Below are 49,269 nucleotides of genomic sequence, written 5' to 3' on the forward strand. Positions count from 1 at the left end.
GGAAGCCATCCTGCTCCCCTCCCCACCCAAAGAAGAAGCGAAGTCTCCCCCCCCCCCCCCCCCCCCCCCCCTAGGGGGTGTCTGACGGGTGTCCGTGGCGTCGCGACGCCCGGCACGCGCTCTCGCCGCACCGACCGAAAGCCCGAGTACGTCCAGTACGCGGGCTTCCGGTCGGCACGCCGAGAGCACGCACCGGACGCCGCTCCTTCCCCACGGACACCCGCCAGACACCCCCTAGGCGCGTGTGTACCCGTGTGGCCGGGTGCCCGCGTACGACCGCTACGGCAGGGCGAGCATCCGCTCCAGCGCGAGCTTCGCGAAGCTCTCGGTCTCCTTGTCGACCTGGATCTGGTTGACGAGGTTGCCCTCGGCCAGCGATTCCAGGGTCCACACGAGGTGCGGGAGGTCGATGCGGTTCATCGTCGAGCAGAAGCAGACAGTCTTGTCGAGGAAGACGACTTCCTTGTCCTCGGCGGCGAATCGATTCGCCAGGCGGCGGACGAGGTTCAGCTCGGTGCCGATGGCCCACTTGGAACCGGCCGGGGCCGCCTCCAGCGCCTTGATGATGTACTCCGTCGAGCCGACGTAGTCCGCGGCCGCCACGACCTCGTGCTTGCACTCGGGGTGGACGAGGACGTTCACACCGGGGATCCGGGCGCGCACGTCGTTGACCGAGTCGACCGAGAAGCGCCCGTGCACCGAGCAGTGCCCGCGCCACAGGATCATCTTGGCGTTCCGCAACTGCTCGACGGTCAGGCCGCCGTTCGGCTTGTGCGGGTTGTAGAGCACGCAGTCGTCCAGGGACATGCCCATGTCGCGGACGGCGGTGTTGCGGCCCAGGTGCTGGTCCGGGAGGAACAGGATCTTCTCGCCCTGCTCGAAGGCCCACTCCAGGGCCTTCTTCGCGTTGGACGAGGTGCAGATCGTGCCGCCGTGCTTGCCCGTGAAGGCCTTGATGTCGGCGGAGGAGTTCATGTACGAGACGGGGACCGTCGTACCGGCGATGCCGGCGTCCGTCAGCACGTCCCAGCACTCGGCGACCTGCTCGGCGGTGGCCATGTCGGCCATCGAGCAGCCGGCCGCGAGGTCGGGCAGGACGACCTTCTGGTCGTCGGAGGTCAGGATGTCCGCGGACTCGGCCATGAAGTGCACGCCGCAGAAGACGATGTACTCGGCCTCCGGCTTGGCGGCCGCGTCCTTGGCCAGCTTGAACGAGTCACCGGTGACGTCGGCGAACTCGATGACCTCGTCGCGCTGGTAGTGGTGGCCGAGGATGAAGACCTTGTCCCCGAGCTTCTCCTTGGCCGCGCGGGCGCGCGCCACGAGGTTCGGGTCCGACGGCGAGGGCAGGTCGCCGGGGCACTCCACCCCGCGCTCGCTCTTGGGGTCGGCCTCACGGCCGAGCAGCAGCAGGGCAAGGGGCGTCGGCTGGACGTCCAAAGGCTGGGCGGTGGTCACGACACGCACCCTTTCTGTTCTGCGACAAGGGACTTCTGGGAGAGACATCGCGTCGACTTCTCGTCTATTTGACGCTATCTATCATAGCTGCTTCACGTCACTTTGACGATGCCGATAGTGTCCATGTGACGAATTCGCCCGCGCGCCCTAGCGCCGCACGAGCCGCTCGTCCGCGGGACCACCGGTCCGCGAGGGTGTGCGAGCATGAATATCTGAAACAAGCGTCGGGTCCCGGAATGAATCCGCGGTCCCGCTCGTTGCCACCGACGGCAAGAGTCCGACGTTTCCCTGCCCCCGCGCGGGGAGCCGCCCACTTCGGGAGTGAATGCAGATGTCCGTACAGGACGAAAAGACCACTGTGAGCGACGGCATCCTCCTGTCCGACGCCGCCGCCGAGAAGGTCAGGACCCTGCTGGAGCAGGAAGGCCGCGAGGACCTGGCGCTGCGCGTCGCCGTCCAGCCCGGCGGTTGCTCCGGCCTGCGCTACCAGCTCTTCTTCGACGAGCGTTCCCTCGACGGCGATGTCGTGAAGGACTTCGACGGCGTCAAGGTCGTCACGGACCGCATGAGCTCCCCGTACCTCCACGGTGCCTCGATCGACTTCGTCGACACCATCGAGAAGCAGGGCTTCACCATCGACAACCCCAACGCCACGGGCTCCTGCGCCTGCGGCGACTCCTTCAGCTAAGCCTGTAGGACCACGCGAGGGGGCCACCGGTCGGATTCGACCGGTGGCCCCCTCGCGCATGTGCGGATGCCGGCGGGCGTGGCGCCGGGCGGCTGCTACTGCCGGGGCAGCGCCTTGCCCGTCGTCGCGTCGATCACCTTCCGGTCGCCGAGCGGCTCCCGGAGCGTGGCGGTCAGCGACATCTCCTGCGCGAGCATGATGCAGGCCTGGTCCGGCTTGTTCGGCGTGTCCGTGATCTTGACCATGACGGATCCGGCCTCCTCGCGGGCCTCCAGCGCGTACGTGCTGCACACGCCGCCCCAGAACGTCACCGTCAGCTTCCGGTCGGCCTCGGCATAGGAGAATCCGGGCACGGTACGTCCCTTCGAGGGCGTCGGGCCGCTCTCCCCGGCCGCCGCGGGCTGGGTCACCGTGCGGCCGGGCCCGCCGTTCTTGCCCGCCACCTCGAACAGCCACGCCGGGACCAGGCCCCGCGTCCCGTCGACCGTCCCGGGGACCAGCCCGAGCACGGCCGCCCGTACCGTCTCGGTCCGCGGGGGCTTCATCGGACGCGGCTCCGGGTTGCACGGCAGCGTGTCCGTTGCTCCGACCGGGCTGTCCGGGGACACCGGGACGGTGGTCGCGCAGCCGCTCGGGCCGGGGCCCGTCCCGTCGGACCCCGACGAAGCCGCGTTCAGCCGGGCCAGTGCCTCGACGGCGCCCACCACCGGCTGCTCGGCGGCCCGTACCGGGGCCTTCAGCTCGCCGCTGCCCGCCACCACCTGGGAGTCCGCGCCGACGCTGACCCTGGTGGACCAGCCCTGCGTGGGCAGCCCGCCGATCACCGGGTCGGCGCTGACCACGCGGAGCGAGCCCTGGGTGAGGTGTGCGTCCAGCTTGGCGCCGCTCTGGCCGGCCGCCGCGAGCACGGGCGCCGCGGCGGTCTTGGCGGCCTCCTCGGTCACCGGCTCGCCGCTCTTGCCCGCGCCGCTCGCGCTGCCCGGGTTGCCCTGAGCTCCCTGGTCGCTCTGGGGGAGGGTGGCCGGGCCGCAGGTGTCCTTGCCGCGCACGCAGTTGTCCCCGGCGCCGTTGTCGTTGCCGCCGTTCCCCTGGAAGCGGGAGAAGCTCCAGGTGCCGGGCGCGGTACGGGTCACCGTCAGCCGGGGGCCCGAGCCGTCCGCGGTCTCCCCGGCCTGCCAGAGGTCGCCGGTGAGCCGCGGGGCGCCGGAGATGCCGAGGGCCGTCGCGAGCCGGGCCACCTCGGCGGCGCCCACCTCGCCGCCCGCCGTGAAGGAGGGCGCGGTGGCCGGGCCCTCCGGAAGCGTGATCTCCGCCTTGTACGTGACCGGGCCGCCGGAGGGGTCCGGCTCGCCGGGGGCGATGCCCGGGCCCGACGGGCCGGTGGCGACGCGGGGCGCGGAGGCCGCGCTGTCACCCGTACGACTACCGCCCGACGAGCCGTCGCCGTAGGCGGTCGACGCCCAGTACGCGGTGCCGCCGCCTGCGAGCAGGACGGCGGCGGCGATCGAGCCGACGGCCCAGGCGGGCCGCCGCCGCGTGGCGCGTGATGTGTCGGGTGTGTCGGTGTCGGGCTGTTCGCTGGTCACCGCATCGCTCCTTTTCCCGTCCCGGCCCACGTCTTCGTGGTGCCGGTGTGACGGAACAGACGCCGATCCGGTTCCGCGGTGCCCGTTCGCCCTGTCTAGTCGCCGTACTCGGCGGTGGAGGCGATCAGGCGGGCCGAGGCCGGCGGGACGCTGATCCCGTGGATCTGCGAGGGCGCCACCCGGTCCGGACGGGGGTCCGCCGGGACTGCCCAGTGCGGGGCCATCCTGGCGCAGTCGCCCAGGAGCCGTGCGAAGCCGGGCCGCGCGTCGGCGGCGTTGTCGGCGTACCCGAAGCCATCGGTGTAGGTCATGGGGGCACGTTAGGCACGCCACGCTGCGGTAAGAAAGAGCTACTACGGGGTAGTTTCGGCAGGTCGGCCACGGGCCGACGACCGGGTAGTTTTGAATGTCCCCCCCAGCCCCCTCCGCAGGAGCATCCACCCCGTGCGCATCGCAGTCACCGGCTCCATCGCCACCGACCACCTCATGACCTTCCCGGGCCGCTTCGCCGACCAGCTGGTCGCGGACCAGCTGCACACGGTCTCGCTCTCCTTCCTCGTCGACAACCTCGACGTACGGCGGGGCGGGGTCGGCCCGAACATCTGCTTCGGCATGGGGCAGCTCGGCACCCGCCCGATCCTGGTCGGCGCGGCCGGCTCCGACTTCGACGAGTACCGCGCCTGGCTGGACCGGCACGGGGTCGACACCGAGTCCGTCCGGATCTCCGAGGTGCTGCACACCGCGCGGTTCGTCTGCACCACGGACGCCGACCACAACCAGATCGGCTCCTTCTACACCGGCGCGATGAGCGAGGCCCGGCAGATCGAGCTGAAGGCCGTCGCCGACCGGGTGGGCGGGCTGGACCTCGTCCTCATCGGTGCCGACGACCCCGAGGCGATGCTCCGCCACACGGAGGAGTGCCGCACGCGCGGGATCCCCTTCGCCGCGGACTTCTCGCAGCAGATCGCCCGGATGGACGGCGAGAACATCCGCACCCTGATGGAGGGTGCGACGTACCTCTTCTCCAACGAGTACGAGAAGGGCCTCATCGAGTCGAAGTCCGGCTGGACCGACGAGGAGATCCTCGCCAAGGTCGGCACCCGGGTCACCACGCTGGGCTCGCAGGGCGTGCGCATCGAGCGGGTCGGCGAGGAGCCGCTGCTGGTCGGCTGCCCCGACGAGATGGCGAAGGTCGACCCGACGGGCGTCGGCGACGCGTTCCGCGCGGGCTTCCTGACCGGGCTGGGCTGGGGCGTCGGCCTGGAGCGCTCCGCGCAGCTGGGCTGCATGCTGGCGACGCTGGTCATCGAGACCCTGGGCACGCAGGAGTACACCCTGGCCCGTGCGCACTTCATGGAGCGCTTCACGAAGGCCTACGGCGAAGCCGCCGCGGCCGAGGTCCGCTCCCACCTCGCGGCCTGACCGCCGCAGCCCGAACGCCGGCGGGGCCGCCGGCGTTCGGGGCGGATCCCCAGGGGGGCCGCCCGCGCGGTCAGCGCAGGCGGCGGACCGTGTACGCCGAGCCCGTCGAGCGGGGGACCTCACCGAGGTAGGCGTGGCCCCGCATCGCGCACCAGGCGGGGATGTCCAGCCGGGCCACCTCGTCGTCCGACAGGACGGTGACGGTACCGCCGACCGGCACCTGCCCGATCGCGCGGGCCAGCTCGATCACCGGCTGCGGACAGCGCAGCCCGAGCGCGTCCAGCTCCAGGTCGTCGGCCACCGGCGCCACCTCAGACGGCTCCGTGACGCCCAACTGCTCCCGCACCCCGGCCACCGCACCCGGCAGCACCTCCAGGAACCCGTTGACCTCCGCCGCGGTCGTCCCGGCCGGCAGGGACACCCGTACGTTCCCCTCAGACAGCACGCCCATCGCCCGCAGCACGTGCGACGGCGTCAGGGTCGAGCTGGTGCAGGAGGATCCGGAGGAGACCGAGTAGCCCGCCCGGTCCAGCTCGTGCAGCAGGGTCTCCCCGTCCACGTAGAGACAGGAGAAGGTGACCAGGTGCGGCAGCCGCCGGTCCGGGTCGCCCACCACCTCGACGTCCGGGACCAGCCGCGCCACCCGCCGCCGGAGCCGGTCGACCAGGACCCGCAGCCGCGCCGCCTCCGCGTCCGCCTCGGCCCGCACCGCACGCAGCGAGGCCGCCGCCGCGACGACCGCCGGGAGGTTGACGAAACCGGGGGAGCGGCCCGACTCCCTTTCATCGGCGGGGCCTTGGGGGGAGAAGCGGACGCCCTTGCGCACCGCCAGCAGGCCGACCCCCGCCGGTCCGCCCCACTTGTGCGCACTGGCGGCCAGCGCCGACCACGCCCCCTCCACCGGGCCCCAGCCCAGCGATTGCGCCGCGTCCACGAGCAACGGCACGCCGGCCGCCGCGCAGGCCTCGGCCACCTCCGCCACCGGCTGGACGGTGCCCACCTCGTGATTGGCCGACTGGAGGCAGGCCAGCGCCGTGGCGGGGCCCACCGCCTGCGCGTACCCGGAGGCCGAGACCGCGCCGAGGCGGTCCACGCCGACCTCGGTGACGGTCCCGCCACCCGCTTGGTGGAGCTCCGCCGCATGCAGAACGGAACTGTGCTCGACGGCCGATACGACCAGATGCCCGCCGACACGCCGTCGTCCGGCGAGGACCCCCGCGATGCCGGTGTGAACCGCGTGCGTCCCCGAAGGGGTGAACACGAGCTCGTCGGGGCGGCACCCGACCGCCTCCGCCGCGGCCTCCCGCGCCGCGTCCAACAGCAGCCGGGCCCGGCGCCCCTCCCGGTACAGCCGGGCCGGGTCGGCCCAGCCCTCGTCGAGCGAGGCCTGCAACGCCTGCCGGGCCACGGGGTGCAGGGGGGCGGCGGACGCGGTGTCGAAGTACGGCATCCGGTCACCGTAGGGCAGGAGCCGCGCGCAGTACGCCCTTGAGGGGCGGCGGTCGGCGGGCGGGCGGCTCCGCATCCCGGTCCGCCCGAGGTCAGGCGCCGTCAGATGTGTTCCGGAGCCCGCCATTCGGGGGTGCCGGGGCCGTCCCCCGTACGGCGGATCCATCCCTTCGGGGGCAGTAGCGGCGCGTTGGGCACCCTCCCCGCGCGACCCCAAATAGCGTCCAGTAGGGTTTGGTCCGCATAAACATCCAAACCCCTGCCTGCGTCAGGGCCGGCGACCGACCCGAATGCGGCCGCGGCCGGCCGCGCGGGCCGAGACTCTCGGGAAGGCGCTACGTGAGTCCCTACGGCTCCGACCGCTCGCCGCGGCGCCCGATGCGGCGGAAGCTGCTGCAGGCGCTGACTGCGGGCGTGGTCCTGGCGACCGCCACTGGTTGCTCGTACAACTGGGAAAGTTTCCCCCGCCTCGGATTGCCCCGCCCGGTCACGGAGGAGGCGCCTCGCATCCTCTCCCTGTGGCAGGGGTCGTGGGCCGCCGCTCTGATCACCGGCATCCTCGTGTGGGGCCTGATCATGTGGAGCGTCATCTTCCACCGGCGCAGCCGGACCAAGGTCGAGGTTCCCCCGCAGACCCGGTACAACATGCCCATCGAGGCGCTGTACACCGTGGTCCCGCTCATCATCGTCTCGGTGCTCTTCTACTTCACCGCGCGTGACGAGTCGAAGCTGCTCGCCCTCTCCGACAAGCCGGCACACACGATCAACGTGGTCGGCTACCAGTGGAGCTGGGGCTTCAACTACATCGAGAACGTCGACGGGGACATGGCCAGCCCCAAGGGCAGCGAGGTTCCCAAGGAGCTCGCCGCCATCCCGGACCGTTACACCAAGGACTTCCCCAAGGGCGCCGAAGGCGTCTACACCAAGGGCGTCCCCAGTGACCGGAACGAGGAGAAGGGCTGGCCCGGACCGACCCTCTACCTGCCCAAGGGCGAGAAGGTCCGCTTCATCCTGTCGTCCAACGACGTCATCCACTCCTTCTGGGTGGTCCCCTTCCTGTTCAAGCAGGACGTCATCCCGGGCCACACCAACGTCTTCGAGGTCACACCGTCCGAAGAAGGCGTCTTCATGGGCAAGTGCGCCGAGCTGTGCGGCGTGGACCACTCCCGGATGCTCTTCAACGTGAAGGTCGTCTCGCCGGAGGAGTACCGCGCGCACCTCAAGGAGCTGGCCGCGAAGGGGCAGACCGGCTACCTCCCGGCCGGCATCAAGCAGACCGAACCGGCCCGGAATGCGGAAGTGAACAAACTGTGAGCATCCTCAACGAATCCCAGGGTGCCGCCGCCGACTCGTATGAGAACGAGCTGCCGGTGCGGCGCAAGCAGCCGGGCAACGTGGTCGTGAAGTGGCTTACCACGACCGACCACAAGACCATCGGCACGATGTACCTGGTCACATCGTTCGTGTTCTTCATCATCGGCGGGATCATGGCGCTGTTCATGCGCGCCGAGCTGGCCCGTCCGGGCACGCAGATCATGTCGAACGAACAGTTCAACCAGGCCTTCACCATGCATGGCACGATCATGCTGCTGATGTTCGCCACCCCGCTGTTCGCCGGCTTCGCGAACTGGATCATGCCGCTGCAGATCGGCGCGCCCGACGTGGCGTTCCCGCGGCTGAACATGTTCGCGTACTGGCTGTACCTCTTCGGCTCGACCATCGCGGTGGCCGGCTTCGTCACCCCCTCGGGTGCCGCCGACTTCGGCTGGTTCGCCTACTCCCCGCTGTCGGACGCCGTCCGCTCGCCGGGCATCGGCGCCGACATGTGGATCATGGGTCTGGCCTTCTCCGGCTTCGGCACGATCCTCGGTTCGGTCAACTTCATCACCACGATCATCTGCATGCGCGCCCCCGGCATGACGATGTTCCGCATGCCGATCTTCACCTGGAACGTGCTGCTGACCGGTGTCCTGGTCCTGCTCGCCTTCCCGGTGCTGGCCGCCGCGCTGTTCGCGCTGGAGGCCGACCGCAAGTTCGGTGCGCATGTGTTCGACTCGGCCAACGGCGGCGCCTTGCTGTGGCAACACCTCTTCTGGTTCTTCGGACACCCAGAGGTGTACATCATCGCGCTGCCGTTCTTCGGAATCATTTCCGAGGTCATCCCGGTCTTCTCCCGCAAGCCGATGTTCGGTTACATCGGTCTGATCGCGGCGACGATCTCGATCGCCGGTCTCTCGGTGACCGTGTGGGCCCACCACATGTACGTCACCGGCGGTGTGCTGCTGCCGTTCTTCTCCTTCATGACCTTCCTGATCGCGGTACCGACCGGTGTGAAGTTCTTCAACTGGATCGGCACCATGTGGAAGGGCTCGCTGTCCTTCGAGACCCCGATGCTCTGGGCCGTCGGCTTCCTGGTCACCTTCACCTTCGGTGGCCTGACCGGCGTCATCCTGGCCTCGCCCCCGATGGACTTCCACGTCTCCGACTCGTACTTCGTCGTCGCGCACTTCCACTACGTCATCTTCGGCACCGTGGTCTTCGCGATGTTCTCCGGCTTCCACTTCTGGTGGCCGAAGTTCACGGGCAAGATGCTGGACGAGCGCCTCGGCAAGATCACCTTCTGGACGCTGTTCGTGGGCTTCCACGGCACGTTCCTGGTGCAGCACTGGCTGGGCGCCGAGGGCATGCCGCGTCGTTACGCGGACTACCTCGCGGCCGACGGCTTCACCCTGCTGAACACGATCTCGACGATCAGCTCGTTCCTGCTGGGCCTGTCGATGCTGCCCTTCATGTACAACGTCTGGAAGACGGCGAAGTACGGCAAGAAGATCGAGGTCGACGACCCGTGGGGCTACGGCCGTTCGCTGGAGTGGGCGACTTCCTGCCCGCCGCCGCGGCACAACTTCCTCACCCTGCCGCGGATCCGTTCCGAATCCCCGGCGTTCGACCTGCACCACCCGGAGATCGCGGCCCTCGACCACCTTGAGGACCACAGCGTGGCCACCAAGGCAGTCACCGGTGGCAAGGAGGCCGGCAAGTGAAGATCCAGGGCAAGATGTTCCTCTGGCTCTCCTTCTTCATCCTGATCATGGCCGTCGTGTACGGCGTGTGGTCGAAGGAGCCCGTAGGCACCACCGCGCTCTTCCTGGCCTTCGGCCTGAGCGTCATGATCGGCTACTACCTGGCCTTCACGGCCAAGCGCGTGGACGAGATGGCCCAGGACAACAAGGAGGCCGACGTCGCCGACGAGGCGGGCGAGCTGGGGTTCTTCGCCCCGCACAGCTGGCAGCCGCTCTCGCTGGCCATCGGTGGCGCGCTCGCCTTCATGGGCGTCGTCTTCGGATGGTGGCTGATGTACTTCTCGGCTCCGGTCATCCTGATCGGCCTGTGGGGCTGGGTGTACGAGTACTACCGCGGCGAGAACCAGAACCAGTAGCCGCACCACGCGCCGCGCCTTGAGCGGCGGCGCCGCCAGGCACTTGGGGCCCGGACACCTCGGACAGAGGGGTCCGGGCCCCTCGTTTGCAGTCATCCCGCGCGCCGTAATTGTCATATCTTCATAGCGTTGGCTCCATGAAGCACTCACCGCGTCTTTGGACGGTACTCAGCTGCTCCCTGCTGGTCGCGTCCCTCGGGGCCGGCGCCACCGCATGCGGGTCCGGCGACAACCCGCTGTCTGCCCGCCCGTACGACGCGGGCGATCAAGTCGCCTTCAACCAGGCCTCCGGCAGCCGCCCCGTCGACCCCGACAAACCCCTGGAAGTGACCGCCAAGAGCGGCGACGGCCGGATCACCGACGTCAGCGCCGTGGACAGCCACGGCCGCCGCCTGGCCGGCGAGCTGTCGGCAGCGGGCGACCGCTGGCACAGCACCGTCCCGATGGCCGCGGGCGTCCGCTACACGGTCGTCGTGGGCACGGAGGACCAGCGGGGCGCCCCAGGGCAGCGCACGCTGACTTTCGACACCACCCCGGCCAAGAAGGTCCTCAAGGTCGAATTCGGCCCCGACGAGGGCAAATACGGCGTCGGACAGCCCCTCACGGCCGAACTCAACGAGCCGGTGAAGGACAAAGCGGCCCGAGCCGTCATCGAGCGGGGCCTGATCGTCACCGCCCCGCCCGGAGTCGAGGGCGCCTGGTACTGGGTGGACGACAAGACGCTCCACTACCGGCCCAAGGACTACTGGCCCGCCAACACCGAGGTCTCCGTACGGAGCAACCTGGAGGGCATCAAAATCGGCGACGACCTCCACGGAGCCGCTGCAAAGCCGCTCAAGCTGGAGATCGGCGACCGCGTCGAGGTCACCACCGACGCCTCCTCGCACTACCTCACCTTCAGGCGCAACGGAGAAGTGATCAACACCATCCCGGTGACCACTGGAAAGCCGGGCTTCTCCACCCGCAACGGCGTCAAGGTCGTGCTCGGCAAGCAGTACTACGTCCAGATGCGCGGCGACACGGTCGGCATCGGCGGCAGCGAGTACTACAACCTGCCCGTCTACTACGCGACCCGTGTCACCTGGAGTGGTGAATACGTCCACGCCGCACCGTGGTCCATCGGCTCCCACGGCTACGAGAACGTCAGCCACGGCTGCACCGGCATGAGCACCGGCAACGCCGCCTGGTTCTACGAGAACATCACCGAGGGCGACATCGTCAGAGTGATCAACAGCATCGGCGACGACATGGACAACTTCGGCAACGGCTACGGCGACTGGAACGTCGACTGGAAGGACTGGCGCGAGGGCAGCGCCCTCCTCAAGGGCACCCAGGAGGGCCGCAGCCCCATCGACCAGGCGCGCCTGCGCCCGCAGGTCTGAGCCCCTGGCGGCCGCGAGGGCCGGGCAGACCCCGGCCCGGGCCGCGGAGGCCCGTACGACCGCCCACCGGCGCGCGGGAGTCCATTACGGGCTCCCGCGCGCCGCCGCGCGCAGGCAGAGCGGCCAGGGGGCGTCTGGCGGGTGTCCGTGACGCCGCGGACGTCCGCCAGATACCCCTACGCGGCCGAGGAGGACAGCCGGGCGCGCAGCAGACCCGCCAGGGCGGCCGCGAACTCCACAGGATCCACCGGAAGGGTGACGGCGGCGTCCGCACGGCTCCACGTGGCCAGCCAGGCGTCCTGGGGCCGCCCCATGAGGAGCAGCACCGGCGGGCAGTTGAAGACCTCGTCCTTGATCTGCCGCGCCACGCCCATGCCCCCGGCCGGGGCCGCCTCGCCGTCCAGCACGCAGACGTCGATCCCGCCCGCATCCAGTTCCGTCAGGACAGCCGGCAGCGTGGCGCACTCCAGGAACTCCACGGGCGGCAGGTCCGCGGCCGGCCTGCGCCCGGCCGCCAGTCGTACCTGCTCCCGGGTGCCCGCGTCGTCGCTGTAGACCAGAACCCGCGCAGTCGCCCGCATTTCGTTCCTCCACGTATCCGCGAAAAACGCTGATGATGCGCGGGATGCTACTCCGTCCGACCCCGTGTCAACATCGGTTCGGACAGCCTCGCCCGCAGACTTCCCGCAGAGTTCCCAGCCGCTCCCGGAGGGCGATCTGATGGGCCGTTCGGGCCTTGCACACGCCCCTGACACTCCGAACGGCACCCCCCGGGGTGAGGGCGGGATAAGCGACCGACATAATGTCGGTCGTGGCGACAGCAACGACAGTAGATACCGGGCACGCGCACCCGACGGTCAACCGGCCGAACCTCGTCAGCGTCGGAACCATCATCTGGTTGAGTTCCGAGCTGATGTTCTTCGCGGCCCTCTTCGCGATGTACTTCACCCTGCGATCCGTGATGGGTGCCGAGTACTGGTCAGAACAGGCTTCCTTCCTGAATCTGCCCTTCTCGGCGACGAACACGACGATCCTGGTGCTCTCCTCGCTCACCTGCCAGCTCGGCGTATTCGCAGCCGAGCGCGGTGACGTGAAGAAGCTCAGGACGTGGTTCATCATCACGTTCGTCATGGGTGCGATCTTCATTGGCGGCCAGGTGTTCGAGTACACCGAGCTGGTCAAGCACGAGGGCATGAGCCTCTCGTCCGATCCGTACGGCTCGGTGTTCTACCTGACCACCGGCTTCCACGGTCTGCACGTGACGGGCGGTCTCATCGCCTTCCTGCTGGTCCTCGGCCGGACGTACGCGGCCAAGAGGTTCACCCACGAACAGGCCACGTCGGCCATCGTCGTGTCCTACTACTGGCACTTCGTCGATGTCGTCTGGATCGGCCTCTTCGCGACGATCTACCTGATCAAGTAGCGAACCCGTTTGCCGGGCCCGACCCGGCACTCCGTCCAGACACACCGACGCAGAAGATCCTGACACCGGGGTAATCCGTGAAAAAGCTCTCCTCACGACGACGCCATCCGCTGGCGGCGGTCGTCGTTCTACTCCTCGCGCTGGCGGCCACTGGGGGGCTTTACGCCGCCTTCGCCCCCGCGGGCAAGGCGCAGGCCGATGAAACCGCCCAGTCCCTCGCCATCGAGGAGGGCAAGAAGCTCTACGCCGTGGGCTGCGCAAGCTGCCACGGAACCGGCGGTCAGGGTTCCTCTGACGGCCCGAGCCTGGTCGGCGTCGGCTCCGCGGCCGTCGACTTCCAGGTGAGCACGGGCCGCATGCCGGCCCAGCAGCCCGGCGCCCAGGTGCCGAAGAAGCGCAACATCTACACCCAGGCGCAGATCGACCAGCTCGCCGCGTACATCGCCTCCCTCGGCGCCGGCCCCATCACGCCGACCGAGAAGCAGTACGACCCGGCGGGTGCCGACATCGCCAAGGGTGGTGAGCTGTTCCGCAACAACTGCGCGCAGTGCCACAACTTCACTGGTGAGGGCGGCGCGCTGACGAACGGCAAGTACGCCCCCAACCTCGAGGGCGTCGAGCCGAAGCACATCTACGAGGCCATGCTCACCGGCCCGCAGAACATGCCCTCCTTCCCGGACAGCACCATGCCGGAGAAGCAGAAGAAGGACATCATCGCGTACCTCCAGACCGTGAACGGCGAGAAGTCGACCAGCCCCGGTGGCCTCAAGCTCGGTGGCCTCGGCCCCGTCTCCGAGGGTCTGTTCGGCTGGATCTTCGGTCTGGGTGCGTTGATCGCTGTCGCCGTCTGGGTCGCGGCCCACACCGCTAAGGCCAAGAAGTCATGAGTAGCCAAGACATTCCCGAAGAGAAGCACCTGCCGAGCGAGCAGGGCGACGCGCACCACGGTGGTGTAGCGGTCGCGGACGACCCGTTCGCCGACCCGGGCCTGCCGGTCCACAAGCCTCGCATCCAGGACATCGACGAGCGGGCGGCCAAGCGTTCCGAGCGCACGGTCGCGATGCTGTTCACGCTGTCGATGCTGGCCACGATCGGCTTCATCGCCTCCTACGTGAGCATCCCGGTCGACAAGATCGTCTACATCTTCCCGATCGGGAAGGTGAGCGCGCTCAACTTCGCCCTGGGCATCACCCTGGGCGCGGCCCTCTTCTGCATCGGCGCGGGCGCGGTCCACTGGGCCCGCACCCTGATGTCCGACGAGGAGATCGCCGACGAGCGCCACGAGATCGCGGCTCCGGCCGACGTCCGGGCCAAGGTCATGCAGGACTTCGCCGATGGCACGGACGAGTCCGCCATCGCCCGTCGTCCCCTGCTGCGCAACACGATGCTCGGCGCGCTGGCCCTGCTGCCGCTGTCCGCCGTCGTGATCCTGCGCGACCTGGGCCCGCTGCCCGAGGACAAGCTCCGCAAGACCATCTGGGCCAAGGGCAAGCTGCTCATCAACCAGAACACGATGGAGCCGCTGCGTCCCGAGGACGTCATCGTCGGTTCGCTGACCTTCGCCATGCCGGAAGGCCTGGAAGAGCACCAGCACGACTTCCAGGTCCAGATCGCCAAGGCCGCCCTGATGATCGTCCGGATCAAGCCGGAGGACATCAAGGACAAGCAGGAGCTGGAGTGGTCCCACGAGGGCATCGTGGCCTACTCCAAGATCTGCACCCACGTCGGCTGCCCGATCAGCCTGTACGAGCAGCAGACGCACCACGTGCTCTGCCCGTGCCACCAGTCCACCTTCGACCTCTCCGACGGCGCCCGAGTCATCTTCGGCCCGGCTGGTCACGCGCTTCCGCAGCTGCGGATCGGCGTCAATGACGAAGGCTTCCTCGAGGCGCTCGGCGACTTCGAAGAGCCCGTCGGCCCTGCTTTCTGGGAGCGCGGATGAGCACTGCCACTGACACTGAACGCAAAGCGCCTGCCGGCGAGCGGGTAGCTGACTGGGCGGACGGCCGCCTGGGCATCTACACCCTCGCCAAGGCGAACATGCGCAAGATCTTCCCGGACCACTGGTCCTTCATGCTGGGTGAGATCTGCCTCTACAGCTTCACGATCCTCATCCTCACGGGTGTGTACCTGACGCTGTTCTTCCACCCGAGCATGAACGAGGTCGTGTACCACGGCTCGTACGTCCCGATGCAGGGCGTCACGATGTCCGAGGCCTTCGCCTCGACGCTCGACATCAGCTTCGACGTCCGCGGCGGTCTGCTCATCCGGCAGATCCACCACTGGTCGGCGCTGATCTTCGTCGCCGCGATGCTCGTGCACATGATGCGCGTGTTCTTCACGGGTGCGTTCCGCAAGCCGCGCGAGGTCAACTGGATCTTCGGCTTCCTGCTGCTGGTCCTCGGCATGTTCACCGGTTTCACCGGTTACTCCCTGCCGGACGACCTGCTCTCGGGCACCGGTGTCCGCTTCATGGAGGGCGCGGTCCTGTCCGTGCCGGTCGTCGGCACGTACCTGTCGTTCTTCCTCTTCGGCGGCGAGTTCCCGGGCGGCGACTTCGTCGCGCGCTTCTACTCGGTGCACATCCTGCTGCTGCCGGGCATCATGATGGGCCTGATCGTGGCCCACCTGATCCTCGTCGTGTACCACAAGCACACCCAGTACGCGGGTCCCGGCAAGACCGAGAAGAACGTCGTCGGCATGCCGCTGCTGCCGGTCTACATGGCCAAGGCCGGAGGCTTCTTCTTCCTGGTCTTCGGTGTCATCGCGGCCATCTCGGCCATCGCGTCGATCAACCCGATCTGGGCGCTCGGCCCGTACCGCCCGGACCACGTGTCCACCGGTGCGCAGCCCGACTGGTACATGGGCTTCTCCGAGGGCCTCATCCGTGCCATGCCGGGCTGGGAGATCAACCTGTGGGGCCACACCCTCGTCCTGGGTGTGTTCGTCCCGCTGATCATCTTCCCGCTGGTCCTGGTCGCCATCGCGGTCTACCCGTTCATCGAGTCCTGGGTCACCGGGGACAAGCGCGAGCACCACATCCTGGACCGCCCGCGCAACGTCCCGACCCGGACCGGCTTCGGTGTGGCCTGGCTGACGTGGTACGTCGTTCTGCTGATCGCCGGTGGAAACGACATGTTCGCGCAGTACTTCCACATGTCGATCGAATCGATCACCTGGTTCGCCCGGATCGGATTCTTCGTCCTTCCGGTCATCGCGTTCATCGTCACCAAGCGGATCTGCCTCGGCCTCCAGCGCCGGGACCGGGACAAGGTGCTGCACGGTCGCGAGACCGGCATCATCAAGCGCCTGCCGCACGGTGAGTTCGTCGAGATCCACGAGCCGCTCTCGCAGGGCAAGCTGCACACGCTCACCTCGTACGAGCAGTACAAGCCGGTCGAGATCGGCCCGACGGTCGACGAGAACGGTGTCGAGCGCAAGGTGAAGCTCACCGAGAAGCTCCGCGCGAAGCTGAGCAAGGGCTACTTCGGCGAGGACAACCAGATTCCGAAGCCCACGGTGGAGGAGTACAAGGAGATCCAGAGCGGCCACGGCCACCACTGATCCCCGCACGGCTTGACCGCATGAGGGACTGATTTAGGTCAGTCCTGGTGTCGCCACGGCGAGAGCCCCGTCCAATCATTGGACGGGGCTCTTTGCCGTTCACCTGCGCTGGATAGGCTGAGACCCTTCCCTATCGACGCGGGCGGCTAGCACGGGGGCGGCCCACCAGCAGCAGGAGCGGACCATGAACGTTGTGACCCCGGCAGGCGGCGACAGCGTGGCGGCCCGTGGCTGGCCGGGCGTCCTCGACGCCCTGCTGAGCGGCCAGGACCTGCACGCCGACGACACGGCCTGGGCCATGGACCGGATCATGCGCGGGGAGGCCACCGACGCCCAGATCGCCGGCTTCGTGGTCGCGCTGCGGGCCAAGGGCGAGACGGTCGCGGAGATCACCGGCCTGGTGCGCACCATGTACGAACACGCCAACCTGATCCAGGTGCCGGGCCGGACGGTGGACATCGTCGGCACCGGCGGCGACGGGGCCAAGACGGTGAACATCTCCACGATGTCGGCCGTCGTGGTGGCCGGTACTGGTGCCAAGGTGGTCAAGCACGGCAACCGGGCCGCGTCCTCCGCGAGCGGCTCCTCGGACGTCCTGGAGAAGCTCGGGGTGAACCTCGACCTCACCCCGCAGCGGGTGGTGGAGGTCGTGGAGGAGGCCGGGATCACCTTCTGCTTCGCCGTCAAGTTCCACCCGGCGCTGCGCCACGTGGCGGCGGCCCGCAAGGAGCTGGGCATCCGCACCACCTTCAACTTCCTCGGCCCGCTGACCAATCCGGCCCGTGTGCGGGCGCAGGCGACCGGTGTGGCCGACGCCCGGATCGCGCCCATCATGGCGGGCGTGCTGGCCGAACGGGGCTCCTCCGCGCTGGTCTTCCGCGGCGACGACGGCCTGGACGAGCTGACCACGACCGCGACCTCGCGGGTGTGGTGGGTCCGCGACGGCAAGGTCGCGGAGCAGACCTTCGACCCCCGTGACGTGGGCATCTCGCTGGTCGACGTCTCCGCGCTGGAGGGCGGGGACCCCTCGTACAACGCGGACGTCGCCCGCCGACTGCTGGCCGGCGAGACGGGCCCGGTCCGCGACGCCGTGCTGCTGAACTCGGCGGCCGCGCTGGTGGCCCTGGACCCCGGTACGGGCACGCTGGAGGAGGAACTGCGGGCCGGCATGGCCCGGGCGGCCGAGGCCATCGACTCGGGCGCGGCCCAGGCGGCGCTCACCCGATGGGTGCAGGCCAGTAACCGCTGATCATTTTCGGCCAAGATCCCGGTCCGGAATGTGGACCGGGGTCTTGCGCCGGGGGGATCTTGTGGCAGGATGCTCAGCAGGTCACGAGTGACAGCGTTTTGGCCCCGGCTTGCTGTCCGGCAACCCTCCTTCCGTGGCGGGGTGCCCCGGGTGATGACCAGGTCGTAGGCAGCGAGGTCTACGGCAAGCGCGGATCCCTCGACACCAGGGGTCCTGGTCTCTCGAGGAGTTCTTTCCGTGAGCAAGCGAATGCGATAGGGCGACTCCGCCCCCACTTCAACCCTCGGAACAGGGTCACTTTCGTGTACCCCCGTTCGTTTCCGAGGACTTTCCCGTACCCCGGACGGCCGTAGCGCCGTACCCGCGTACGGGCACTTTCGAAGCCATTCAGCCCTGCCTGCCGGGAGATACCGCCATGTCCGCATTCCTGAACGCCGCCACCAGCTCCGTCGTCGCCGCCGAGGCCGACCCCGCCTGCGCGGCGCCGCTGCCGGTCCTCGGCCGTGACGTCACCGTCCCGCTCGTCACCGGCGGCGAGGTCACCTACGCCGCCCTCGACTACGCGGCCAGCGCCCCGGCCCTGCAGCGCGTCTGGGACGACGTCGCCGCGTACGCCCCGTACTACGGCAGCGTGCACCGCGGCGCCGGCTACCTCTCGCAGCTCTCCACCGACCTCTTCGAGCAGAGCCGGGCCACGGTCGCCGGGTTCCTCGACTGCCGGCCCGCCGACCAGGTGGTCTTCACCCGGTCCACCACCGACTCCCTGAACCTCCTCGCCGCCGTGCTCCCGGCCGGCTGCCAGGTCTTCGTCTTCGAGACCGAGCACCACGCCTCGCTGCTGCCCTGGACGAACGCGCAGGTCACCTACCTCAACGCCCCCCGCACCCCGGACGAGGCCGTCGCCACCCTGGAGCGGGCGCTCGCCGACCGAGAGCCCTACGGCCCGGCGCTGGTCTGCGTGACCGGCGCGTCCAACGTCACCGGTGAGCTGTGGCCGGTGAAGGAGCTCGCCGCCGCGGCGCACGCCCACGGCGCGCGCATCGTCCTGGACGCCGCCCAGCTGGCCCCGCACCACCCCGTCTCGGTGCAGGACCTCGACGTGGACTGGGTCGCCTTCTCCGGGCACAAGCTGTACGCCCCCTTCGGCTCGGGCGTGCTGGCCGGCCGTGCGGACTGGCTCCAGCAGGCCGAGCCCTACCTGGCCGGCGGCGGAGCCTCCCGCAAGGTCGCCCGCCGCGAGGACGGCGGGGTGGACGTCGAGTGGCACACCACCGCCGCGCGGCACGAGGCCGGCTCCCCGAACGTCATCGGCGTGTACTCGATCGCCTCCGCGTGCAAGGCGCTCACCGAGGCCGGCTTCGACACCCTGGTCTCCCGCGAGCAGCAGCTCATCGCCAAGGTCCGCGAGGGCCTGGCAGAGGTCCCGGCGGTCCGGATCCTCTCCCTGTTCGGCGACGACGCCCCGCGCGTCGGCGTCATCTCCTTCGTCGTCGACGGCTGGAACAGCTCGCACTTCGCCGCCGCGCTGTCGGCCGAGTACGGGATCGGCGTGCGCGACGGGCTGTTCTGCGCCCACCCGCTGGTCCGCACCCTGCTGGGCAGCGAGCCGCAGGCCCAGGGCGAGTGCGGGGCCCCGGAGGCCGCCCCGGGCGAGCGCTCCCTGAACGCCATCCGCGTCAGCTTCGGCGCGGGCACGCCCGACGAGCACGTCGAGCGCTTCGTCCGCGCCGTGCGCGAGCTCGTCCAGGACGGTGCCAAGTGGCAGTACCGCACCGAAGAGGGCCGCTGCGTCCCGGCCGTGTGACAGGGTCTGGCCATGACGTACTGGGACCCGATACCCACAGCCCGCGCGGCGCGGACCGGACCGCTGCCCACCCCGGACGGCGGTACGTGGCGGCCTGATCCGGCCAACGGCGGGTACTGGAACACCAGGCAGGACCGGTGGGACGGGCGCAACTGGCGCAATGTCCCGGGCCCCTTCTACGGCTCCGGGACCGACAGCTGCTGGATGGGCCGGCTGATCGCGCCCGCCAACGTCCTCTACGACGACGAGTGGGGCGAGGAGTTCGTCTACCGCCAGCCCCGCGACGCGCACGAGACGCTCGCGGTCCTCGGCGCGGCCGCCCAGGACCCGATGGTGGGCTACGCCTGCGACGGTGACGACCACTGGACCCCCGAGCTGGTCCGCGCCTGGTGGCGGGACCGCGGCCGGGTGCGCGAGTGGGCCGTAGCCCTGGACCGTACGTGGTCGGCGTCCGGGGAGGCCCAGGAGCGCGAGGCGGCCGCCGGGGCGCGCGACTACGTCGCCCACATCGACGGCGGCCTCGAAGACCACCTGCGCGGCTACCTGTTCCGGCTGTCCGAAGGCCGTCCGGCGGCCCCCGGCGAGAGTCTGCCGGGCCTGTAGGCCCGGTCCGCTACGCGTCCAGGCCGATGGCGAAGGCCGCTTCCAGGTCGTGCTGGGAGTACGTACGGAACGCCACGTGGGTGTCCGTCACCTCGACGCCCGGGATCTTGCTGATGCGGCCGGGGATGATGTCCGCCAGGGTTTCGTGGCGGGCGACGCGGACGAGCGCGATCAGGTCGTACGTACCGGTGACGGAGTAGACCTCGCTGACGCTGTCCAGCGCGGCGATGGACTCGGCGATCTCAGGAATGCGGTCCACGCTGGTCTTGATGAGCACGATCGCGGTGATCACGGTTGGCTGTCTCCCTCGCTGGCCGTCGCTGGTCGTCTCACTCTAGTCGTACGCCGGTAGCGCACCCACGCGTAGAGGAACCCGAGCGAGAAGCCCACCACGTGGGCCAGATAGGCGACACCCGGACCACTGCCCGCGCGGTGCGCGGCCAGCCACTGGAGGCCGAACCAGAAGAGCAGGACGATCCACGCCGGGAAGCGCAGCGGCAGGAAGAAGAGGAACGGGAACAGGCTCGTCACCCGGGCCCTGGGGAACAGGCACAGGAAGGCGCCCAGGACCGCCGAGATCGCCCCGGACGCGCCGACCAGCGTCTGGTCCGAGGAGGCGTTGGCCGCCGCGTACGCGGCCAGGGCCAGGTAGCCCGTACAGACGTAGAAGCAGAGGAACTCCGTGCGGCCCATCCGCTCCTCGGTCATCGCGCCGAAGACATAGAGGAAGAGCATGTTCCCCAGCAGGTGCAGCCAGCTGCCGTGGACGAACAGCGCCGTCAACGGCGTCAGCAGGGCGCGGTGGGCCCCCGTGAACAGTTCGTCGGGGACCACGCCCCAGCGCCGGAAGTACGCCGTCCCCGAGGCCAGCAGCTCCTCGCCCGTTCCATAGCCCGGGTTGAGGCCCGAGGCCGGGCCGAGCAGGAACACCACGCAGCACGCGGCGATCAGCGCGTGCGTGACCACCGGGCCCCGGGAGGCCTCGCGCAGGGCGTTCCACCTTACGATCATGCGACCGAGCATGACCCAACCCGACCCACTTGGAGCGGTGGCAGGCCGTAGGGTTACGAGCTGCGCAGTCCGCCGGGTCGTGCGGGCGGCTTTTGATTGAATGGACCATGAAGGAGAGAGCGGCCTGATGACGGTTCCCCTGCCGACCGACACCACCCGGTGGCGCTGCACCCTGTGCGGCAACCTCACGCGGTTCGACGTCACCCGTTCGTCGAAGGTCGTGGAGTACGTCCACTTGGACCTCGCCGGGGAGCCGAAGGTCGAGGAGCGCGAGGTGGTCAATGAGACCATCGAGTCGGTCCGCTGCCGCTGGTGCAACGCGGTGGACCAGATCGAACTCGTGGACAGGCCGGGCGCGGACTCCTGACGGAGCCGTGCCCACACGTACATCACGGTAGGGGTGACGGATTGTGGAGCCAGCAAGCGGCGCTGAGCCGGCCGACGCGGCCGGCGACGCCGCAGAGGTGCTCGACCGCCCGCTGCCGGAAGGCGTGCGGCGCCGGGTGGTCGCGCTCGTCTCGGACGCCTTCGGCGGTCTGACGGTCGCGGACCTCCCGGCGCAGTTGCGCCAGTACGCCCGTTTCACCCCGACCCGGCGCGCCAAGTTCGCGGGCAACGCCATGGCGACGGCGGTCGAGACCGACGCCGTCTTCCGCGGCCGGGTCGCCGAGAAGTTCCGCGAGGCGCAGGCCGAGCTCGCCGGGGCGCTGGACGCGGGCGCCCCGCCCGCCGCCGCCGATCCGCTCGACGTGGCGGCCGCCGCGTACGTCCTGCGGCCGGTCGGCTGGGTCAAGCTGGTGGCCGCCGCGGGCGAGGAGGCGCAGCGCGCCGACGCCGAGCGGGTGGGCGAGGAGACTCGGCGGGAGCTGGACCGGCTCCGCGAGGAACTGGCCCACGTACGGGAGCTGCAGCGCACCGGCGGCGAGCAGGTGCGGGTGGAGCTGGACGCGGCCCGCAAGGAAGCGGAATCGCTTCAGCGCAAACTGCGCAGCGCCCTCAGTGACGTCAAGCGGGGCGAGGCCGCCCTGCGCAAGGTGAACGCCGAGGTCGACGGCATCCGCAGTGAGGCGGCCGCGCAGGTGGCCGCCGCCGAGAGCGAGACCCGGCGGCTCAAGTCCCGCCTCGCGGAGGTGGAGACGGCGCTGGAGACCTCGCGCCGGGCCACCCGCGAGGGGCGCAGCACCGAGGACATGCGGCTGCGGCTGCTGCTGGACACCGTGCTGGACGCGGCGGCGGGGCTGCGCCGCGAGCTGGCGCTGCCGCCGGTGTCCACGCGGCCGGCGGACACCGTGGACGCGGTGCAGCCGGGCCTGATGACCCCGAAGGACATCGCGGCGCGCGCCCTGTCGGAGACCGATCCGGCGCTGCTGGACCAGTTGCTGGCGCTGCCTCAGGCGCACCTGGTGGTCGACGGCTACAACGTGACCAAGACCGGCTATCCGACGATGCCGTTGGAGAAGCAGCGCCTGCGGCTGCTGGGCGGGCTGTCGATGCTCGCCGCGCAGACGGGTGCGGAGATGACCTGTGTCTTCGACGGCGCGGAGCTGGCGGCCCCCGTGCTGCTCGCGCCGCCGCGCGGGGTGCGGGTGCTGTTCTCCAAGGCCGGTGTGACGGCGGACGAGCTGATCCGCCAGCTGGTGCGCGCCGAGCCGCCGGGCCGGCCGGTGGTCGTGGTCTCCACCGACCGGGAGGTCGCCGACGGGGTGGCCAAGGCCGGGGCGCGACCCGTGGCGTCCGCATTGCTCCTGAAGCGGCTTTCGCGCGTTTCGTAACTGGCGAGTCGAATGCCGGAATTGGCAGGGCTCCGAGGGGACGTACCGTCAAGTGCCCTGCACGGAGCGTGCTCTGTAGGTAAAGAAGCTGGTCGGAGACCGAGTTTTTTCCCTGCAGGATTTGAACTGATCACGGAAGGGTCACTAGGGTCAGCTCAAACCTTCGTGCGGTAGATCACTCATTCGGGGTGTCGGCGAAGGTGTCGCCGAGTCTTGAGTTCCTTCGGCGGCTCTAGGAAGAAGGAGCTCGCCTTCGTGGCGTCCCACCGTCGACCCAAGCAGCCGACCCGCACTCGTGTGACCGTGCTGACCGCGACCGCCGCAGCGGCCGTCGCCCTCTCCTCCCAGGGCGCCTCCGCGGCTCCGGCGAAGCCGAGCAAGGACGAGGTCAAGACCCAGGTCGACGCGCTCTACGAAGAGGCTGAGCAGGCCACCGAGAAGTTCAACGGGGCTCAGGAGCGCCAGGACAAGCTGGAGAAGGAGATAGGCCAGCTCCAGGACCAGGTCGCCCGCGGCCAGGAGGAGCTCAACGTCCTGCGCGGCACCATCGGTTCGATGGCCAGCGCGCAGTACCGCACCGGCGGCATCGACCAGTCCCTCACGCTGTTCCTCTCCGCCGACCCCGACAACTACCTCGACAAGGCCTCCACGCTGGAGCAGTTGAGCGGCAAGCAGGTCGAGGCGGTCCAGAAGATCCAGGCCAAGCAGCGCAGCCTGGCGCAGCAGCGCCAGGAGGCCGCCGGCAAGCTCGCCGACCTCGACGCCACCCGCAAGGAGCTCGGCGAGAAGAAGAAGGTCTCGTCGGACAAGCTCGCCCAGGCCCAGGCCCTCCTCAACACGCTGACCGCGCAGGAGCGCGCGCAGCTCAAGGAGGAGGCCAAGAAGGCGGGCGGCAGCGCGGCCGAGCAGGCCGAGCTCAGCAACGTGAAGGGCTCCGGCCGGGCCGCGGACGCGCTGCGGGCCGCCGTGACCAAGAACGGCGCGTCCTACGTCCGCGGCGGCACCGGCCCGAACGCCTTCGACTGCTCCGGCCTCACCCAGTGGGCGTACCGGCAGGCCGGGATCAAGATCGGCCGCACGACCTACGACCAGGTCAAGGAAGGCCCGAAGGTCAGCCTGAGCGAACTCCAGCCCGGAGACCTGGTCTTCTACTCCAACCTCCAGCACGTCGGGCTGTACGCGGGCAACGGCAAGGTCTTCCACGCCGCCAACCCGAGCGCCGGCGTCCTGTACGGCTCCCTCAGCGGCTTCGCCTACGGGGTCCGCGTCGGCAGCTGACGCCCCCCGCCCCGTCGGGACGCGCCGCACACCGCCCATCCGGGCGAATTCCGGAGCCCCGATCTGACCACACGCCCCGCCGGTGACCTGCGTCTCCGGCGGGGCGTCACTGTGTGTGCCCGTCGGCGGTCGTTGGCCGGCGTGTGTCCGCGCGGCTACTGTCTGCCAGCGCGGAACCCGGCACACGGCCGTCCACGGGGGGCGGACCCGGGCACCGCACAGCGGAAGGGAGCGGTTGCACGTGGCGTCCCATCGCCGGTCCGGGCCCAGTGCCCTCGACCGGAACACGAAGGTCACCGTCCTCACCGCCGCCGCGGCAGGAGCCGCGGTCGCCATGACGGGCGCCCCCGCGAGCGCGGCCCCGGGTCTGCCGCACGACCCCTCGGCCGGCGCCCGTACCCAGGTCGACCGGCTCTTCGAGGAGGCCGAGCAGGCCACCGAGCGCTTCAACGAGGCGGGCGCGAAGGCCGACAGGCTGCGGGCCGAGGTCAACCGGACCCAGGACGCGGTGGCCCGCGGCCAGGACCGCATCAACACCATGCGGGGCATCCTCGGCGCCTTCGCCGGGGCCCAGTACCGCTCCGGCAGCATCGATCCCGCCGTGGAGCTGATGCTGTCCGAGAACCCGGACGACTACCTGGAGAAGGCCGCCGCCCTCGACCGGCTCACCGGCGCCCAGGCCCGCCGGCTCGACGAACTGCGCTCCGAGCAGCGCCGCCTCGGCCAGCAGCGCCAGGAGGCCTCGCTCAAGCTCGCCGAACTGGACGCCGTACGCGCGGACGTGGCCCGGCAGAAGCGCGCCGTCACCGCCAAGCTCGCCGCGGCCCGCCGGCTGCTGAACGCGATGCCCACGCAGGAGCGCGCCGACTTCGAGCGCGCCTCGCGGACCGGCGGCCGCCCCGAGGGGCTGCCCGACCTGCCCTCCGCGGGTCCCTCCTCGGGGCGCGCCGGGGCCGCGGTGATGGCGGCCCGGTCCGCGGTCGGGCGCCCGTACATCTGGGGCTCCACCGGTCCCTCCGGCTTCGACTGCTCCGGGCTGATGGTGTGGTCGTACCGGCAGGCGGGTGTCGCCCTGCCGCGCACCTCGCAGGCCCAGCGCTACGCCGGCCGGCAGGTGCCGCTCTCGGAGGCGCGGCCGGGCGACCTGGTGACGTACCGCTCGGACGCCAGCCACGTCGGCATGTACGTGGGCAACGGCCAGGTGGTGCACGCGCCTTACCCGGGGGCCCGGGTGCGGTACGACCCGGTCGGGATGATGCCGGTGTCGTCGGTGACCCGGCCCTGACCCCTGCCGTGCGTACGATCGGCTGATGCTGTCGGCGCACCTCCTCCTCCGTCGTACCCTCCTGCGGGCCCTGCCGGTCCTGCTGTGCGGGCTGATCGCCGGGTGCGGGGCCGGGGCGCGGCCGGCCGCCGCAGGGCAGGAGGTCCGCCGGGCCGTGGCCGAGTGGTCCGCGGCCCCGCCCGAGGGGCTCGCCGGGGTCCCGCTGGAGGGGTGGTCGTACGAGGTCACCTCCGTGCGGGAGGACGGCGTACGGGCCTTCGCGCGGGCGGAGCTGCGCTACCGGCTCACCGGCTTCGACGCGGCTCCCGCCGGGTCGGCCCGCGAGGTCGAGCTGGCGGCGGGGCCGGGCGGGCGGTGGCGGGTCACCGCGGACCGGCCGGCGCCGGGCGCCCTGCCGCAACTGTGGGACCAGGGCCCGGTGACGGTACGGCGGGGCGCGCACGCGCTGGTGCTGGGCGGCGCCGGCCAGAGCCCCGAGACCCTGGAGGCCGTCGCCGCCGAAGCCGACCGGGCGGTCCCCGCGGTGAGCGCCGCCTGGCCGGAGCCCTGGGCGGGGCGGGTCGTGGTGGTGGTCCCCGGCTCGCTGGAGCGGATGGCGCAGCTGCTGGGGCGGCCGGTAGCCGAGTACCGGGGCCTGGGAGCGGTCACCGTGGGGCGGGTGGGCACCGCCCCGGCCGCCGCCGACCGGGTCGTCGTCAACCCGGAGGGGTACGGGCAGCTCACCGCCGAGGGGCGGCGGATCATCCTGACCCACGAAACCACGCACGTGGCCACCCGCGCGGCGAGCACGGAGACGACCCCGCTGTGGCTCTCCGAGGGCTTCGCGGACTGGGCGGCGTACCGGGGGACCGGGAGCAGCCCGGCGCAGGCCGCGCCGGCCCTCGGCCGGGCGGTGCGGGCCGGGCGGCTGCCGGGCACGCTCCCCGCGAACGGGGCGTTCGCCTTCGGCGGGGACGCGGACGCGCTGGCGCGGGCGTACGAGGGCGCGTGGCTGGCCTGCCGGCTCATCGCGGAGCAGTGGGGGGACGCGGCCCTGGTCGCGCTGTACGGGAAGGCGGGGCGGGAGCCGCTGCCGACGGCCCTTCAGGAGACCCTGGGCACGGACCAGGCGGGGCTCACCCGGGCCTGGCAGGAGTACCTGCGCCGCGAGCTGCGCTGAGGCGGGGTCCGGCAGGGGGCGGGCGGGGGTCCGGTAGGGTCGGCAGGCGATGCACAAGACGCTGATCGTGACCAACGACTTCCCGCCGCGACCGGGCGGCATCCAGGCCTTCCTGCACAACATGGCGCTGCGGCTGGATCCCGACCGGATCGTCGTCTACGCCTCCACCTGGAAGCACAGTGCGGAGGGCCGCGAGGCCACCGCGGCCTTCGACGCGGAGCAGCCCTTCCAGGTCGTGCGCGACCGCACGACGATGCTGCTGCCGACGCCGCGGGTGACCCGGCGGGCGGTGGGCCTGCTGCGCGAACACGGCTGCGAGTCGGTGTGGTTCGGCGCGGCGGCCCCGCTGGGCCTGATGGGCCCGGCGCTGCGGCGCGCGGGGGCCCGGCGGATCGTGGCGACCACGCACGGGCACGAGGCGGGATGGGCGCAGCTGCCGGCCGCGCGGCAGCTGCTGCGGCGGATCGGCGAGGGCACGGACACGCTGACCTACCTGGGGGAGTACACGCGCTCGCGGATCGCCTCGGCGGTCACGGACCGGGCGGCGGCGCGCATGGTGCAACTCCCGCCGGGGGTCGACGAGAAGACCTTCCACCCCGGCTCGGGCGGCGCAGCGGTGCGGGCCCGGCTGGGGCTCACCGACCGGCCGGTGGTGGTGTGCGTGTCCCGACTGGTGCCGCGCAAGGGGCAGGACACCCTGATCGAGGCGATGCCGCGGATCCTGGCGGCGGTGCCCGACGCGGTGCTGCTGGTGGTGGGCGGCGGCCCGTACGAGGCGGACCTGCGGGCGCTGGCCGCGGCCAAGGGCGTCGCGGACTCGGTGGTCTTCACGGGGGCGGTCCCGTGGTCCGAACTTCCCGCGCACTACGGCGCCGGGGACGTCTTCGCGATGCCGTGCCGGACCCGGCGGGGCGGGCTGGACGTGGAGGGGCTCGGCATCGTCTACCTGGAGGCGTCGGCGACGGGCCTGCCGGTGGTCGCGGGCGACTCCGGCGGGGCGCCCGACGCGGTGCTGGACGGGGAGACGGGCTGGGTCGTGCGGGGCGGCGCCCCCGAGGATGCGGCGGACCGGATCACCACCCTCCTCCAGGACCCGGCCCTGGCCGCCCGCATGGGCGCCGCCGGGCGGGCGTGGGTCGAGGAGAAGTGGCGCTGGGACCTCCTGGCGGAGCGCCTGCGCGAGCTGCTGTAGGGGGGTGTCCGGCGGATGTCTGCCGGGGTCCAGCCACGCCTGACTGTCTCTCAGATGCCTGTCAAGGCGGCGTCTAGCTGGAAGGCTGGATTCCGCCCATGATGCGCCCATGACACCAAACCTGACGCGCCGTCACCTTCTGGGCATCGGCGCCCTCCAGACGGCCGCGGCCCTCGGCTTCACGCGGATCGGCCTCGCCTCCGCCTCCGCCGTCGAGCCGGGCGCAGCGCACTACGCCCCCGCCATCGTCGTCGGCTCCGGATACGGGTCCGCCGTCGCCGCCCTGCGCCTCGGACAGGCGGGAGTGCGTACCGTCGTCCTGGAGATGGGACGGCTCTGGGACACCCCCGGTCCCGACGGCAAGGTCTTCCCCTCCACCTCCGCCCCCGACCAGCGCTCCATGTGGTTCCGGAACCGCACCGAGGCCCCCCTCGCGCAGTTCCTCTGGCTGGACGTCGTCAACCGGAACATCACCCCGTACCCCGGCGTCCTCGACCGAGTGAACTACGGCGACATGTCCGTGTACGTGGGGCGCGGGGTCGGCGGCGGATCGCTCGTCAACGGCGGGATGGCGCCGACGCCGCGGCGCTCGTACTTCTCCGAGGTGCTGCCCCAGGTCGACGCCGACGAGATGTACGGCACCTACTACCCCCGCGCCCGCGCCATGCTCGGCGTCAACGACATCGACCCCGCCTGGTTCGAGTCCACGGAGTGGTACCGCTTCGCCCGGATCTCCCGCAAGCACGCCCACAACACCGGCCTGAAAACCACCTTCGTCCCCAACGTCTACGACTTCGCGTACATGAAGCGCGAGGCCGCCGGCACCGCCACCAGGTCCGCGCTCGCGGGCGAGGTCATCTACGGCAACAACCACGGCAAGAAGAGCGTCGACAAGACCTACCTCGCCGCCGCCATCGGCACCGGCAACGTCACCATCGAGACCATGCAGCGCGTGGTCGCGGTACGCCAGGACCCCGCCGGGGGCTACGTACTGACCGTGCGGACCAGCGACGTCACGGGAAAGGTGGTCCAGGTGCGCGAACTCGGCTGCCGCCAGCTCTTCCTCGGCGCCGGAAGCCTGGGGACCACGGAGATCCTGCTCCGCGCCCGCGAGACCGGCACCCTCCCGGCGCTGAACGACAAGGTGGGGCTCGGCTGGGGCCACAACGGCAACGTCATGACCGCCCGCGCCAACCACCTGTGGGACACGGTCGGCGCCAACCAGGCCACCATGCCCGCCCTCGGCATCGACGACTGGGACAACGCCGCGAACCCGGTCTTCGCCGAGATCGCCCCGCTGCCCATGGGGATCGAGCACTGGATCTCGATGTACCTGGCCATCACCAAGAACCCCGAGCGCGGGCACTTCACCTACGACGCGGCCAGCGACTCGGCGCGCCTGAACTGGACCCGGGACCAGAACACGCCGTCCGTCCAAGCGGCCAAGTGCCTCTTCGACCGGATCAACCGGGCCAACTTCACCATCTACCGGTACGACTTGTTCGGAGGCAACAGGGCCTTCGCCGACAACTTCACCTACCACCCGCTCGGCGGCTGCGTCCTCGGCGCCGCGACCGACGACTTCGGCCGCGCCAAGGGCTACCAGGGGCTGTACGTCGTCGACAGCTCCCTGATCCCGGGGTCCCTCGGGGTGAACCCGTTCGTGACCGTCACCGCCCTCGCCGAGCGGAACATGGCCCGGATCCTCGCCGAGGACCCCCGCTGAGGGCCGTCAGCCCCGGTACAGCGCCTCGATCTCGTCAGCGAAGTCCTTCGCCACCACGTTGCGCTTCAGCTTCAGCGACGGCGTGATGTGACCGGACTCCTCCGTGAACTGGGAGGGAAGAATGCGGAATTTCCGCACCGATTCCGCCTTGGAAACCGCCGCGTTGCCGTCGTCCACGGCCTTCTGGACGGCGGCGATGAGGTCCGCGTCCTCGCGCAGCTCGGCCGCCGTGACCCCGGCGGGCTTGCCGTTGTCCGCGGCCCACTTGCCGAGGAACTCCTCGTCGATGGTGACCAGCGCCGCCACGAACGGCCTCGCGTCGCCCACCACCATGCACTCCGCGACCAGCGCGTGCGCGCGGATCCGGTCCTCGATCACGGCGGGCGCCACGTTCTTGCCGCCGGCCGTGACGATGAGCTCCTTCTTGCGGCCGGTGATCGCGAGGTAGCCGTCCTCGTCGAGGGTGCCGACGTCGCCGGTGTGGAACCAGCCGTCGGTCAGCGCCTCGGCGGTGGCCGTCTCGTTCTTCCAGTACTCCTTGAAGATGTGCTCGCCGTGCAGCAGCACCTCGCCGTCGTCGGCGATGCGCACCACCGAGCCCGGCAGCGGCTGGCCGACCATGCCGATCTTCTGGCGGTCCCACGGGTTGAAGGCGGTGGCCGCGCAGGACTCCGTCAGGCCGTAGCCCTCCAGCACCGTGAAGCCGATGCCGCGGAAGAAGTGCCCGAGCCGCTCGCCCAGGGGCGCGCCGCCGGAGATCGCGTACTCGCCGCGGCCGCCGAGGACCCCGTGCAGCTTGCTGTAGACCAGCTTCGTGAACAGCTTGTGCTTGAGCCGCAGCCCGAAGGACGGGCCGCCCGGGTTGTCCAGCGCGCGGCTGTACGCGATGGCCGTCTCGGCCGCCGCGTCGAAGATCTTGCCCTTGCCGTCGGCCTGGGCCTTGGCGCGCGCCGAGTTGTAGACCTTCTCGAAGACGCGCGGGACCCCGAGGATCAGCGTCGGCCGGAAGGACTGGAGCTCGTCGGTGAGGTTCTTGATGTCCGGTACGCAGCCCAGCCGGATCGGCGCCAGCACGGCCGCCACCTCCACCAGGCGCCCGAAGACGTGGGCGGCCGGCAGGAACAGGAGCACCGAGCACTCACCGGTGCGGAAGAGCGGCTTCAGGCGCTCCACCACGTTGCCGCACTCGGCGAAGAAGTTGCGGTGGGTCAGCACGCAGCCCTTGGGGCGGCCGGTGGTGCCCGAGGTGTAGACGATGGTGGCGGCGTCGTCGGCGCCGGCGAGGCTGCTGCGCTCCTCGACCTCGGCGTCGGTGATCCCGGCGCCTGCGGCCTTGAGGGTCTCCAGCGCGCCCTGCTCGATCTCCCAGACCTCGCGCAGCTCGGGCAGCCGGTCACGCAGGGCGGCCACGGTCGCGCTGTGGGCGGGGGACTCCACGACGACCGCGACGGCGCCGGAGTCGCCGAGGATCCACTGGACCTGCTCGGGAGAGCTGGTCTCGTACACGGGGACGGTGACGCCGCCCGCGCTCCAGATCGCGAAGTCGAACAGCACCCACTCGTAGCGCGTGCGGGAGATCAGCGCTACGCGGTCGCCGGGGCGGACGCCGGAGGCGATCAGGCCCTTGGCCGCGGCACGGACCTCGGCGAGGAACTCGGTCGCCGTCACGTCCAGCCACTTGCCGTCGACCTTGCGGGCCATGACGGCGGTGTCTGGATGCTGAGCGGCGTTGCGGCGGATGAGATCCGTCAGGTTCCCGTCCGACGGGACCTCGTACAGGGCCGGAAGGCTGAACTCGCGCAAGACTGCTGCTCCTCTGGGCGCCATCGCCACGTGTGGACCGACCGGACGTTACCCACCGGTAGTGGGTTCCCGATAGAGGGAACCGGCCAGATGTTCCCTGCGTCACATGACGCGGCCTTATCGTGTCGACGATAGTCGACCCCGCTCAAGACTCGGAAGTAACCGCAGGTCCGGCCGCCTGGACGGGTGCCCCTACCCCCCGTGGCCAAGCGCCCCTAGGGTTGGCGCATGGGTGGCAGCATGCGTGGCGGGAAAAGCGGCAATCGGATCCACGTCGTCAGCGACGTCCACGGCAACACGGGGGCCCTCGCCCGGGCCGGCGACGGCGCCGACGCGCTGATCTGCCTCGGTGACCTGGTCCTCTTCCTCGACTACGCCGACCACTCGCGCGGCATCTTCCCCGACCTGTTCGGAGTCGAGAACGCCGACCGGATCGTCGAGCTGCGCACCGCGCGCCGCTTCGAGGAGGCGCGCGAGTTCGGCCGCCGACTCTGGGACGGGCTTGACCGGGAGCGGCTGATCGAGGGCGCGGTGCGCCGCCAGTACGCCGAGATGTTCGCCGCCTTCCCCACTCCCACGTACGCCACCTACGGCAACGTCGACGTCCCGGCACTGTGGCAGGAGTACGCGGGCCCGGGCCTGACCGTGCTCGACGGCCAGCGGGCGGAGATCGGCGGCCTGGTCTTCGGCTTCGTCGGCGGCGGCCTGCCCTCGCCGAGCCGCACCCCGTACGAGATCCCGGAGGAGGAGTACGCCGCCAAGGTGGAGGCGCTCGGCGAGGTCGACGTACTGTGCTCGCACATCCCGCCCGAGGTGCCCGAGCTCTGCTACGACACGGTCGCGCGCCGGTTCGAACGCGGGAGCGAGGCGCTGCTGGCCGCGATCCGGCGGACCCGGCCCCGGTACGCGCTCTTCGGGCACGTGCACCAGCCGCTCGCCCGGCGGATGCGGATCGGCGGGACGGAGTGCGTGAACGTCGGGCACTTCGCGGCGACCGGACGGCCATGGGCCCTGGAGTGGTGAGGTCTGAGCGCGCGGTAGCCTTCGAGCGGCGGCCGGAGGCCGCACACTTCCTCGAACACTCCCCGGAGGAGCGACCGCGATGGCGGAACACACCAGCTCAAGCATCACGATCGAGGCTGCGCCGGCCGACGTGATGGCCGTGATCGCCGACTTCGCCCGCTACCCCGAGTGGACCGGCGAGGTGAAGGAGGCCGAGGTGCTGGCCGCCGACGCCGAGGGCCGGGCCGAGAAGGTCCGGCTGCTGCTCGACGCCGGAGCGATCAAGGACGACCACACCCTCAGCTACACCTGGAAGGGTGCGGACGAGGTCAGCTGGACCCTGGACAAGTCCCAGATGCTCCGCCAGCTCGACGGCTCGTACCTGCTGGCCCCGCTGGACGGCGGCAAGCGTACCGAGGTCACCTACCAGCTGACCGTGGACGTCAAGATCCCGATGCTGGGCATGATCAAGCGCAAGGCGGAGAAGGTCATCATCGACCGCGCCCTGGCCGGCCTGAAGAAGCGCGTCGAGTCCGGAGCCTGACCCCCTGCGGGGAAGCCCGCCGGACAGGCCCGGCCCCCGCGCCGTTGCTGGGGCTCCGCCCCAGACCCCGCCTCAAACGCCGGCGGGGCTGGATTTCGGCGGGGCCCCCGTAGTGCCGCGCAGCGAAACGACGACCCCGGAGCACCCGCACCATGAGCATGCTGCTGATCACCGGCCCCGGAGGGGCGGGGCGGACGACCGTCGCCGCCGCCACGGCCCTCGCCGCGGCCCGCGGCGGACAGCGGGTGCTGGTGCTCTCCGGGGACCCCGGCGACCCGATGGCCGCCCTGGTCGGCGCGCCGGCGGGGGAGCCCGCCGAGCTCGCGCCGGGGCTGCGCGCCGCACCGGTCGAGGCGAACCTGTGGGCCGGCCGCATCGACTCCGGCGAGGAGTTCCGCCAGGAGCTCGTCGCCCTCCAGGAGCGCGGCTCCGCCCTCCTCGGCATGGTCGGGGCCCGCCCGCTCGGCGCCGAGGAGCTCACCGAACTGCCAGGCGCCGAACAGTTCGCCCTGCTGCGCGCGCTGCGGCGGGCCGCCGCCCTGCCCGCCTTCGACCTCGTCGTCGTGGACATGCCCCCGCTGCACCAGGCCGTGGCCACCCTCGCCCTCCCCGCACAGCTGCGCCGGTACCTGGCCCGGCTGCTGCCCCAGGAGCGGCAGGCGGCCCGCGCCCTGCGCCCCGTACTCGCACAGCTGGCCGGGGTGCCGATGCCCGCACAGTGGCTGTACGAGGCCGCCGCGCGCTGGGACGAGGAGCTCGCCGCCGTCCAGGCCGTCGTGGAGGCCGCCGCCACCCGGGTCCGGCTCGTCGCCGAGCCGGGTCCGGCCGCCCGAGCCGCCTTGCGCACCGGAGCGCTCGGGCTCGCCCTGCACCAGGTCCGGATCGGCGACCTCGTCGTCAACCGGCTGGTGCCGAAGGACTCCGCCGATCCGTGGCTCGCCTCCCTCGCCGCCCAGCAGCGGGCCTTCGCCGACGCGTGGGACCTCGACGTACCCCTGCGGGAACTCGCCCACCTGGGACGGGACCCGCGCGGCCCCGCCGACCTGGCGGAGCTGGCCGATTCGCTGGAACCGGCGGCCGGGCAGAGCGGGCAGGCCGGGCAGGCCGGCGCCGCCGACGGGCCCCGGCCCGCCTGGCCCGTCGAGGACCGGCTCGCCGAGGACGGGGTACTCGTCTGGGCGGTTCCGCTGCCCCGGGCCGAGAAGCGCGACCTCGACCTGGTCCGGCGCGGCGACGAGCTGCTGCTCACGGTGGGCCCGTACCGAAGGATCGTTTCGCTGCCCGGGGCGCTGCGCCGCTGCACGGTCTCCGGCGCGGCCCTGGCCGACGACGAGCTCCGCATCCGCTTCACCCCGGACCCGGATCTGTGGCCCCGCGCGCGCTGAACGCCGTACCCCCATTCGGGTAACGTCGGAGGTAGCCCGTACCGCCCGCCCAGCAGCCGCCCGCAGGAGAGTCCGCCATGAGCGAGGCCACCGAACGCCCCACCGACGACGACGCCTGGGCCAAGGCCTGCGCCGAGGACCTGGCCGCGGAGAAGGAGCGCCGCAGGGCGGACCAGGGTGCCGGGGGCACGGGGACCGCCGCCGAGGAGCTGTTCAAGCTCTTCGAGGCAGTCGCCGACAAGGTCTCGGCCCTCAACAACCCGCTGCTCGGCGTCGCGGCCCAGGGCGCGGTGCGCCAGATCGTCGACCAGGCGAAGAGCGCGGCCAAACCCGTCATCGAGCGCAACCCCGAGGTCTTCGACCACCTCGCCGCGGCCGGATCCGAGCTGCTCGCCGCCTACCGCTCGGCGGTCGAGGGGCACGAGCGCCGCTGGACCCGCGACGAGCCGGCCGCCGGCCGGGAGAAGGACCCCCGCGACGACCCCCGTGACGAGGGCGACGGCGGTCCCGCCGAGCGGATCGATCTCGACTGATCCTCTTGTTCACTCGGGTACCGTTGACGACGGCGGGGTTTGACCGGAAACCGAGGGACTAATGGGACTCACCATCGGCGTCGACATCGGCGGCACGAAGATCGCGGCCGGCGTGGTCGACGAAGAGGGCACCATCCTTGAGACGTACAAGGTGCCCACCCCGCCGACCGCGGACGGAGTGACGGACGCGATCTGCGCCGCCGTCTCCGAAGTCAGCAGCAACCACACCATCGACGCCGTCGGCATCGGCGCCGCCGGATACGTGGACGACAAGCGCGCGACCGTACTCTTCGCGCCGAACATCAACTGGCGCCACGAACCGCTGAAGGACAAGGTCGAGCAGCGCATCGGCCTGCCGGTCGTCGTCGAGAACGACGCGAACTGCGCGGCCTGGGGCGAATACCGCTTCGGCGCCGGCCAGGGCCACGAAGACGTCATCTGCATCACGCTCGGCACCGGCCTGGGCGGCGGCATCATCATCGGCAACAAGCTGCGGCGCGGACGCTTCGGCGTCGCCGCCGAGTTCGGCCACATCCGGGTCGTCCCGGACGGCCTGCTGTGCGGGTGCGGCAGCCAGGGCTGCTGGGAGCAGTACGCCTCCGGGCGCGCGCTCGTCCGGTACGCGAAGCAGCGCGCGAACGCCACCCCCGAGCGGGCCCAGATCCTCCTCGCACTGGGCGACGGCACGCCCGAGGGCATCGAGGGCAAGCACATCAGCGAGGCCGCGCGGCAGGGCGACGCCGTCGCGGTGGACTCCTTCCGGGAACTGGCCCGCTGGGCCGGCGCGGGCCTCGCGGACCTGGCCTCCCTCTTCGACCCGTCGGCGTTCATCGTCGGCGGCGGGGTCTCCGACGAGGGCGAGCTCGTCCTCGACCCGATCCGCAAGTCCTTCCGGCGCTGGCTGATCGGCGGCCAGTGGCGGCCGCACGCCCAGGTGCTCGCCGCGCAGCTCGGCGGCAAGGCCGGCCTCGTCGGCGCCGCGGACCTGGCCCGCCAGGGCTGACCCGTACGACTCGAACTGCCCGCCGCGCCCTCTGGGGAGCGGCGGGCAGTCTGGCTATGTTGCCCGTATGGATTTGCCGAACTCCCACACTGCCGCTGATGGTTCCGCCGTGATCCGGGTGCTCAGCTACAACATCCGCTCGCTGCGCGACGACGAGGAGGCGCTGGCCCGGGTGATCCGGGCCTGCGCGCCCGACCTGGTGTTCGTACAGGAGGCGCCGCGGTTCTTCCGGTGGCGCAAGCACGCGGCGAGGCTGGCCGCGAAGTCCGAACTGGTCGTGCTGTCGGGCGGCGCCACCGCCGCCGGGCCGCTGCTGCTGTGCTCGCTACGGGCCTTCGTGGAACGCACCGAGGACGTGCTGCTCCCGCTGACGCCCGGCCGCCACCGGCGGGGCTTCGCCACCGCCGTCGTCCGCTTCGGGCAGGCGCGGGTCGGGGTCGTCAGCGCCCACCTGTCGCTCGACCCCGCGGAGCGGCGGGCCCAGGCGGACCTCCTGCTGGACCGCCTCGCGGCCATGGGTGCTCCGCACGGGATCGCGGCCGGCGACATCAACGAGGGGCCGGAGGGACCGGCGTTCACCCGCCTCGCCGGTGCGCTCCAGGACTGCCGGGCGGTCTCCCCGTGGGGCGGGGGCCCCACCTTTCCGTCGCGTGCGCCGGACCGGCGGATCGACGCCGTCTTCGCCACGCCGGGGGTGGAGGTGCTGGCCTGCGGCGTCCCCGCGGGGCTGCCCGGAGTGTCCCCCGCCGACCTCCCGTCCGCGACGGACCACCTCCCGGTGCTCGCGGCCCTGAGCCTCCCGGCGGCGCCTGCCTGAGGCGGCCGCGCGGGGGTCCGGCCGGGCGCGGGGGATCAGGCGGGTTGGCCGAGGACCTCCGCCGCGCGCCGCCGCACCCCGTCCAGGTGGGTGCGGATCCGGTCCGGCTCACCGGGGTGCTTCTCGACCAGGCGGCTCTGGTAGGCCACGTCCAACGCGTACCAGAGGTTCGTGACGTTGTGCTCGCCCGTCGTTCCGACCCGGCGAAGTACGAGCTGTGCCTGATCATGGGCAGCGACATGTGGCTGGAGCGGCGCCGCAACGACGCCCGCGTGAGCGCGGGGGACCTGCTGGTCTGGGACACCTCGCAGCCCGTTCGACGGCCGCGGCCCGGGCGTCGGGCCGGACGAGGCCTCACGGGCGATCATCGTCCACCTGCCGAAGGAGGCCCTCCCCTTACCGGAGGCGGGCGTCAACAGCCTCCTCGCCCGCCGCATGCCCTCCGACCACGGGATGGGCGCACTCCTGGCCCGGTTCCTGCACGGGCTCGTCGGCGAAGCGCACACCTGGAGCGGCCAGGACGCCGTGCGGCTCGGCTCCGTCACGATGGAACTGGCCGCGGCGTTCCTGGCGCAGCACCTCGACGCGGAGGCGGTCCTGCCGCCGGAGACGCGCAGACAGGCGCTGCCGAGCCGGATCCCCGACTTCATCGACCGCAATCTGGCGGACCCGCAGCTCACGCCCGCGGCGGTCGCGGCCTTCCACCACATATCCGTGCGCTACCTGCACCGGCTCTTCCGGCACCAGGACGCCACCGTCGCGGTATGGATCCGGCGCCGCCGGCTGCAACGCTGCCAGGCGGACCTGATCAACCCGCTGCTGCGCACGCTGCCGGTGCACCGGATCGCCCGCCGCTGGGGATTCGTACACGCCGCCGACTTCACGCGCGCCTTCCGCAGCGCCTACGGGATGACGCCGACGGCGTACCGTGCTCTGGGGGACTCCGGCGTGGTCCCCCTCTGACCCGGCCGCCCCGCACGCCCGCCCCGCACCCGCCGGACGGAGTCCGGCGCAGCGGCCCGAAGCCCGCGAAGCGGTGCGAGGGGGCGCGGAAGAGGGGGCCGCGCGGAAAAATCAGACCACGGCGCCGCGGCCCGGGTCGTCGTCATCGTCCTCGCCCTGCGACATACGGGCCACCAGCGTCGCGAACCCGCCCAGGAAGCCCCCGATGCCCAGGGTCGTCAGCCACCACGTCATCTCCCACTGGAAGACGACGGCCAGGAGCAGCAGCACCGGCCCGCCCACCACCGCCAGCCACGCGAACTTCGAGGTCGTGTCCGCCGGCGGCAGCTCCGGCTCCGGCGGGACGAAGTGGCCCTCGTCCGCCCGGTCGGCCGCTGTCAGGTCCCCGTCCTCGGGCTCCGCCAGCGAGTGGTCGCGGGGGCCGCCCACACCGACGCCCGGGGCGAACACCACCGAGCTGCCCAGCGGCGCGGCCGCCGGCGGCTCCTGCGACTCCGGCGGCTCCGGCTTCACGTCCTCCTCCGGGAGCAGCAGGTTCTCGATCGGCTTGAACGGCCGCGACCCCGGCGGGTCCGGCGGCTCCTGCCCGTACCCGGCGACGATCGCCGCCCACGCCGCTTCCTCGTCCAGCGGCGGAACACCGCCGGACTGCTCCTCGTGCTCAGCCACCCGCCTCCGCCCCCTCCCTGCCCACGCTCTCCGCCAGTCGGCCGACGAACGCATAGCTGTCCGCGAAGATCCGCTCCGCGTCATGGTCCAACGTCGCGACGTGGTAGCTCTGTTCCAGCAGGGTCTCGGTGACGTCCGTCGACGAGACCCGCGCCAGGATCCGCGCCGAGTCGGCCGGCGGCACGACGTGGTCCTGCGGGCTGTGCAGCAGCAGCACCGGCTGCGTGACCTGCGGCAGTTCGCCGTCCACCAGCTGAAGGAACTTGCGCAGCGAGTGCGCGGCGCGGGTCGGGACCCGGTCGTAGCCGACCTCCGCGGAGCCCTGCTTCGCGATGTCGCTCGCGATGCCCGGCGTGGAGCGGATGAAGTGCTTGGCGACGGGGAGGGTGACGGCCAGCGGATCGTGCACCTTGTTGGCCGGGTTGACCAGAACGATCCCGCTGATCGCGTCCCCGTGCTTGGCCGCCAGCCGCAGCGTGAGCGCGCCGCCCATGGACAGCCCGAAGACGAACACCTGCTCGCATCGCTCCAGCAGCTCCCGCAGCGCGCGGTCCACCTCTGCGTACCAGTCCTGCCAGCCCGTGAGCTGCATGTCCTGCCAGCGCGTCCCGTGCCCGGGCAGCAGCGGAAGGGACACCGTCAGTCCCCGCCCGGCGAGATACTCGGCCCACGGACGCAGGGACTGCGGGGAACCGGTGAAGCCGTGGCAGAGGAGGACGCCGACCTCTCCGCCCTCGTGGCGGAACGGCTCGGCTCCAGGGAGGACGGGCACCAGGATCTCCTTGGTCATGAGGGTTGGCGGGTGCGTTGCTCTGTGTGACTTCACCGTACGCGACCGGGATGGCACCGACCAGGGTCGTCGGGCCGCTCCGGGTGGAGCCAGGGGATATGGTCTGTTCGACAGACACAGGAAGGCTTTCGAGTTGATCTACGGCGCAATGAAGTTCTCCATCGGCGGTTCCCTGAAGCTCGCCTTCAGGCCGTGGGTGGAGGGCCTCGAGAACATTCCTGCGGAGGGGCCGGCGATCCTCGCGAGCAACCACCTGTCCTTCTCCGACTCCTTCTTCCTGCCGGCCGTGCTGGACCGGAAGGTCACCTTCATCGCGAAGGCGGAGTACTTCACCTCCCCGGGTGTCAAGGGCAAGCTGACGGCCGCCTTCTTCAAGGGCGTCGGCCAGCTCCCGGTGGACCGCTCGGGTGCGCGCGGGGCCGGCGAGGCCGCGATCAAGAGCGGCATCGAGGTCATCGAGCGCGGGGAGCTGTTCGGTATTTACCCCGAGGGCACGCGTTCACCCGACGGCCGCCTCTACCGCGGCAAGCCCGGCGGTCTGGCCCGCGTGGCCCTGGCCACCGGGGCGCCCGTGATCCCCGTCGCGATGATCGACACGGAGAAGATCCAGCCGCCCGGCAAGGTGGTCCCCAAGCTGATGCGCCCGGGCATCCGGATCGGCAAGCCGCTGGACTTCAGCCGCTACCACGGCATGGACGGCGACCGCTTCATCCTCCGCTCGGTGACCGACGAGGTCATGTACGAGATCATGAAGCTGTCGGGCCAGGAGTACGTGGACATCTACGCGACCGCGGCCAAGCGCCAGATGGCCGACGCCGAGAAGGCCGCCAAGAATGAGAAGGCCGCCGAGAAGGCAGCCGCGGACAAGAACGCGGCGGACAAGAACGCGGCGGCTGACAACAACGCGGCCGACAACAACGCGGAGTAGCAGTACGGGCGCTACCGCCCGCGAAGTGTGGGTGGGGGAAATGACGAAACGCGAGCGCGTCGTACGCATGTCCGTCGAGCAGCCGCTCTGGCGGGCGCTGACCGCCTACCGGTTGCTCACCATGGTCTACGCGGTACTGCTCTTCGCCTCCGCGTACAAGGAGTTCGACCGGCCCCGGATCGCGATCGGCTACCTCGCCCTCCTCGCGGTCTGGACCCTGGCCACCCTCCCGAAGGTGGCGAACGCCGCCAGCTGCACCAAGCGCTTCCTCTGCGCCGACCTCACCGTCGCCTGCGTGGGGATCCTGCTCACCCCGCTCGCGGACGCCCACGAGCGGATCGTCGCCGGCGGCCCGACCCTGCCCACCATCTGGACCGCCGGCTCCGTCCTCGCCTTCGCCATCAAGGGCGGCTGGCGCTGGGCCTGTTTCGCCTCCACCTTCGTCGCCGCCGCCAACATCGTCCAGCGCGGCGCCCCTTCCCGGGACACCCTGCACAACGTCCTGCTGGTCTGGGTCGCCTCCGTCGCGATCGGCTACGTCGTCGAGGTCGCCCGGGCCAGTGAGGCCACCCTCGCCCGCGCCCTGGAGATCGAGGCCGCCACCCGCGAGCGCGAGCGCCTGGCCCGCGACATCCACGACGGGGTCCTCCAGGTCCTGGCCATGGTCCAGCGCCGCGGCACCGACCTCGGCGGGGAGGCCGCCGAGCTCGGCCGGATGGCGGGGGAGCAGGAGGTCGCGCTGCGCACGCTCGTCTCCAGCGGGCTGCTGCCGACCTCCCGGATCTCCCGCGACGAGTCGCGGGGCGCGCTGGTGGCCGCGTACGAGGTGGAGGAGCCCGGGGCCGACGAGGGCGAGCTGGATCTGCGCACGCTCCTCGCCCCGCACGCCGGCTCGCGGGTGAGCTTCGCCGAGCCGGGCACCCCGGTACCGCTGCCGGTTCCCGCCGCGCGGGAGCTGGCCGCGGCGGTCGGAGCCGCCCTCGACAACGTGCGCAAGCACGCCGGGGAGGGGGCCAGGGCCTGGATCCTGGTCGAGGACTGGGGCGACGAGGTGATCGTGACCGTCCGGGACGACGGCCCGGGCATCCCGGCCGGCCGTCTCGACCAGGCGGAGGGCGAGGGCCGCATGGGGGTGGCCCTGTCCATCCGCGGCCGGCTGCGTGACCTCGGCGGCAGCGCCGAGCTGGTGTCCGTCCCCGGACAGGGCACCGAAGTCGAACTGAAAGTACCGAGGGGGAGAACCCAGTGAACGAGCCGAGCCAGCCGAGCGCGCCGGGCGACATCAAGGTGATGGTCGTCGACGACCACCCCATGTGGCGGGACGCGGTCGCCCGCGACCTCGGCGCCGCGGGCTACGACGTGGTGGCCACCGCCGGCGACGGCCCCGAAGCGGTACGCCGGGCCCGCGCGGCCGCCCCGCACGTGCTGGTCCTCGACCTCAACCTGCCCGGTATGCCCGGCGTCCAGGTCTGCAAGGAGCTCGTGGGCGCCAACCCGGCCCTGCGGGTGCTCGTCCTGTCCGCGAGCGGGGAGCACGCCGACGTCCTGGAGGCGGTGAAGTCCGGCGCGACCGGCTACCTGCTGAAGTCGGCGGGCGCCCAGGAGCTCATCGACGCCGTCCGCCGCACGGCGGCCGGCGACCCGGTGTTCACCCCGGGCCTGGCCGGCCTCGTCCTCGGCGAGTACCGCCGACTGGCCACCGACCCGCTGCCGGCCGCCGCCGACGTCCCCAAGGCGCCGCAACTGACCGACCGCGAGACCGAGGTGCTGCGACTGGTGGCCAAGGGTCTGTCGTACAAGCAGATCGCGGAGCGCCTGGTCATCTCCCACCGCACGGTGCAGAACCACGTGCAGAACACCCTCGGCAAACTCCAGTTGCACAACCGCGTCGAGCTCGTCCGGTACGCGATCGAGCGCGGCCTCGACGACGCGTAAGGGATCGCCCCGGTCGTACTTACTTCCCCGTATGAGTGAACATGCGTATCCAACGCCTCGTAATTCCACCGGAATTGACCCCGCGCGGGCCCTGCTGTGATCTGAGTCACCACTAGTGTGACCGTCATGGCGAAGGGAGATTCCTTGACTTCCTCCCCTCCCTCAACAGGAGGGGATTCTCACCCTTGCGGGTGGGGCTTCCTGCTTCACCGCGGGCTGCCGCGCCAGGGAGAAACCCCGTCGAGGTCTTACGCCCGCTCCACAGGCGGACACCGCCAGCCCGGCGGCCAGAAGGTTCACGGCTGCGTTCTCGTCCCGGTCGTGGGTCGTCCCGCAGTTGCCGCACGTCCATTCACGGACGTCCAGGGGCATCGCTCCGGCGATTGCCCCGCAGGCCGAGCACAGTTTGGAGCTGGGGAACCACCGGTCCACGGTGATCAGATCGCGCCCGTACCAAGCAGTCTTGTACTCCAGCATGGACCGCAGCTCGCGCCACGCCGCATCGGTGATGGCGCGGGCGAGCTTGTGGTTCTTGAGCATGCTCTTGATGGTGAGGTCCTCGATCACGAGCGTTTGGTTCTCGCGCACGAGTCGAGTCGTCAGCTTGTGCAAGTGGTCCCGGCGGCGGTCTGCGATCCGGGCATGGATGCGGGCCACCCGGAGGCGGGCCTTGGACCGGTTTTTGCTGCCTTCCTCCTTCCGCGACAGCGCCCGTTGGGCTCGGGCCAGACGCTCCCGGTCCCGGCTCTCGTGTTTTGGGTTAGGGATCTTCTCCCCGGTGGACAGGGTGACCAGGGCTGCCAGCCCGGCGTCGATGCCCACTGCGTTCGTCGTTGCGGGCACCGGGGCAGGCCCGTCCTGGCAGAACAGCGACACGAACCAGCGCCCGGCGCGGTCGCGGGAGACCGTGACTGTGGACGGCTCCACCCCTGCCGGCAGGGGACGGGACCACACCACGTCCAACGGCTCGGCCATCTTCGCCAGCGTCAGCCGGCCATCGGCGTAGCGGAACGCGCTGCGCGTGTACTCGGCCGAGGCGCGCGACTTCCGTTTCGACTTGAAGCGGGGGTATTGCGACCGCTTTTCCCAGAACGCCGTGAAGGCACTCTGCAAGTGCCGAAGGGCCTGCTGGAGCGGAACCGAGGACACGTCGGCCAGGTACGCCAGATCCTCGGCCTTCTTCCAGCTGGTGAGCATGGCCGACGTCTGGCCATAGCCCACCCGCTCCCTACGGGTTGTCCACGCCTCGGCACGGGCAGCGAGGGCCAGGTTGTAGACCTTCCGCACGCACCCGAACGTCCGCGACAGCTCCACTGCCTGCGCGTCGGTCGGATAGAAGCGGTGCTTGAACGCCCGCTTCACAGAAGTAGCCCCCATGCCTTGGACGGTAGGGGCGGTCACGATCTGAACACAAGGTCAGGTCACAGCCTCACGCAGCGGTATTCCGCTGCCGTGCGGTGCAGAACCGGGGGGCCGTTTCTCCTCCGGTTGAAGCCACGGGTATCCACGCAAGGAGAATGAGATGAAGGTCGGAGTGCTGACCGGCGGCGGCGACTGCCCCGGGCTCAACGCGGTGATCCGGGGCGTGGTCCGCAAGGGCGTCCAGGAGTACGGCTACGGGTTCATCGGTTTCAAGGACGGCTGGCGCGGCGCGGTCGAGGGGGACACCGTCCCCCTCGACATCCCCACCGTCCGCGGGATCCTGCCCCGCGGCGGGACCATCCTCGGCTCCTCGCGCACCAATCCGCTCAAGCAGGAGAACGGGGTGCGCCTGATCAAGGAGAACCTCGCCAAGTACGAGGTCGACGCGCTCGTCGCGATCGGCGGCGAGGACACCCTGGGCGTGGCCGCCAAGCTGTACGGGGAGTACGGCATCCCGTGCGTCGGCGTCCCCAAGACGATCGACAACGACCTGTCGGCCACCGACTACACCTTCGGCTTCGACACGGCCGTCGGCATCGCCACCGAGGCCATCGACCGGCTGCACACCACGGCCGAGTCGCACATGCGGGTGCTGGTCGTCGAGGTGATGGGCCGCCACGCGGGCTGGATCGCCCTGCACTCGGGGCTGGCGGGCGGTGCCAACGTCATCCTCATCCCCGAGCAGCGCTTCGACATGGACCAGGTGTGCGCCTGGGTGACCTCCCGGTTCAAGGCGAGCTACGCGCCGATCGTGGTCGTCGCGGAGGGGGCGATGCCCAAGGACGGGGAGCTGGTCCTCAAGGACGCCACCAAGGACTCCTTCGGGCACGTCCGGCTGTCGGGCGTGGGCGAGTGGCTGGCCAAGGAGATCGAGGCGCGGACCGGCAAGGAGGCCCGCACGACGGTGCTCGGGCACGTCCAGCGGGGCGGCACGCCGAGCGCGTTCGACCGGTGGCTGGCGACCCGGTTCGGGCTGCACGCGATCGACGCGGTGCGCGACGGCGACTTCGGCAAGATGGTCGCGCTGAAGGGGACGGACATCGTACGGGTGCCGATCGCGGAGGCGACGGCGAAGCTGAAGACGGTGGACCCGGCGCTCTACCAGGAGGTCGGGGTCTTCTTCGGCTGAGCCGGGGAGCGAGGGCGGACCATGGGTCGTAAGGTGACAAACGACCCATGGTCCGACGTACGGGAGCAAGCGTGGAGATCCTGGCATTCGGTGTCACCGCCGACGAGAAGCCGCTCCTGGAGCGCGCCTTCGCGGGGCAGCACGAGGTCCGCTGCCTCGACGTCTTCCTGAGCGAGGACACCGCGCCCATCGCGGCCGGGTACGAGATCGTCTCGTCGAGCGTGAACGCCGACCTGAACGGCCGGGTGCTGCGCACCCTGGCGGCGGGCGGGACGAGGATGATCGCCCAGCGGTCCACCGGCTTCAACAACATCGACCTGGACGTGGCCCGGCAACTGGGCATGACGGTCAGCCGGGTGTCGTACTACTCCCCGTACTCGGTGGCCGAGTTCGCCTGGACCCTGGCCATGGCCGTGAACCGGCGGATCGTCCGGGCATCGAACCGGACGCGCGACTTCGACTTCCGGCTGAACGGGCTCATGGGCCGGGACATGCGCGGCCGTACGGTGGGCGTGCTCGGCACCGGCAAGATCGGCGAGGCGTTCACGCGGATCGCGCACGGCTTCGGGATGAAGCTGCTGGGCTGGGACGTGGCGCAGAACCCGGCGTGCGTGGAACTGGGCATGAAGTACGTGGACAAGGACGAGCTGCTCGCCTCGGCGGACCTGATCAGCCTGCACGTGCCGCTGCTGGAGTCGACGCACCACATCATCGACTCGGCGGCGCTGAAGACGATGAAGGACGACGCGCTGCTGGTGAACTCCAGCCGGGGCGGCCTGGTGGACACCGAGGCCCTGGTGGACGAACTGCGCGCCGGCCGCTTCGCGGGCGTCGGCCTGGACGTGTACGAGGCGGAGGCCGGGGTCTTCTTCCTGGACAAGTCCCTGGAGGCGGTGGAGGACGACACCCTGGCCCGGCTGATCACCTTCCCGAACGTGGTGGTCACCTCGCACCAGGCGTACTACACGCACGAAGCGGTGGGCCAGATCATCGACACCACCGCGCAGAACGTGGCCGACTACACGGCCGGCCGCCGCTCCGAGAACACCCTGGTGCCGCCGGCGTCCTGACGCGGGGACGCGGGGACGCGGGGAGGCGGGGCCGGGCCCCGCCTCCCGCACAGCGGTCAGACCGGGGTCCGGACGCCCGTCAGCAGGTCGCGCACCAGCTCCGCGCCGCGCAGGGTGAGCACCGACTCCGGGTGGAACTGGACCCCCGCGAAGCCCGCCGCGGAGCGCAGGGCGTGGACCTCGCCGGTCGCGGCGTCGCGGGCGATCTCCACCCCCGACAGCGCCAGCCGGGCCTCGGCGGCGTCGTCGCAGTGCGCCGTGAACGTGTTGTAGAACCCGACGACCTCCTGCGCCCCGAACAGGTCGATCCGGGTCTGCGCGCCCTGGGCCGGCTCCGCCTTGCGGATGAGCGGCAGGCCCAGCTCCGCCGCCAGCAGCTCGTGCCCGAGGCAGACGCCCAGGATCCCGCCCCGGTGCGAGGCCAGCAGCTCCGCCGCCAGGCCGCGCAGCAGCCTCATCTTCGGGTCCGCCGACTCCGCCGGGTTGCCCGGACCGGGGCCCAGGACGATCGGGCCGTCCCAGGCCAGGGCGGCCGCCCGCAGCCCCGGGTCGTCGTAGCGGCGTACGGTCACGTCCAGCCCGGCCACCCGCAGCACGTGGCCCAGCATCGCCGTGAAGGTGTCCTCGCCGTCCACCACCAGCGCGTGGCCCGTCACCGGCACCGGCCGTTCCTGCATCCGGAGCCAGAACGGCGCCAGGTCCTGCCGGCGTGCCGCGAGGGCCGCCTGGACCCGGGGGTCGTCGGCCAGCCGCGCCCCGCCGAAGGCCGGCCGGGGGGCCGCGGGCCGTACCCCGAGCGCCGCGAGCACCCCGGCCGCCTTGGCGTGGGTCTCCGCGACCTCGCCCGCCGGGTCGGAGTGGCGCACCAGCGTCGCGCCGACCGGCACCCGCAGGGTCCCGTCGGCGGCGATGTCCGCGGTGCGGATCAGGATGGGGGAGTCCACCGTCTGGCCGCCGGAGGAGTCCAACCCCAGCAGGGCCAGCGCGCCCGCGTAGTAGCCGCGGCCGCCGGTCTCGTACCGCTCGATCACGCGGCAGGCGTTCTGTACGGGGGAGCCGGTCACCGTCGCCGCGAACATCGTCTCGCGCAGCACCTCCCGCGCGTCCAGCGAGGTCCGGCCGCGCAGCTCGTACTCGGTGTGCGCGAGGTGGGCCATCTCCTTCAGGCGCGGCCCGACGACGACGCCGCCGCGGTCGCCGACCGTGCACATCATCTTCAGTTCCTCGTCGACCACCATCGACAGCTCCTCGGTCTCCTTGCGGTCGCCGAGGAAGGCGAGGAGCGACTCGGCGGTCGGGCCGCCGGCCGGATAGCGGTAGGTGCCGCTGATGGGGTTCATCACGACGGTTCCGCCGGTCATCCGCACGTGCACCTCGGGGCTGGCCCCGACGAGCGTGCGGTCGCCGGTGTGGACGACGTACGTCCAGTACGCGCCCCGCTCGCCCTCCAGCAGCCGCCGGAACAGGGCGAGGGCGTCGGCCCGGCCGAAGCCGTCGATCCGGCCCTCGTAGGTGCGCCGGATGACGAAGTTCGCGCCCTCGCCGCGGCCGATCTCGTCCTCGATGACGCGCTCGACGGTGGCCGCGTACTCCTCGTCGGGGACGTCGAAGCCGCCGCCCTCGACCCGTACGTCGTGCGCGGGCAGCGCGGCGAGCGCCTCGGCGAGCGGGACCTCGTAGGCCTCCTCGGCGGCCAGCACGCTCAGCGGCGTGCCGTCGTCGCGTACGTCGAACCCGCGCTCCCGGATCTGGCGGAAGGGGACGAGCGCGAGGGTGGGCAGCTCACGGACGGGAAGGTCGGCGAGGCGCTCGGCCTCGTGGACCGGGCCGATCAGGACCTCGACGGTGTCGTGGTCCCGGCCCGGGGTGCGCCGGCGCAGCAGGGCGAACGGCGGGCAGGAGTCGTCGAGCAGTCGGCTGAGCTGGCTGGCCTGGCTGGGTCGCATGGGGCTGGGGCGTCCTTCCGGTGGAGGTGGGAGGGACGGCCCGGGGACTCGGCGCAGATACGCCGAAGGCCGCCCCTCGGGGCGGCCTTCGCGTCGCTGTCAGTGTGTACGCGCGAGAGGTGGGCCGCCGGGAGCGGTCCACCACCAGTTCTGGTTCGCTTGCGAGTACATGCACCGCACCCTAGTCCAAGTCGGCCCCATCGCGCTGTACTGAACCCATACCGGCCCCTGAACCTTGGATTCCGTTCATCCGGGGGGTTCGAACCTTCGAGAATCTTCGTCTCACCTGGTGGGCGGCTGGCCAGAGGGGCCCTGTTACGCCGTAATGTGTACGGGGTGACCGTGAACGCTGAGACCCAAGCCCTCGCCGCCAAGGCGACCTGGCGAGACCTTCCCGCGGCGCAGCAGCCTTCGTACCCCGATGCCGAGGCTGTGCGCTCTGTCGTCGCGGACCTCGAGTCGTATCCGCCGCTCGTCTTCGCAGGCGAGTGCGACCAGCTGCGCGCCCGCCTGGGAGCCGTCGCCAAGGGCGAGGCGTTCCTGCTGCAGGGCGGCGACTGCGCCGAGGCCTTCGACGCCGTGTCCGCCGAGCACATCCGAGCGAAGCTGAAGACGCTGCTCCAGATGAGCGCCGTCCTGACGTACGCGGCCTCCGTGCCCGTCGTCAAGGTCGGCCGCATCGCGGGCCAGTACTCCAAGCCGCGTTCCAAGGACACCGAGACCCGCGACGGCGTCACCCTGCCGACCTACCGCGGTGACTCCGTCAACGGCTTCGCCTTCACCGAAGAGGCCCGGATCCCGGACCCCGAGCGGCTGAAGCGCATGTACCACGCGTCGGCCTCGACGCTGAACCTGGTGCGCGCCTTCACCACCGGTGGTTACGCCGACCTGCGCCAGGTGCACGCCTGGAACCAGGACTTCGTGAAGTCGTCCCCCTCCGGACAGCGCTACGAGCAGCTGGCCCGCGAGATCGACAACGCCCTGAACTTCATGAAGGCCTGCGGCACCGACCCGGCCGAGTTCAAGGCCGTCGAGTTCTACGCCTCGCACGAGGCGCTGCTGCTCGACTACGAGGGCGCGCTGACCCGCACGGACTCGCGTACCGGCAAGCTGTACGACACCTCCGGCCACATGGTCTGGATCGGTGAGCGCACCCGCCAGCTGGACCACGCGCACATCGAGTTCTGCTCGCAGATCGCCAACCCGGTCGGCATCAAGCTCGGCCCCACCACCACGGTGGACGAGGCGCTCACCTACATCGACCGCCTGGACCCCGAGCGCGAGCCGGGCCGGCTGACCTTCGTCGTCCGCATGGGCGCCGACAAGGTCCGCGAGAAGCTCCCCGAGCTCGTCGAGAAGGTCACCGCTTCGGGCGCGACGGTCGTCTGGGTCACCGACCCGATGCACGGCAACACCTTCGAGGCGGCCTCCGGCCACAAGACGCGCCGTTTCGACGACGTGCTCGACGAGGTCAAGGGCTTCTTCGAGGTCCACAAGGAGCTGGGCACGCACCCGGGCGGCATCCACGTCGAGCTCACCGGTGACGACGTCACCGAGTGCGTGGGCGGCGGCGACGAGATCTTCGTCGACGACCTGCACCAGCGCTACGAGACGGCCTGCGACCCGCGGCTCAACCGCAGCCAGTCCCTGGACCTGGCGTTCCTGGTCGCCGAGATGTACCGCGACCAGTAGGGATCAGTCAGTAGGTTCATACGGCTCTGGGGGGGGGGGGGGGGGGGGGGGGGGGGCAGAAAGCGGCGCGAGGGGGTTTGGGGGGAAGAAAGTGGGGGGGGGGGGGGGGGGAAGCACAGAAACAGAAAGAGGGGGTATTTCTCCCTCCACC

Annotated in this window: 45 protein-coding genes and 1 riboswitch; of the genes, 33 read left to right on the forward strand and 12 right to left on the reverse strand. The window is 71.1% G+C overall.

Annotation, left to right across the window (positions count from 1 at the left end; all coding sequences use genetic code 11):
* Window positions 1–279: 279 nt before the first annotated feature.
* Window positions 280–1,467 carry a quinolinate synthase NadA gene (nadA, locus tag ACZ7GJ_RS17715; RefSeq protein WP_327735092.1) on the reverse strand — a complete coding sequence of 396 codons (1,188 nt, stop codon included), beginning with the start codon at window positions 1,465–1,467 and terminating at the stop codon, window positions 280–282.
* A 322-nt stretch (window positions 1,468–1,789) separates the two neighbouring features.
* Between nadA and erpA the strand changes: the two genes are divergently transcribed.
* Window positions 1,790–2,146: an iron-sulfur cluster insertion protein ErpA gene (gene erpA / locus ACZ7GJ_RS17720; RefSeq protein WP_214949940.1), complete on the forward strand. Its 357-nt coding sequence runs from the start codon at window positions 1,790–1,792 to the stop codon at window positions 2,144–2,146.
* Window positions 2,147–2,241: 95 nt separating this feature from the next.
* Here erpA and ACZ7GJ_RS17725 read toward each other — a convergent pair whose 3' ends face one another.
* The gene (locus ACZ7GJ_RS17725) at window positions 2,242–3,732 is read right to left on the reverse strand and encodes a hypothetical protein (protein WP_470752640.1); all 1,491 of its coding nucleotides are present in this window, start codon (window positions 3,730–3,732) and stop codon (window positions 2,242–2,244) included.
* Between the two features lie 95 nt (window positions 3,733–3,827).
* Window positions 3,828–4,043, reverse strand: a complete 216-nt coding sequence (locus ACZ7GJ_RS17730) for a hypothetical protein (protein WP_365917295.1) — start codon at window positions 4,041–4,043, stop codon at window positions 3,828–3,830.
* A gap of 133 nt (window positions 4,044–4,176) precedes the next feature.
* Between ACZ7GJ_RS17730 and ACZ7GJ_RS17735 the strand changes: the two genes are divergently transcribed.
* Window positions 4,177–5,154, forward strand: a complete 978-nt coding sequence (locus tag ACZ7GJ_RS17735) for a carbohydrate kinase family protein (protein ID WP_470752641.1) — start codon at window positions 4,177–4,179, stop codon at window positions 5,152–5,154.
* A gap of 70 nt (window positions 5,155–5,224) precedes the next feature.
* Here ACZ7GJ_RS17735 and ACZ7GJ_RS17740 read toward each other — a convergent pair whose 3' ends face one another.
* On the reverse strand, window positions 5,225–6,604 hold the full coding sequence (locus tag ACZ7GJ_RS17740; RefSeq protein WP_470752643.1) for an aminotransferase class V-fold PLP-dependent enzyme: 1,380 nt from the start codon (window positions 6,602–6,604) through the stop codon (window positions 5,225–5,227).
* 338 nt (window positions 6,605–6,942) lie between these two features.
* Between ACZ7GJ_RS17740 and ctaC the strand changes: the two genes are divergently transcribed.
* From ctaC to ACZ7GJ_RS17760, 4 genes are all read left to right on the forward strand, one after another.
* Window positions 6,943–7,917 (forward strand): aa3-type cytochrome oxidase subunit II, encoded by a 975-nt coding sequence (gene ctaC, locus ACZ7GJ_RS17745; protein WP_470752647.1) that lies wholly within the window; start codon window positions 6,943–6,945, stop codon window positions 7,915–7,917.
* Window positions 7,914–9,644, forward strand: coding sequence for an aa3-type cytochrome oxidase subunit I (gene ctaD / locus ACZ7GJ_RS17750; RefSeq protein ID WP_365917299.1), 1,731 nt, complete (start codon window positions 7,914–7,916; stop codon window positions 9,642–9,644). Before ctaC ends, ctaD begins: the two co-directional genes overlap by 4 nt.
* Entirely contained in the window at window positions 9,641–10,039 is a 399-nt protein-coding gene (locus ACZ7GJ_RS17755) for a cytochrome c oxidase subunit 4 (RefSeq protein ID WP_470752655.1), read from the forward strand. The genes ctaD and ACZ7GJ_RS17755 overlap by 4 nt, the downstream gene beginning before the upstream one ends.
* Window positions 10,040–10,176: 137 nt before the next feature.
* Window positions 10,177–11,421: a L,D-transpeptidase gene (locus ACZ7GJ_RS17760; RefSeq protein ID WP_470752659.1), complete on the forward strand. Its 1,245-nt coding sequence runs from the start codon at window positions 10,177–10,179 to the stop codon at window positions 11,419–11,421.
* 176 nt (window positions 11,422–11,597) lie between these two features.
* On the opposite strand, the gene ACZ7GJ_RS17765 is transcribed toward ACZ7GJ_RS17760, so the two are convergent.
* Entirely contained in the window at window positions 11,598–12,002 is a 405-nt protein-coding gene (locus tag ACZ7GJ_RS17765) for a hypothetical protein (protein ID WP_365917302.1), read from the reverse strand.
* A 221-nt stretch (window positions 12,003–12,223) separates the two neighbouring features.
* Between ACZ7GJ_RS17765 and ctaE the strand changes: the two genes are divergently transcribed.
* From ctaE to ACZ7GJ_RS17800, 7 genes are all read left to right on the forward strand, one after another.
* Window positions 12,224–12,844 carry an aa3-type cytochrome oxidase subunit III gene (gene ctaE / locus ACZ7GJ_RS17770; protein WP_365917303.1) on the forward strand — a complete coding sequence of 207 codons (621 nt, stop codon included), beginning with the start codon at window positions 12,224–12,226 and terminating at the stop codon, window positions 12,842–12,844.
* A gap of 77 nt (window positions 12,845–12,921) precedes the next feature.
* Window positions 12,922–13,731, forward strand: coding sequence for a cytochrome bc1 complex diheme cytochrome c subunit (qcrC, locus tag ACZ7GJ_RS17775; RefSeq protein ID WP_470752668.1), 810 nt, complete (start codon window positions 12,922–12,924; stop codon window positions 13,729–13,731).
* Window positions 13,728–14,786 carry a cytochrome bc1 complex Rieske iron-sulfur subunit gene (gene qcrA / locus ACZ7GJ_RS17780; RefSeq protein WP_470752670.1) on the forward strand — a complete coding sequence of 353 codons (1,059 nt, stop codon included), beginning with the start codon at window positions 13,728–13,730 and terminating at the stop codon, window positions 14,784–14,786. Before qcrC ends, qcrA begins: the two co-directional genes overlap by 4 nt.
* Window positions 14,783–16,408: a cytochrome bc1 complex cytochrome b subunit gene (gene qcrB, locus ACZ7GJ_RS17785; protein WP_470752672.1), complete on the forward strand. Its 1,626-nt coding sequence runs from the start codon at window positions 14,783–14,785 to the stop codon at window positions 16,406–16,408. The genes qcrA and qcrB overlap by 4 nt, the downstream gene beginning before the upstream one ends.
* A gap of 184 nt (window positions 16,409–16,592) precedes the next feature.
* On the forward strand, window positions 16,593–17,657 hold the full coding sequence (trpD, locus tag ACZ7GJ_RS17790; protein WP_470752674.1) for an anthranilate phosphoribosyltransferase: 1,065 nt from the start codon (window positions 16,593–16,595) through the stop codon (window positions 17,655–17,657).
* A gap of 79 nt (window positions 17,658–17,736) precedes the next feature.
* Window positions 17,737–17,853, forward strand: a riboswitch (SAM riboswitch).
* Window positions 17,854–18,072: 219 nt separating this feature from the next.
* Window positions 18,073–19,461, forward strand: coding sequence for an aminotransferase class V-fold PLP-dependent enzyme (locus ACZ7GJ_RS17795; RefSeq protein ID WP_470752677.1), 1,389 nt, complete (start codon window positions 18,073–18,075; stop codon window positions 19,459–19,461).
* Window positions 19,462–19,473: 12 nt separating this feature from the next.
* Window positions 19,474–20,064 carry a hypothetical protein gene (locus tag ACZ7GJ_RS17800; protein WP_470752680.1) on the forward strand — a complete coding sequence of 197 codons (591 nt, stop codon included), beginning with the start codon at window positions 19,474–19,476 and terminating at the stop codon, window positions 20,062–20,064.
* Window positions 20,065–20,074: 10 nt separating this feature from the next.
* On the opposite strand, the gene ACZ7GJ_RS17805 is transcribed toward ACZ7GJ_RS17800, so the two are convergent.
* Together ACZ7GJ_RS17805 and ACZ7GJ_RS17810 are read right to left on the reverse strand one after the other, a co-directional pair.
* Window positions 20,075–20,356, reverse strand: a complete 282-nt coding sequence (locus tag ACZ7GJ_RS17805; RefSeq protein ID WP_365917310.1) for an Lrp/AsnC family transcriptional regulator — start codon at window positions 20,354–20,356, stop codon at window positions 20,075–20,077.
* A complete protein-coding gene (locus tag ACZ7GJ_RS17810; protein ID WP_470752686.1) occupies window positions 20,353–21,075 on the reverse strand; it encodes a rhomboid family intramembrane serine protease in 723 nt (240 codons plus the stop codon). The genes ACZ7GJ_RS17805 and ACZ7GJ_RS17810 overlap by 4 nt, the downstream gene beginning before the upstream one ends.
* A 127-nt stretch (window positions 21,076–21,202) precedes the next feature.
* On the opposite strand from ACZ7GJ_RS17810, the gene ACZ7GJ_RS17815 reads away from it, so the two are divergent.
* The 7 genes from ACZ7GJ_RS17815 to ACZ7GJ_RS17845 all read left to right on the forward strand — a co-directional run bounded on the left by ACZ7GJ_RS17815 (window position 21,203) and on the right by ACZ7GJ_RS17845 (window position 29,487).
* On the forward strand, window positions 21,203–21,442 hold the full coding sequence (locus ACZ7GJ_RS17815) for a hypothetical protein (protein ID WP_008738811.1): 240 nt from the start codon (window positions 21,203–21,205) through the stop codon (window positions 21,440–21,442).
* Between the two features lie 40 nt (window positions 21,443–21,482).
* Window positions 21,483–22,847, forward strand: a complete 1,365-nt coding sequence (locus ACZ7GJ_RS17820; RefSeq protein ID WP_470752823.1) for an NYN domain-containing protein — start codon at window positions 21,483–21,485, stop codon at window positions 22,845–22,847.
* A 255-nt stretch (window positions 22,848–23,102) separates the two neighbouring features.
* Window positions 23,103–24,125, forward strand: coding sequence for a C40 family peptidase (locus tag ACZ7GJ_RS17825; protein WP_470752691.1), 1,023 nt, complete (start codon window positions 23,103–23,105; stop codon window positions 24,123–24,125).
* 241 nt (window positions 24,126–24,366) lie between these two features.
* Window positions 24,367–25,410, forward strand: a complete 1,044-nt coding sequence (locus ACZ7GJ_RS17830) for a C40 family peptidase (RefSeq protein WP_470752694.1) — start codon at window positions 24,367–24,369, stop codon at window positions 25,408–25,410.
* A 25-nt stretch (window positions 25,411–25,435) separates the two neighbouring features.
* Window positions 25,436–26,569 (forward strand): hypothetical protein, encoded by a 1,134-nt coding sequence (locus ACZ7GJ_RS17835; protein WP_470752696.1) that lies wholly within the window; start codon window positions 25,436–25,438, stop codon window positions 26,567–26,569.
* A gap of 49 nt (window positions 26,570–26,618) precedes the next feature.
* A complete protein-coding gene (locus ACZ7GJ_RS17840; RefSeq protein WP_365917314.1) occupies window positions 26,619–27,761 on the forward strand; it encodes a glycosyltransferase family 4 protein in 1,143 nt (380 codons plus the stop codon).
* 109 nt (window positions 27,762–27,870) lie between these two features.
* Window positions 27,871–29,487, forward strand: a complete 1,617-nt coding sequence (locus ACZ7GJ_RS17845; RefSeq protein ID WP_470752699.1) for a GMC oxidoreductase — start codon at window positions 27,871–27,873, stop codon at window positions 29,485–29,487.
* Between the two features lie 6 nt (window positions 29,488–29,493).
* On the opposite strand, the gene ACZ7GJ_RS17850 is transcribed toward ACZ7GJ_RS17845, so the two are convergent.
* Window positions 29,494–31,290: an AMP-dependent synthetase/ligase gene (locus ACZ7GJ_RS17850; RefSeq protein WP_470752702.1), complete on the reverse strand. Its 1,797-nt coding sequence runs from the start codon at window positions 31,288–31,290 to the stop codon at window positions 29,494–29,496.
* A gap of 228 nt (window positions 31,291–31,518) precedes the next feature.
* Between ACZ7GJ_RS17850 and ACZ7GJ_RS17855 the strand changes: the two genes are divergently transcribed.
* The 7 genes from ACZ7GJ_RS17855 (at window position 31,519) to ACZ7GJ_RS17885 (ending at window position 37,537) form a co-directional block, all read left to right on the forward strand.
* Window positions 31,519–32,313: a metallophosphoesterase family protein gene (locus ACZ7GJ_RS17855; RefSeq protein ID WP_470752704.1), complete on the forward strand. Its 795-nt coding sequence runs from the start codon at window positions 31,519–31,521 to the stop codon at window positions 32,311–32,313.
* A gap of 79 nt (window positions 32,314–32,392) precedes the next feature.
* Entirely contained in the window at window positions 32,393–32,836 is a 444-nt protein-coding gene (locus ACZ7GJ_RS17860) for an SRPBCC family protein (RefSeq protein ID WP_365917318.1), read from the forward strand.
* Window positions 32,837–32,988: 152 nt separating this feature from the next.
* A complete protein-coding gene (locus ACZ7GJ_RS17865; protein WP_470752707.1) occupies window positions 32,989–34,221 on the forward strand; it encodes an ArsA family ATPase in 1,233 nt (410 codons plus the stop codon).
* A 77-nt stretch (window positions 34,222–34,298) separates the two neighbouring features.
* Window positions 34,299–34,754 (forward strand): DUF5304 domain-containing protein, encoded by a 456-nt coding sequence (locus ACZ7GJ_RS17870; protein WP_470752710.1) that lies wholly within the window; start codon window positions 34,299–34,301, stop codon window positions 34,752–34,754.
* 61 nt (window positions 34,755–34,815) lie between these two features.
* Complete coding sequence (locus tag ACZ7GJ_RS17875; protein ID WP_365917321.1) at window positions 34,816–35,757, forward strand: ROK family glucokinase; 942 nt, start codon at window positions 34,816–34,818, stop codon at window positions 35,755–35,757.
* A 67-nt stretch (window positions 35,758–35,824) separates the two neighbouring features.
* Window positions 35,825–36,574: an endonuclease/exonuclease/phosphatase family protein gene (locus ACZ7GJ_RS17880; RefSeq protein WP_470752713.1), complete on the forward strand. Its 750-nt coding sequence runs from the start codon at window positions 35,825–35,827 to the stop codon at window positions 36,572–36,574.
* 435 nt (window positions 36,575–37,009) lie between these two features.
* A complete protein-coding gene (locus tag ACZ7GJ_RS17885; RefSeq protein WP_470752715.1) occupies window positions 37,010–37,537 on the forward strand; it encodes a helix-turn-helix domain-containing protein in 528 nt (175 codons plus the stop codon).
* Window positions 37,538–37,648: 111 nt separating this feature from the next.
* Here ACZ7GJ_RS17885 and ACZ7GJ_RS17890 read toward each other — a convergent pair whose 3' ends face one another.
* The gene (locus ACZ7GJ_RS17890) at window positions 37,649–38,206 is read right to left on the reverse strand and encodes a hypothetical protein (protein ID WP_470752716.1); all 558 of its coding nucleotides are present in this window, start codon (window positions 38,204–38,206) and stop codon (window positions 37,649–37,651) included.
* Complete coding sequence (locus ACZ7GJ_RS17895) at window positions 38,199–38,978, reverse strand: alpha/beta hydrolase (protein ID WP_470752826.1); 780 nt, start codon at window positions 38,976–38,978, stop codon at window positions 38,199–38,201. The genes ACZ7GJ_RS17890 and ACZ7GJ_RS17895 overlap by 8 nt, the downstream gene beginning before the upstream one ends.
* 166 nt (window positions 38,979–39,144) lie before the next feature.
* Between ACZ7GJ_RS17895 and ACZ7GJ_RS17900 the strand changes: the two genes are divergently transcribed.
* The 3 genes from ACZ7GJ_RS17900 to ACZ7GJ_RS17910 are packed head-to-tail and all read left to right on the forward strand — an operon-like array spanning window position 39,145 to window position 41,859.
* Complete coding sequence (locus tag ACZ7GJ_RS17900; RefSeq protein WP_470752828.1) at window positions 39,145–39,924, forward strand: lysophospholipid acyltransferase family protein; 780 nt, start codon at window positions 39,145–39,147, stop codon at window positions 39,922–39,924.
* 40 nt (window positions 39,925–39,964) lie between these two features.
* Complete coding sequence (macS, locus tag ACZ7GJ_RS17905; RefSeq protein ID WP_470752718.1) at window positions 39,965–41,173, forward strand: MacS family sensor histidine kinase; 1,209 nt, start codon at window positions 39,965–39,967, stop codon at window positions 41,171–41,173.
* A 41-nt stretch (window positions 41,174–41,214) separates the two neighbouring features.
* Complete coding sequence (locus ACZ7GJ_RS17910; protein ID WP_365917391.1) at window positions 41,215–41,859, forward strand: response regulator transcription factor; 645 nt, start codon at window positions 41,215–41,217, stop codon at window positions 41,857–41,859.
* Between the two features lie 162 nt (window positions 41,860–42,021).
* Here ACZ7GJ_RS17910 and ACZ7GJ_RS17915 read toward each other — a convergent pair whose 3' ends face one another.
* On the reverse strand, window positions 42,022–43,236 hold the full coding sequence (locus tag ACZ7GJ_RS17915) for an RNA-guided endonuclease InsQ/TnpB family protein (RefSeq protein WP_470752721.1): 1,215 nt from the start codon (window positions 43,234–43,236) through the stop codon (window positions 42,022–42,024).
* 145 nt (window positions 43,237–43,381) lie between these two features.
* Between ACZ7GJ_RS17915 and ACZ7GJ_RS17920 the strand changes: the two genes are divergently transcribed.
* Both ACZ7GJ_RS17920 and ACZ7GJ_RS17925 read left to right on the forward strand, forming a co-directional pair.
* On the forward strand, window positions 43,382–44,410 hold the full coding sequence (locus tag ACZ7GJ_RS17920) for a 6-phosphofructokinase (RefSeq protein ID WP_470752723.1): 1,029 nt from the start codon (window positions 43,382–43,384) through the stop codon (window positions 44,408–44,410).
* Window positions 44,411–44,481: 71 nt separating this feature from the next.
* Window positions 44,482–45,480, forward strand: a complete 999-nt coding sequence (locus tag ACZ7GJ_RS17925; RefSeq protein ID WP_470752726.1) for a 2-hydroxyacid dehydrogenase — start codon at window positions 44,482–44,484, stop codon at window positions 45,478–45,480.
* Window positions 45,481–45,536: 56 nt separating this feature from the next.
* Here the strand turns inward: ACZ7GJ_RS17925 and ACZ7GJ_RS17930 are convergent, their stop codons facing one another.
* Window positions 45,537–47,426 (reverse strand): anthranilate synthase family protein, encoded by a 1,890-nt coding sequence (locus tag ACZ7GJ_RS17930; protein ID WP_470752727.1) that lies wholly within the window; start codon window positions 47,424–47,426, stop codon window positions 45,537–45,539.
* Window positions 47,427–47,762: 336 nt separating this feature from the next.
* On the opposite strand from ACZ7GJ_RS17930, the gene ACZ7GJ_RS17935 reads away from it, so the two are divergent.
* Window positions 47,763–49,118, forward strand: coding sequence for a class II 3-deoxy-7-phosphoheptulonate synthase (locus ACZ7GJ_RS17935; protein ID WP_470752729.1), 1,356 nt, complete (start codon window positions 47,763–47,765; stop codon window positions 49,116–49,118).
* Window positions 49,119–49,269 lie beyond the last annotated feature (151 nt).

This window comes from Streptomyces sp. NPDC037242 (genome assembly GCF_055604165.1).

Excerpts from the sequence above, each read along its gene's own strand:
- qcrB (WP_470752672.1), top strand. The coding sequence starts at position 14,783 with ATGAGCACTGCCACTGACACTGAACGCAAAGCGCCTGCCGGCGAGCGG.
- ACZ7GJ_RS17815 (WP_008738811.1), top strand. The coding sequence starts at position 21,203 with ATGACGGTTCCCCTGCCGACCGACACCACCCGGTGGCGCTGCACCCTG.
- ACZ7GJ_RS17795 (WP_470752677.1), top strand. The coding sequence starts at position 18,073 with ATGTCCGCATTCCTGAACGCCGCCACCAGCTCCGTCGTCGCCGCCGAG.
- ACZ7GJ_RS17885 (WP_470752715.1), top strand. The coding sequence starts at position 37,010 with ATGCCCTCCGACCACGGGATGGGCGCACTCCTGGCCCGGTTCCTGCAC.
- trpD (WP_470752674.1), top strand. The coding sequence starts at position 16,593 with ATGAACGTTGTGACCCCGGCAGGCGGCGACAGCGTGGCGGCCCGTGGC.
- qcrA (WP_470752670.1), top strand. The coding sequence starts at position 13,728 with ATGAGTAGCCAAGACATTCCCGAAGAGAAGCACCTGCCGAGCGAGCAG.
- erpA (WP_214949940.1), top strand. The coding sequence starts at position 1,790 with ATGTCCGTACAGGACGAAAAGACCACTGTGAGCGACGGCATCCTCCTG.
- ACZ7GJ_RS17740 (WP_470752643.1), bottom strand. The coding sequence starts at position 6,604 with ATGCCGTACTTCGACACCGCGTCCGCCGCCCCCCTGCACCCCGTGGCC.
- ACZ7GJ_RS17855 (WP_470752704.1), top strand. The coding sequence starts at position 31,519 with ATGGGTGGCAGCATGCGTGGCGGGAAAAGCGGCAATCGGATCCACGTC.
- ACZ7GJ_RS17840 (WP_365917314.1), top strand. The coding sequence starts at position 26,619 with ATGCACAAGACGCTGATCGTGACCAACGACTTCCCGCCGCGACCGGGC.
- ACZ7GJ_RS17900 (WP_470752828.1), top strand. The coding sequence starts at position 39,145 with ATGAAGTTCTCCATCGGCGGTTCCCTGAAGCTCGCCTTCAGGCCGTGG.
- ACZ7GJ_RS17810 (WP_470752686.1), bottom strand. The coding sequence starts at position 21,075 with ATGATCGTAAGGTGGAACGCCCTGCGCGAGGCCTCCCGGGGCCCGGTG.
- ACZ7GJ_RS17835 (WP_470752696.1), top strand. The coding sequence starts at position 25,436 with ATGCTGTCGGCGCACCTCCTCCTCCGTCGTACCCTCCTGCGGGCCCTG.
- ACZ7GJ_RS17860 (WP_365917318.1), top strand. The coding sequence starts at position 32,393 with ATGGCGGAACACACCAGCTCAAGCATCACGATCGAGGCTGCGCCGGCC.
- ACZ7GJ_RS17865 (WP_470752707.1), top strand. The coding sequence starts at position 32,989 with ATGAGCATGCTGCTGATCACCGGCCCCGGAGGGGCGGGGCGGACGACC.
- ACZ7GJ_RS17845 (WP_470752699.1), top strand. The coding sequence starts at position 27,871 with ATGACACCAAACCTGACGCGCCGTCACCTTCTGGGCATCGGCGCCCTC.
- ACZ7GJ_RS17760 (WP_470752659.1), top strand. The coding sequence starts at position 10,177 with ATGAAGCACTCACCGCGTCTTTGGACGGTACTCAGCTGCTCCCTGCTG.
- ACZ7GJ_RS17910 (WP_365917391.1), top strand. The coding sequence starts at position 41,215 with ATGGTCGTCGACGACCACCCCATGTGGCGGGACGCGGTCGCCCGCGAC.
- ACZ7GJ_RS17915 (WP_470752721.1), bottom strand. The coding sequence starts at position 43,236 with ATGGGGGCTACTTCTGTGAAGCGGGCGTTCAAGCACCGCTTCTATCCG.
- ctaE (WP_365917303.1), top strand. The coding sequence starts at position 12,224 with ATGTCGGTCGTGGCGACAGCAACGACAGTAGATACCGGGCACGCGCAC.
- ACZ7GJ_RS17875 (WP_365917321.1), top strand. The coding sequence starts at position 34,816 with ATGGGACTCACCATCGGCGTCGACATCGGCGGCACGAAGATCGCGGCC.
- ACZ7GJ_RS17920 (WP_470752723.1), top strand. The coding sequence starts at position 43,382 with ATGAAGGTCGGAGTGCTGACCGGCGGCGGCGACTGCCCCGGGCTCAAC.
- ACZ7GJ_RS17930 (WP_470752727.1), bottom strand. The coding sequence starts at position 47,426 with ATGCGACCCAGCCAGGCCAGCCAGCTCAGCCGACTGCTCGACGACTCC.
- ACZ7GJ_RS17870 (WP_470752710.1), top strand. The coding sequence starts at position 34,299 with ATGAGCGAGGCCACCGAACGCCCCACCGACGACGACGCCTGGGCCAAG.
- macS (WP_470752718.1), top strand. The coding sequence starts at position 39,965 with ATGACGAAACGCGAGCGCGTCGTACGCATGTCCGTCGAGCAGCCGCTC.
- ACZ7GJ_RS17730 (WP_365917295.1), bottom strand. The coding sequence starts at position 4,043 with ATGACCTACACCGATGGCTTCGGGTACGCCGACAACGCCGCCGACGCG.
- ACZ7GJ_RS17880 (WP_470752713.1), top strand. The coding sequence starts at position 35,825 with ATGGATTTGCCGAACTCCCACACTGCCGCTGATGGTTCCGCCGTGATC.
- ACZ7GJ_RS17765 (WP_365917302.1), bottom strand. The coding sequence starts at position 12,002 with ATGCGGGCGACTGCGCGGGTTCTGGTCTACAGCGACGACGCGGGCACC.
- ACZ7GJ_RS17800 (WP_470752680.1), top strand. The coding sequence starts at position 19,474 with ATGACGTACTGGGACCCGATACCCACAGCCCGCGCGGCGCGGACCGGA.